Source organism: Parapedobacter sp. (assembly GCF_053550995.1).
The window spans coordinates 1-57671 of record NZ_JBMQOC010000065.1; the positions used below are offsets into that span (position 1 = coordinate 1).

The window sequence follows — 57671 nt, forward strand, 5'->3', positions numbered from 1 at the left end:
ATACCCTTTCATTTAAAACTTCAACCCCGCTACGGCAATCAATCCATAGGGAATACGATACTGAATGTGGTACCATGCCCCAATTCACTCTCCACGGTAATATTTCCGCCCATGAAGTTAACCAATTCCTTGCAAAATGCAAGCCCCAAACCTACGCTGCCCTTTTGGTTATATTGGTTTTGCACGCGGTAAAACTTCTTGAATATGTGTGCCTGCTCCTTTTTTGCAATGCCGATACCCTTATCGGAAAACCGCATAAATACCTGTTTCTTAACCTGTTTTATACTGATATCCAACACTTTGTTGGCAGGTTTCGAATATTTATAGGCATTATCAATCAAATTCTGAAAGATGCTGCCTAGCAACACGGGGTCTACGTATAACTTTCTTTTCGCATTCACTTCGCAACGGATATCCAAATCGTCATACTTAATGCGCGTGGCTGCCAATACTTTATCACAAAATTCGTGCAAATCGACGGGCTCCCGCTTCATCTTGATCGATTTGTTTTCAATTTGTGTGAAAGAAAGCAGCGTGTTCATCAGGCTATTCAGTTTGTCTGCCTCTTCATCCAATATCTTTCCGTAATGCCGCCGTTCACTGTCCGAAAGCTGTTTGGCGCTGTAAATGTTGTTGCCGGCAATCTTCACCACGCTCACCGGCGTCTTAAACTCGTGCGTCAGGTTGTTGATGAAATCGTATTGTAGCTTAAACATCCGCCTATTCACATAAAGATTACGGTAAATCAGGTAGGCCACGATAGCCAGCAGGATGTATATACCGACCACCCCCGCCATCACCGGCAAAAAACGGCGGTTTATTTCCGAGCGCAAAAACGGCCTGCTCGAACTGAAATAAATCTTATAGTCGGCCAGCGCGCCCGGAAGCGGGGTCTCCGTGGTTAATAAATTGGGATCGGTATCGATCGATTCGTAGACCAATGGCTGTATCTGAATCTGCTGGTACAGTTCGGGTACGGTATTCGTCAGCGAAAGCTTGTTCGGATTGATAAAATAGGTCACGACATCCTGCTCATACACCGCACCGGGAACATGTTGGCCATACATCAATTCCTTATAGGTTTTCAGGTCGTCGCGCCGTGGAATATTCATGTAAGATATCTTTCCGGGGGTTACCGAATAGAACACTTTGAAAATATCGTCATCCTGCAGTGCCTTGGTAGTGTCTACCCGTTCGATGAAGGCCGCGAATTTCACGGCCATATTGTTAAAATCGTCCGATAACGACAGCGGCAGTTGCCTGTGATGGTCTACAACGGTCGATAAACTATCCCGTTTGCTCTGTGCGCTGTATTGATAAACCCCTTTCGGGTATACCACAAGGTTGTTGGCCGAAAAGCCATAATCGATATCCTCATCATTGCTCAGCGATACATCATAAAAAACAATCCGCTCTACAAATGGATAGGTTTGCAGCACACTATCGGCATATATCGCCACACTGGCCGAATCCAAGTACCCTTGATAGAATGACACCTCGGGTATACGGTTATGAAAAAATTCGTTGAATGGGCCTATATTGTATTCGAGCACCTCCACTTTCCGCGAGGAAAACTCGTTTTCGACATAGGTTACGGTGAGGTCACGGGCAAGGAATGCGGCTACGACAAACGATGCAACAACAACCACAATAAAGGCGCTGACTAAGAGGTAGTTTGCGCGGTACGTATTGCGTTGGTGCGTCATTTCAAGTACTTTTCAAAAAAAGCGCCCAGCTCGCTGTAAAACTGTATGCGGTTTTCTTCATTCCGAAAATACCGCCCTTCTTCCTCGCGCAGCATATACGTAATGGGGATGTCACGCTTCCGTAGTTTCTGTACGAATTGGTTGGTCTCGTTCACCGCGCTCCGGCTATCTCGCCCGCCTTGGGCGATAAATACGGGGATGTTTATATTCTCCGAGTGGAACACGGGCGACATGGCTTTAATCAATCCCGGCTCCGTTTCAGGGTTACCGATAATCTCGTAGTACATCTGCAGGTACGGCGTAAGGTGCGGTGGGATTTCCTTGAGATAGGTAAACAAGTTGGTGAAACCAGCATAGGAGGCGGCACAGGCATAGGTATCCGAATTGAAGCATGCCCCATGCAATGCCGAGTATCCACCGAAACCCGTACCATAGATACCGACGCGTTTCGGATCCGCTACCCCTTCGTCAATCAGCCAATGTACCCCATCCGTGATATCATCCTGTACCTTGCCCCCCCACTCTTTAAACCCAGCCGACCAAAATGCCTTCCCATACCCTCTTGAGCCCCTATAATTGATCTGGAAAACCGCAAATCCGCGGTTCGCGAAAAACTGCACAACCGGATTGAACCCCCATTTACTGCGGGCGCTGGGACCACCATGGGGATACACAATCACCGGCACTTTTGAGCCCCTCACATTGGGTGGCAGGGTCAGGTAACCGTTAATTTGGCGGCCATCGCGCGACTGATAGGTCACGGGCTTCATTTCGGCCAGCAGACAATCGCGCAATGCCGGACTGTTGTCAGCCAGCTTAACCAGCGCGTTCCCTGCCATGTCATAGTAATATATCGCGCCGGGGTCTTTGTCGGTAAACGCTTGCACAATAAACCGATTACGGGCCGTATCCCGATCCAATATATCGATTTCATAACCCGCCAGCTTCTTACCGATAGCCTCATATACCTGTTCGGTCTTCGTATCGAGGAAATGCCGTTGCTGCTTCCAGGTGGCATAGGTAGCGTAGGCCATCTCGCCGCGTTCGGTGGAGTACCCCCCGTGGTCAATATCAACATCGGGATGGCTGTAAATCACATCGACTTCATCCCCCGTTTCCATATCGATTTCCACGAGCGCCAATTTGTCCCGATTCAAATTAGATAACGCAAATACATGGCTCCGCTTCCCTATCGAAAAGCCCAGGGGCATAATCGAATTCCTAAAGCTATTGCTCATCACCGGCCGGAAAGGCTCGCCTTCATTGTCGCGGTACAGCATGGTCTCGTTTACGCTGTCACTGGCCAGAGCCAGCCTTAATTTCCCATTCAAATCCGCATACCATCTGATGATGTTACCGGGGTTCTTGGCGATGAGTTCCTTCTTGCAAGCATCCGTACGAAGTCGATATACATCGAAGACGGACGAGTCGCGTTCGTTGAGTGAAATCAGGAAACTGTTGTCGATTACTTTGGTGGGCGATATCCAACGTAGCTTCACGGTAGACGGGCGCATCAGATGGCGCACAGCCAGCGTCGTTCGGTGCACGGCAAAAATCTGAAGGCTATCGTGCCGTTTATCTTTGGTAAAGACCAACTCATCGTCGTTCGCCCAAAAATAAGAATGGATACCCCACTCGGTTTCTGATGTGATGCGTTGGGGCTTCCCTTCCTCACCCGCACAAACGACATAAATGTTTTTCTCGCCCTCATACAACCCCAGATAGGCGATATATTCGCCATTGGGCGAAATCCGGAAATCGGTCTTCTCCGGTTCGGAAAAAAAATCCGCTACAGGAATCAACCGCCCTTTCCGGCCATCGCAGCTTTTCAATACACACGAAACCGCTATAACGACAGTTAAAAATAAAACAGTGCGCAGCATAAATAACAATATCCCTTCACGAGTCAATCAAAGGTGGAAAATTTTACGGTAAAAGGAGGTTATGCAACCTTAATTTTACATGTCTAAATATCCGCATTTAACTTCGGTTATCAAATTGCCGCAGTCGATTAATTTTCTAACCTGAATTCGATTATTATTTTCGACTCAGAAGTCTAATAATCGAACTCAGGTTTCTACATAATATGTATCTTCGCGGCATGTATCTATACAATGTCACGATCATTGTTGAAAATGATATCCGCGACGCGGTAAAAACACACCTCCGCGCCGAACTATTTAACGAACAGGAGCCCGATGGTGGGTTGTCGCTTTTGGAGCTTCTCGATTCGCCGCACGACGGCGCCACCTATTGTGTACAGTTGCGCAGCAAAGACAGGGCAGCCATCGCCACCTTCCAAGCCGCTGGTTTGGCCACCCTACAAGCCCGGCTCAATGAGCAGTACCCGGGCAAAATCGTATTTTTCGACAGCTTCATGAAATACCTTAACGATTAATCGAATGATATTTAAACCCACTCCGATACGCGGCCTTGTGGTTATCGAACCGCAAATCTGGCCCGACGACCGTGGTTTTTTTGTTGAAACCTACAATGAAAAAGCCTTTCATGCAAATGGCATTCGCGAAACCTTCGTCCAGGATAATCTTTCCTATTCATATCGCGGGGTACTGCGCGGGATGCACGCCCAAGCGGGTGCCCAAGCCCAAGGCAAGCTGGTCCGGGTGTTGCGTGGCAGCGTTCTGGATGTCGTGGTCGATATCCGTAAACAATCCGAAACCTATGGGAAGTCCTTTTCCATCACCCTCGATGCGGGCCAAGCCCACGCCCTATGGATCCCTCCCGGATTCCTACACGGGTTCCTCGCACTCGAAGACCATAGCGTATTTGCCTATAAGGTAACCGGGTTTTACGATAAAGATGGCGAGGTAGGTGTACGCTGGGATGATCCCGACCTGCATATCGACTGGCCCATGGCGGTCGATCAACTGATCGTTTCGGAAAAGGACAAGCAACTGCCGCTATTAAAGGAAATCACGAGTCCGTTCTAAACCAATTCGTCTTCGTATTTCGGATTGTATTTGACCTTTGGCGTAAGGTAGTGGAGCAGGATGAGGCGCGAATAACGATAGTTAAACGGGGCGGAAACGAGGATCGTCACCAACAATGTGGTGAGGTAGACCCACGGCGATTCGCTGCCCGTAAGTGCATAGGTCAACAACCCAACGGCAATCAGTTGTGCCATGGAGAGCCCGTAACTCACATACATGGCCGCATAAAAATAACCTGGCTCGATCTCGAAACGGAATCCGCAATGGGGGCATAAATCGTTCATCCGCTGTCGCTTCATGCCATAGGGGCTACCCACAAACATATGCCCCACCCTGCATTTGGGGCATTTCGACCCGATGATTGCCTTCATCTTCGAGGTGTGCCGCGCCATGGGGGTGTCAGTTCAACACGATGGGCTCATCGTCCATGGTCACGGTCTTTTTGCCGCGGTATTTCTTATACCAAAGCACACCCACGCCTACCGCTGCCAGGTAAGGGATGGCCAACAGGAACAAAATGCCCTTATTAAGGCCTTTGCCCTGGTTGTTGCCATTTTGGGTAGCGTTTTCAGCGGTGAGCGTACACATGGCACATTGGGCATCTGTACGATCGGGAACTACCGTTACCAGCGCAACCGCCAGTGCCACCGTTCCCAAAAAACGCTTCATGATATTCATGGTACAAACTTAGTTAAAGTTGCCTGTATATGCAAGTCCGTCAGGGTGCCATTCAAACTCAACGGTTCACCTCAAAAACCTCGAAGCGATCCCAGAAGCCATCCCTGGGCAGCCTGGCTTCCAATTCGATGGGCTCGTCCTTGACAGGGTGTACGAAAGAAAGTCGTTTGGCATGCAAGCATATCGTACGCCGTAGGCTCCCTCTCGGGTAACCGTACTTATGGTCGCCCACAATGGGGCACCCCATGGAAGCCAATTGGGCGCGTATCTGGTGCGTACGTCCGGTCAGCGGATATACCTCGATCAGGTAATAGCCGCCGAGTTCGCCCAGCAGCTGGTAATCCAATTCGGCATAGACCCGACCGGGTGCCGATTCGGCATGTACCTTCGTAATATTCTGGGTGCGGTCGCGCGACAGCCAATGCACCAGCTTCCCGCTCGGCTCTTCCGGCGGCCTGCGCACCACCGCCCAATAGGTTTTATGAATGGCGCGGTCCTTGAATAGCCGCTGCATGCGTTCTAAGCCCTTGCTTGTCTTGGCAAAGAGAATCAAACCGCTGACGGGCCTATCGAGCCGGTGTACCACCCCAACAAAGGCACCGTTGGGCTTGTTGTATTTCTTGGTGAGGTACTTATTTACCATGTCTTCCAATGGCTCATCACCACCCGGATCGGCCTGTACCAGGTATCCGGCCCGTTTGTTAACGGCAAGCAAATGGTTGTCTTCGTAGATGATGTCCTTATCGGTAATAGGCATATTCCAGTATCTTCACATTACGCCGCAAAGGTAGTGATTTAAGGGGTCACCATCAAGTCCACGAACTCGTGTACGGGCATTGCCGAAAGAACGTTGATATCCAACGATGAGTCTGCCACCTGCCTTTGCTGCTTGGCCGGGAAAATACGGGCAAGGTTGGTTTTGAACTTTTCGATCAACACCGGCATCCCCTCTTCCCGCCGCCGTTTATGGCCAATGGGGTATTCCACCACCACCTCGTCAAACACCGTACCGTCATCCAGTGTCACGGTGAGCGCATTGGCAATGGACCGTTTATCAGGGTTATGGTAATCCTGTGTAAAGCCGGCGTCCTCCCCGGCTTCCATCTTATCGCGCAGGGGGTCGATACGCGGATCGCTTGCGATGTTGTCCTCGTAGTCTGCCGCCGTCAACCTTCCGAAAATCAAGGGCACGGCAATCATGTATTGGATACAATGGTCGCGGTCGGCCGGATTGTGCAACGGTCCCTTCTTATCGATAATGCGTATGGCAGCCTCGTGTGTGCGGATACGGATATGCCGGATGTCAGCTGCCGACTTGCCGTGTTCATGCAGTTTATGATGTATGACCATGGCCGCTTCAACCGCCGTCTGTGCATGGAATTCTGCCGGGAATGATATTTTAAAGAGCACATTCTCCATTACGTACGAGCCGTAGGGTCGTTGGAATTTGAATGCATTGCCCTTGAACAGCACATCGTAAAAACCCCATGTCTTTGCGGAAAGGACCGACGGGTATCCCATCTCACCCGTTTTGGCCATCAGCGCCAGCCGAACCGCCCGTGAGGTCGCGTCGCCCGCTGCCCATGATTTGCGGCTTCCGGTATTGGGCGCATGCCGATAGGTACGCAATGGGTGGCCATCCACGAAAGCCAGCGATACCGCATTGATCAGTTCATCGCGGTCCAATCCCATCAATTTACCCACAACAGCCGTCGACGCCAACTTTACGAGGAGCACATGGTCGAGACCCACTTTATTGAACGAATTTTCGAGCGCCATAACACCTTGTATTTCGTGGGCTCGGATCATCGCATCCAACACCTGATGCATGGTAAGGGGTGGCTTTCCGCTGGCTACCGCCGTGCGCGACAACCAATCGGCCGTAGCCAGTATTCCCCCCAGATTATCGGAGGGATGCCCCCACTCCGCTGCCAGCCACGTGTCGTTGAAATCGAGCCAACGGATCATCGCGCCGATATTGAAAGCGGCCTGCACGGGATCCAGCTGGTACGCCGTACCCGGAACTTTGGCGCCATGGGGCACAATGGTTCCCGGCACCACCGGCCCAAGCAATTTGGTGCACGCCGGATAAGTCAACGCTTCAAACCCGCAGCCCAGGGTATCTAAGAGGCAATAGTGGGCGGTTTGGAAAGCGAGTTCGCTATCAATTCTATAATCCAATACGTAGTCTACAATGTCTACGATCGCTTTATCTGTTTCCCGATGTTCGTTTGAATAATGTGATGACATGAGTTAATTTTATCCCTTATTTATATGTATGCATCCTGTTCCGCCCTATCTCCTCTCGCGAAGAGGAACAAACGCCAGGGGCTCGGGCCCCGTGTAATTCGCGCTTGGCCGTATGATCTTGCCATCCTCCCGCTGTTCCATCACATGGGCCGCCCACCCCGTTACGCGGCCGATGACAAATAACGGCGTAAAGAAAGAGGTCGGTATATCCATCAGGTGGTAGGAAACCGCCGAAAACCAATCCAGGTTGGGAAACATCTTCTTTTCCTCCCAAAGCAGCGTTTCCAGTCGCTCCGCGATCGAAAACAGGCCCATTTCACCCGCTTCTTCCGAAAGCTGCCGAGCCACCCGTTTAATGACGACATTCCGCGGGTCGGCAATCGTATACACCGGATGGCCGAACCCGATAATCACTTCTTTGCGTGCCAGTCGCCCCTTGATATCGTCCACAGCCTCATCGGCGTTGGTATACCGGCTCTGGATCTCGTAAGCCACTTCGTTCGCGCCACCATGTTTGGCTCCGCGCAATGCCCCGATGCTTCCCGTGATGCATGAGTAGATATCGGAGCCCGTGCCAGCAATCACGCGGCCGGTAAACGTAGAGGCGTTGAATTCATGTTCCGCATACAGGTTGAGTGATATAGCCATCGCCTTCGTCCACGATGCGGAAGGCACCTTACCGTGCAACAGGTGTAGAAAATGCGCCCCGATCGATTCATCATCTGTTTCCACGTCGATGCGTTTTCCATGATGGGCATAATGATACCAGTACAACAGGGCCGAAGCATAGGAGGCCAAAAGTTTATCCGCGATGTCGCGAGCGCCCGCTGCGTAATGGCCGTCGCGCTCGGGACAAATGGTACCCAGCACCGACGTATATGTGCGGAGTACATCCATGGGATGCGCGGCGGCGGGTATCTGTTCCAACGTTTTTTTCACGGTTTGGGGCAATCCGCGGAGCCCGCTCAGTTTTCGCTGGTATGCTGTCAACTGCGTAACGGTGGGCAGCCGTCCATGGATAAGCAGGTGTGCCACCTCCTCAAAAGAAGCCCCTTCGGCCAAGTCGAGGATGTCGTAGCCGCGGTAATGGAGGTCGTTGCCGCTCCGGCCCACCGTACATAGGGCTGTGTTTCCGGCCGCTATGCCCGATAAAGCCACCGATTTCTTGGGCTTGAACCCCGTTTGCTGATTGTTATCACTCATCACGTTATCTAATTGGTGTGTTACTCGTTCACTTCCTCAAGGTCAGACCAACGATTAATGCCCATACAGTTCATCCAACTTCCGCTCGTAATCATAGTATCCGATGCTTTCGTACAATTCGGCACGGGTTTGCATGGTATCGAGCACCGCTTTTTGGGTGCCCTCCATGCGGATGTGGCTATACACGTTCGATGCCGCCTTATTGGCGGCACGGAATGCCGACAAGGGGTACAACACCAGCTCCACGCCGGCCGTTTCCAGTTCCGCGACGCTCCACAGTGGCGTCATGCCGAACTCGGTGATGTTGGCCAGCACTGGGAGTCCGGTTGCCTCCATAAAGGCCCGGTATTGGGACAACTCGCTCACTGCCTCGGCAAAGATGAAATCGGCACCGGCCTCTGCATACGCTACCGCCCTGTCCAGCGTCGCTTCCAGCCCTTCGTTCGCCAGCGCATCGGTGCGCGCACCAATCGCGAACCGCTCATCGGTACGGGCATCCACGGCGGCCTTCAGCCGGTCTGCCATCTCCCCTTTGCTCACCAGCTCTTTATTCGGACGATGGCCACAGCGTTTTGCCCCTACCTGGTCTTCCATGTGTATGGCCGCCGCACCGGCCTTTATTAAACTTTTCACGGTCCGTGCCACGTTGAATGCCGAAGGGCCGAACCCTGTATCCACGTCCACCAACAACGGCGTATGGCATACATTGGTAATACGTTCCACGTCCACCAGGATGTCGGGCAGTTGGGTAATACCCAGGTCGGGCACGCCCAGGGAGCCCGCAGCTACGCCCCCCCCCGAAAGGTAGATCGCTTTAAATCCTGCCTGCGCTGCAAGCAAAGCATGGTTGGCATTGGTGGCACCCACAATCTGCAGGGGCCGCTCGGCCTGCATGGCTAAATGCCAGCGCATACCGGCGGAAGACGTGTTTTCATTCATCGTGGCTTATTTTGCAATGGCTGTAAATATACAGCATACGATCGACGTGGGCAAGCCACCCCAATAAAATACTATGCTTGCATAATAAAAAAAGTTTATCGATTTTTGTAGAAAACCAGTCGTTATGAATATATTAGTTTGCATCAGCAATGTCCCGGATACCACGTCTAAGATTACGTTTACGGCCGACCATACGGCCCTCAATACGGCGGGCATCCAGTACATCATCAACCCATATGATGAGATTGCCCTCGCAAAGGCCATCGATTTGACCGATGGCGGAGACGGCAAGGTCACCGTTATCAACGTTGGCGAAGCCACTACCGAATCTACCATCCGAAAGGCATTGGCCATCGGTGCCCACGAAGCGGTGCGCGTGGATGCTGCACCCCGCGATGCGTGGTTCGTTGCGCACCAAATTGCCGCCTACGCCAAAAGCCACCCGTTTGACCTCATCCTTACCGGGCGCGAGTCGATCGATTACAATGGCAGCCAAGTGGCGGCCTATGTCGGCGAGTTATTGGGCATCCCATCCGTGTCAACCGCCAAGCGTGTGGATATCGATGGCGACAGGGCAACCGTGGACCGGGAAATCGAAGGGGGCAAAGAGGTGCTTTCCATCCCGTTGCCGCTGGTCGTGGGCACCGCCGAGGGCGTAGCCGAGCCCCGCATCCCCAATATGCGAGGCATCATGGGGGCTCGCACCAAACCATTGGAGGTCATCCCCCCGATATCGGTGGCCGAACTTTCCCGCATCGTCCGCTACGAAGCGCCCGAGCCGCGGGGCAGCGTTACACTGGTCGACGCCGATGATACGGCAAAACTCGTCGACCTACTGCACAACAAGGCACGGGTGATTTAGAGGAGTAACCATACGTCAAACAGTACAAAAAAGCACAACATGTCAGTTCTAGTATATACCGAACATACGGAAGGAAAGTTTAAAAAATCAGCGTACGAGGTGGTTTCCTATGCCAAAGCCATCGCCGATCTGATGGGCACCTCGGTGACAGCCTTGTCTATCGGCAACGTGGACGCGGCCGATTTGGCCGCCCTGGGCAATTACGGCGCCACCAAGGTACTTGATGTGTCCTCCGATAAAGTCGCGCAATTCATTAACCAAGCCTATGCAACTATCGTCGCGGCCGCGGCGGAACATACCGGCGCTACCATCGTGGTTCTCTCCAACACATTCAGTGGCAAGGGGCTGGCGCCACGCGTGGCCGCCAAGCTCGGTGCTGCATTGGCCGATGGCGCGGTGGAGCTACCCCAGATCGACGGCGACAAGCTGACCGTCAAAAAAACAGCATTCTCAGGCAAGGCGTTCGCCCTTACCGAACTCACCGCTGCCAACAAGGTGGTTGCGCTCAATCCCAATTCATTTGAGTTACGCGAGATGGGTGGCCATGCAGACGTTGAAACTTTCAGCCCCGACATCCCTGCGGACGATCTACGGGCCGTCATCCAAGACCTTGTCCGTGCAGCGGACAAGGTAACCCTACCCGATGCGGAAATAGTCGTGTCGGCGGGCCGTGGCCTCAAGGGCCCGGAAAACTGGCCGATGATCGAAGAATTGGCCGACGCTCTGGGAGCCGCTACCGCCTGCTCCAAACCGGTTTCCGATGCGGGTTGGCGGCCGCATTCAGAGCATGTGGGCCAAACCGGTATTGCCGTGAGCCCCAACCTATACATCGCCATTGGCATCTCGGGCGCCATCCAGCACCTGGCGGGTGTGAGTGCATCGAAAACCATTGTCGTCATCAACAAGGACCCCGAGGCACCCTTTTTCAAAGTGGCCGATTATGGCATTGTGGGCGATGCTTTTGAGGTTGTACCCAAATTGACGGCCGCCATAAAAGCTTATAAAGGCAACTAAACGATTGGTTTTTCGATAACAATTCGCATCTTTGTAATCCTGCATCCAATCAGGTATGAAGAAGATTAAATTAGATATCGTCGGTCTGTCTTACAGCCAAACCCAATCGGGTGCCTATGCCCTCGTCCTTGGCGAAGTGACCGGGCGTCGTCGGTTACCCATCATCATCGGTGGGTTCGAAGCGCAGGCAATTGCCATCGAGATCGAGAAGATGAAGCCGAGCAGACCACTTACGCACGACTTATTCAAGGCGTTTGCGGAGACGTACCATATCCGTATCGACGAGGTGATCATCTACAATTTGGTAGATGGTATCTTCTATGCGAAAATCCTCTTCAACGATGGCCATAAACAAACGGAAATCGATGCGCGAACATCAGACGCCATCGCATTGGCCGTACGTTTCAAGGCCCCGGTATATACCTATGAGTTTATCTTAGCCTCTGCGGGTATCGTCATCGAGGGCAATGATTTCGTTTTTCTGGAGAACATCGAACCATCGGGTACCGATACCCCCGAGACCATGGTCGCCAGCGATGTCAAATCGTCTTTCGCTTCCATGAGCGATGACCAGCTCCAGGACACGCTGGCGAAGGCGCTGGCCGATGAGCTTTATGAGAAAGCCGCCCGCATCAGGGATGAGATCACGCGCAGAAAATCTTCCTGAATGAACCCGCAGTCCTCCAGTCATTTTTCACGGATTACCAACCCCAGCTAAACCGCCATGGCGATAAAGACGCGACTGATTGTGATGAATTTCCTCCAATTTTTTGTGTGGGGTTCATGGCTCATATCGCTTGGCAGCTATATGGGCGGGCAGCTCGGCTTTTCGGGCTTGCAGATCGGATCGGTTTATTCCACCATGGGCATCGCCTCGGTTTTCATGCCCGGCCTGCTGGGTATCGTGGCCGATCGCTGGGTGAATGCGGAGCGAGTATATGCGGCCGCGCACCTCATCGGTGCCTGTGCGCTGATCGCGGCGGCGAACGTGACGGACTTCAGCACATTTTACAGTTTGATGCTGCTCAACTCGCTATTTTACATGCCGAGCCTGGGGTTGTCCAATTCGGTATGCTACAATGTGCTTTCGCGGCGGCAGCTCGACGTAGTGAAGAACTTCCCCCCTATCCGTGTCTGGGGTACGGTGGGCTTCATCGTGGCCATGTGGGCCGTCGACCTGCTAGGTTGGACCCAAAGCACCAACCAGCTATACGTATCGGCCGGGGCTGGCCTGTTTCTGGCTGGCTATGCCCTTACTGTTCCACCATCTCCGCCTTTCCTCGATGAAACCCGTAGAAAAACGCTGATGTCTTCATTGGGATTGGATGCATTTGTGTTGTTGAAAAAGAGAAATACGGCGCTATTCTTCGTCTTTTCACTCCTGCTCGGTGCCGCGCTACAGATCACCAATGCGTTTGGTGGGCCGTTCCTAAATGATTTCAAAACCATATACCCCGATTCCTTTGGCGTGCAGCACCCCAACCTGTTGCTTTCCATCTCGCAGCTTTCCGAGACATTCTTCATCCTATTGATCCCCTTTTTCCTCACCCGCTTCGGCATCCGCAAGGTGATCTTGTTTAGCATCGTCGCCTGGGTTTTCCGGTTTGGGTTGTTCGGACTGGGGAATCCGGCCGACAAGCTGTACCTGCTGGTGCTTTCCATGGTCATCTACGGCATGGCATTCGACTTCTTCAATATCTCGGGTTCGTTGTATGTGGAGAAAGTAGCCGAGCCGAAAATCCGCTCCAGTGCCCAGGGTTTATTCATTATCATGACCAATGGTTTCGGTGCCATTATCGGCGGCTATGGAAGCGGGTGGGTGGTCGACCATTTCACCAGCGCCGACGGCATCCGTGACTGGCCGAGTATCTGGTTTACCTTTGCTGGCTACGCCCTGGCTTTGGCCATCCTTTTCCTATTGGTGTTCCGCGGTCGGCAGATAGACACCAAGCCGGTCACTTCGCCGTCTTGATGTGGATGAGGCGCCCGTCTACAGGTAGCTGCTCTACAGACGTTACTTGCACCAACTCGTGGTAGCCCGGGTATAACGGGTTCAATAGGCAATTGAATTCTTTGGGATTGACGGCCGATCGCACCCGGATGCCCAGGTAATCGGCATCCCGCATCAAACGGTCGCCAAGCCGCTTATTTTCCAGCCGACCCAGTTTCATCCATTGCTTGGGATAGGCCGAATCGGGCAACGTATAAATCAATTCCGGCCTCTCCGTGATGCTGACTTCCATGATAAACAACTTCGGTGGGACAATAGCCGCATCGAAATGCACCAGGTTTTCCAAGTAAGCCAACGAGCTGTTCTCGCTGGTGTAGAGCATATAGGTGCCCGGATTGTTCCAGCGTCCTCCAAATTTGTAGGCCCCCATGCCGGATAGGTCGGTGGTCCGCTGCTTGGTCTTGGCAATGCGGTATAGCTGCATCAGGAATAAACCCCTTCTTCCATACGGCCCAATATGGAGTCGACCAGCGCCAAGCCTGTAGGCAAATGAAATAATTCCAGTGGCCGCATGCCGTTCATCGAGCGGTTGGGCGTGGTTAACCAATCGCGCACCTTGTCTTCATCTTCAAAAACAGCCACCGCATGCTCCACCACTTTGGCAATCTCAATGATATGCGAAGAGGTATGCCTGCCCAGCTTATCGTCGGGCCGCTTGCGCTCAATCGTCTTCACGGATAGATCGAGTACCTCTTCCACGAAATATTTCTTTGCGACACCTAGAAACGAAATCAACGCATCGAGCGATTCGCGCTTCAACCCTTCGTTACTCAGTTCGATAAGATCAAACTCCGTCTTTACGGTGGTACCAAGGACATCCTTGCCGCCTAATAACGTTGCCGTTTCCCAGTAAACCTTGGTTTCTTTCTTATTGCTTGTTGCCATATGCGACATTTTTCCAAATGTAAGGATAATTTGTCGTATCCTAAAACGAGATTATCACAGGGCAACCGCATTTAAAACTTATTGTCAGATTGCTTCGCTCCCTTTGGCCAGCACGTTTGCTCGCAAGGGCGATTAATCGTTCATTTTTTTTAATGTGGTTGCTGTGTATCCCGCATAGATTTCCGGGATTTCACTACGTTCCGAAAAAAAACTAAAAATATTTGCATGATATATCATAAGATACTATCTTTGTTGGCAATGAATTTATTTCTAAACCCATAAAACCGAGCTATGGAAGAAAATCGCATCTAGCATTATTTACATAACCCTAAACATTAAATCAACATGAAAACCAAAAAATTAAATCACAAGCACTTCCGTTATTTAACGAAACAAGAATTCAAAGATCCATTGTATGCGACAGCGGATTTTTGCCGTTCAGTCATCTCGCTAGCCGGGTATCGGGACGAGATTCAAAAAATAATTCGGGTATCGAGCACATCGCCACAAGGCACCAAACCCAGAAAATATAGCAACCTCCTATTCTTTTGGAAATACCTGGTCAAGCAGATTGAACTCCTTTACGTATTGGCCCATCGGGAGACCGAATGGACGCTCCATTCAGAAACAGCATATTACGAGCTGCGTACTGACCACAATCGCGGCTGGATATACGATGAAACATTATATAATGGGTCGTACCTAAACTTCGATCAGCTTAAACTGACCGAGGTGAAAAACATCGGCATCTTCATCAGAAAATTCTTCAAGTTCAAGTCGTTAAGAAAATGGCATAAGACGATGGATACCATTCTGGAGACATTGTTTGAAGAGGATTCACTGTCTCACTTAGCCCATTATGCCGACGACCAATCCAAGATATTCCGTTATCTCGAAAAGCTAGCGGAAGCTATTTTTCTTATCTATGTGACGAAAGCCAAAGAATATATCTTTAAACACCATGTAGAAGATTTTGTCTTACAGAAATACCTCGAAAAGGAGCAACTGCATGGCTCAGAACTGCATGGCTCAGAAGAACTACCGGTTAACAAGACAAACATGCAGGAAAATCCGGCACCCGATGAAACCGACGACGATCTGTAGCATCCGAAATCGGTCGATTCAACCCTGCAATCATTCCCTGGGTGGCGGGCGTACGACGCCGCCCCGGGGTGATTGCTTTCCGCCAAACACCTTTCCCGATAATTATGCCTACCTTTGCAGCCATCCGCTCAAAATATCCGTATGAGATCGGGTAGCGATGTTGTTATGTATTCAACATCTTTAATATTAATATTTTGCTATTTACATCATTGAATCTTTCCAAGCCCATTATGGAGGCGCTGGAATCCGCGGGTTATGAAACCCCCACCCCTATACAAGAACAAGCCATACCTACCATCTTACAGCACCACGATGTATTGGCGTGTGCACAAACAGGCACCGGCAAAACGGCCGCCTTTTCACTGCCCATCATCGAGCAGTTGCTCGCGAAGAAAAACGACGGCGTTTATCGTGGTCCCAAAGCATTGATCCTTGCCCCTACGCGGGAGCTTGCCATACAGATCGGCGAAAACATTGCCGTATATGTGAGTAAGACCCATTTGCGGCATACGGTGGTTTTCGGGGGCGTCTCAGCGGTCAACCAAATCAAGGAGTTGCGCCGGCGTCCGGAAATACTGGTGGCTACGCCCGGAAGGCTGCTTGACCTGATCAACCAGCGGGTACTATCGCTGCAAAGCGTCCGGTTCCTCGTATTGGACGAGGCCGACCGCATGCTCGATATGGGCTTCATCAAAGACATCCAGCGCGTCATCGCGATGATCCCAACCGATCGCCAAACGTTGTTATTTTCGGCAACCATGCCCAAAGAAATCGAAAAATTGGCCAGCGACATCCTCCGGAATCCGAGGCAGATTGCCGTTGCGCCTGTCTCCTCCACGGTAGACACCATTAAGCAGGCCATTTATCCGGTGGCCAAGCCCGATAAAATCGACCTCCTCGCCCACCTCGTGCGCGAGGAACAAGGTGGCAACGTGTTGGTGTTTTCCCGCACGAAACACGGGGCCGACAAGATCGTCCGCAAGCTTCGGAAGGTTGGCATCACCGGCGACGCCATCCACGGCAACAAGTCGCAGCAGGCCCGCCAAAAGGCACTGAAAGCATTCAAAGCGGGTACCATCACGGTATTGGTCGCCACCGACATCGCCGCCCGCGGCATCGATATCGACCGGTTACAGCTGGTGATCAATTACGACCTGCCAAACGAACCGGAAACCTATGTGCATCGCATCGGCCGTACCGGCCGGGCAGGTGAGTTGGGCACGGCCCTCTCCTTCTGCGATATCGATGAGCGCGAATACCTGTGGGAGATCTGCAAGCTGATCAAACAGGAACTACCGATGGTAACCGACCACCCCTACGTGCCCGAAAACCTCGCTGCCTATGCGGAGAAACCAAAGCAGGCGCAGACATCCGCAAATCCGAACAAAAAACGGAACAACAACAAGCGTAGGCGACCGCAACAACGCTATCGCGCGGCGGTATAAAGAAATAAGAGCGGCTGGCTCAGGTAAACGAAAGCCAGTCGCTTCCCGTTACATAGTCGTCGATAACCTTCACACGGTTATCCAAATATAAGTTAGACACGAGGTGTGCGATATCCCTGCGGAGGTGTTCGATACTACCGTTTACCAAATCGCTACGGAACCCTTCGTTAGCGAGGTCCAATACGTAGCCCGCTGCGATAACCCGGCTGATTATTTTCCCCAAGTCGACCAATTTCCGCTGCATAAGCCCTTCCCCGGGCGCAAAGTCCAGGGTATCTTTCACCTGTGCCGAAGCCTCTCGGGTAAGGTCATAGGTGCTTAAAAACGAAGCGAGGTTCGGCTCCTTACCCTTCCGCATCTTCTTCAATATCATTTCGGCAATCTGTGTATACAGCATCTCGTTGGAACCCTCGAAAATCTGGAAAGGCCGGCTATCGACAATACCGCGTCCGGCTATGTGGCTGATTTTGTAACCATTGGCACCCGATACCTGGAGGCAGAGCTGTGCAGATTCTTGCATCAAGTCGGTCACCAACGCCTTCATTGCGTTTGCCTCGATGCCTTCCATGGCCAAATTATGGGCTATGCCGCTGATGTGGCTGCTACGGTGGCACATGGCCGAAGAGATGGTATATGCCGCTTGGATACGGGATAACTGGAACTGTACGGAATCCAGTGCAAGGAGGTTGCTGCTGCCCACCATGCGCTGGCTGCAGTGGCTGATTGCCTCGTCAAGCATCCGCTTGATGAAACCCATCCCCATACCCGGAAACTGCATCCTACTGCGGTGCAGGATGTCGAGCATCATCTTGATGCCCGTGCTTTCGGCATTCAGGCGCTGCTGGGCCGGTACCCGGATATCGATGGTATTCAAGCCGTAGGGAATCATGTAAAGCCCTAGGTTGTTATATAGCCGCTCCACCTTGATCTTTTGGGCCGGGACAGCATTATCCGTGATAAAAAAATCAATATCCCGCGCCAATTCACCGTTCGGAAGCTGGCCGCGCGCCGTCACCAGCCAAAAATCAGCCTGCCCGGTAAGGCCCTGCCAATGCTTGGTCCCCGTAATGTGGTAATCTTCACCCACCGTATGGTACGACGTGCGCATATTAAGGGCATCGCTTCCATAGTCAGGCTCGGTAATCATCAAACCGCCCATGCACTGCTGTGTCAGGAACCGGTCGAATATCGGTGCTTTCACCTGCTCATTGGCGTATTTGGAAACCGGCTCCAGAAACAGCGCGATATTGATGCCGAATGTGAGCGAGAGCGGCAGCGACTCGTAGGAAGCCGCCGAAAGCAGGGCTAAGCACTCCTTAACGATACTTCCCCTACCCCCATATTCCCTTGGTATCGCCACCGATAGCGGCACCTCGTCCATGATACGGGTCCAAACGGCCGCCGGAAGGCCACGCTGTAGGCTAAGTTGGTTGATGTCCGCCTGTTCGTAAAAAGCCTCACGAAGTGCCCGCTCGAACCGTCGTATAAAAACGTCCAACTGACGCTCGTTTGCTATATGGGTGGGTGATGATGTCAATGTCTATCTGTGTGTTGAGTATTCCACAAATCTACGAAAATAGTTGAGCTACCGGGCAAGCGAACGGATAAAAATGATTTGCAACATCCACAAAAAAACCTATTTTTGCAGCACGTATTGGGAAATTAGCTCAGTTGGTTCAGAGCACTACCTCGACAAGGTAGGGGTCACAGGTTCGAGCCCTGTATTTCCCACGGCAGCCCGGCCCACCAAGCCGGGCTTTTCATTGAAATTCACCCATATCTGCCAGTTCGGCCTTCATCAGGAATACATTGTAGGGAAGCCACATCGACATCAGGAAATAGATGTCGTTGCCCATGACCGATAGCGGGTGGATGTAAGAGCCGTACAACTGGGCATAGTCGTTTCCGGAAGCCAACTCATAGGGGGCGCTCCATGGGCCGGTAATGTCGTCGGCCGTGCGTAAGGTCAACTGGTATCGTTCGGCATTGAAATAAGCGATGATCCACTTCCCCAAGGTTTCGTTGTAAATGAATGAGAGTTCGCCCACCTTATCGTCTATGATCACCGTGGCCCGGCTTTCGTCGCCCTGCACCCACCGGGCAGCCGTGCCATCCCAGTATTCGTAGTTCGGCAAATTCTCGATATCGGCCTCCGAAAACCGAGCCAGGCGTGCGGGGCTGTCCCGGCCGGTTTGCGTACCGACCATATACACATAGCCCCCTTTCTTGAAATACCCCACCTGACCGAACGGACTATTGGCCGAGAATGCCACATCGTCGCACTTCGCCCATGTCTGGCCATTGTCGGTCGATTTGTAAAGCCCCGAGTAATTGGTAACCCATCCCGTCCACGACCGTATGTTGAAATAATGTACGTAATCCGCCCCATTGGCACGGATAGCCGCCGTAGGAATCGATGTCCAATCGCCGTTGCCCGATACCTCTTTGGCGCTATAGATAATTTCGCGGGCGTTTCCGCCATCGCCTGTGGCCATCGCACTGAATGCCAAGCCATCCTCCAAATGGCTGTCGGTCGAGAATGCCAGCACATTGCTTCGCCAGCTGCTGCCGTTGGGGCCCGGGCTGGCCGGGTTGGGCACAAAGTCGTGCCCATAGGTATCGCCGAAGAAAAGGCCGTAGGTACCCGGCTCCATTTCCCACACCACGCCGAGATCCGTACCGCCCACATTCCACGTGGTAGCGGTGTTGTTCGGATGGGCAAATGTCTCTTCCGCCATCGGCCTCCCGGTTACCCGCGCCACGCGGGTGACACGGCGGATGAAAAAGCCCCAGCGGTTGTCGACCTGCAGCGACAGCTCGTTCGATACGTTACCGTCGTTATAGTGGGCGGTAAGCACCAGGCGAAAAGACGCTGGGTCGCTGGCTTGGATGGCGTAGGTAAACGCATAGCCATCGACAAGCTCCGACCGGCCTATCTGCCTGGAAAACTGGTCTCCACCGCTTTTCCGTACCTGCACGTACGCGATGGCTTCGAGATCGTCGAAATACAGCGTTGCCGATACGTTTTTCGTTACCTTATCGGGCACGAGGGTATCTGCCGAGGCGGTGATCTCATCTTTGGGCACAAACGTCGGCACCCCGCCGTCACGACCACATGCCGCCGAGAGGCTCGCGCTGCCAGCAATGACCATACCCAGCGCGCAGAAGCGCAGGTTGCTCCGTCTCATCGCCCAGCACTTATCTTATTGGATGGCAATGACCTCGCCCGCCGAATAGACCCGATCGGGCTTGCCCGTTTCGCGCGCTTCATCGGTGAGGTATCCGGCCAACTTCACGATAAACCGGTACGTATTGGCCGGATCGATTTCGATATCGCGGGAAGTCCCCTCCACGCCAACGATGATGATTTCGCGGTAGATGTCATTTTCCACCTTTTGGATACTCACCTCCAATGGCCTTCGGAATGCCGGAGAAATCCCATCCGGAATACCCCAGGTCAATGTAACGGTATTCCCTTCGGTGGTATACGCCAGGTTTTCCACTTTTGGCAACGTGTAGCCCAAATCTTTGGCATCCACGATGCCCCTATCGTAGCAGCCACCGGCCACGAAGGCGGTGAGCGCTGCACATATTGCAAGAATTAATGAACGTTTCATTAGAAATTAAGTTACGCTGTGTTTTTAATAGCCCGGATTCTGTGTATAATTGCCTTTTGCCCAGTTGATCTGTGGTTGCGGTATGGGGAAATATTCATCGCGCCCTGCCGTGAACCGCGCCACATCCATCCAGGAGAACCGGGTTTTCTCCACCTTGAAGTAGGCATTCATCGTTTCCTCTAGGATACCCCAACGTTGCAGGTCAAAAAAACGGCGCCCTTCGGCAGCCATCTCCAGCCGGTTTTCCCACTGCATGGCTTTCCATGCAAATTCCTTGGTCCAGTCACAATTCACACCCGGTTGGTAGGTTTCGATATGGTAGTCCAGCACGGGCGACCCATCGGCCTTCACCAGGCGATCCGTACTGTTGGCCGCCCGCGTACGTATTTTATTGATTAGGGGAAGCGACTCGTTCCACCGGTCGAGTTGGATCAGCACCTCCGCTTTCCATAGGAGAACCTCGTCATACCGTATCATCCGTTTATTCATGGAGTTGAATTGCCAGCCATCGTATAGCAGGCAATCGCAATCTGGAGGCACCAATTCCTTGATGGATTTCAAATAACCGTAATCGGCGGGATTACGGATGCCGGCCTTTTCGAACAGCATGTTGGGATTGTATTTCCACGGGTGCCCCGGTGCCGCCGCCGTATGGCTGAACCGTGGGTCGAAGGTATTTCCACCGAAAAACACCGCATCGCCGTCGGCATAGCTACCCGTGTTGTAGGTATCAAACATGGGTAATCCGTCGGGACCGGTTTTAAAGGCATTGGCCATGTTGTAGCTAATCTGGTGGAATCCGCAGCATTGGTATCCACCCCAGTTGAAGGGATGGTTCAGGCCTTCGCTCCGGTTTATCTTACCTCCTGTCGAGCTCCCATCGTCAATGGAGTATTGTATCTCCCAAATCGATTCTTTGGTGTTGTTATCGAAGGCGATGTCGAAGTTCTCCGCAAAGTCGGGCTGTAGTCCCACCTTCGCGCCTTCCTGATCGGTCAGCTTATCGAGGTACGTCAACGCTTCGGCCAAGCGCTCCTTGTTCACGTTCACCACCGCATGCCGGTCGTCCTGTTCATATGCCATAAACATCAAGGTGCGTGCTACCATTGCGGTGGCGGCATTTTTGTCTATCCGTCCTTTTTCGGGCTGCACCGGCGGCAGCAGGTTTTCCGCCAACTTGAAGTCGGCCAGTATCCGTTCCCACAGGTACTGGTCATTGGGCTGCGTCAGGTCGCGGTTGGGTACTGCCTCAAACTCGGCAGAAGTGCCTATGACATTTTCGTCGATGTAAGGGATGTATTTGAAGAATTGCTTCAACCGGAAGTGGGTAAAGGCCCGGATAAAGGTTACTTCTCCAAGACGGGAATTTTTGTTCGGAAATTCCTCCTCCGTTACGGTATTCAACCGCTGGATAGCGGTATTGCACCGCTGGATGACTTGGTAAGACACATACCACGGGTAATCCAGGGGCCAACCGTTCGGTTGCAAGGTGACGAAAATCTCCATGTTGTGCCAGCCATCGCCATCCCATGTGCCGCCGCCACCTTTATAGGAATCGTCCGAGCGCAGCGAGCCCGTCCACCACGGCGCAAAGGGCGAGTCCCAAGAAGGTATATCGGTCATCCGCGCGTACGCTGCCGTTACAAAACCTTCCATATCACTCGGCTTCGTCAGCAGCGATTCGTCCAATACTTGTTTCGGTGCCACATTCAGCGAGTCGGCACAACCCGCGGCAACGACTGCGCATGCCGCGGAAAATATGATGAATTTAAACGCTTTCATAATCATAAACTTAAAACGTAACGTTAAGACCAAAAGTTAAAAAGAAGGGTGTGAGGTAACCATAGCCGGGCATCTCCGGGTCAATGCTGGTAAACCGGTCGGCACCCCAGCTCTTCTTCAACGTAAACACGTTGCGTGCCGATGCGTATAGCCGCAGGTGCTGCATCATCAGCTTGCTCGAAGCCGCTGCGGGAAGCGTATACCCCAACTCGATGTTCCGCAGCTTCAGGTAAGAGCCGTTTTCCACGTAGTAGCTCGAAAAGCGATTTTCCGCATTTTGGGTCGAGTTGGAAATGGCAGGGATATCGGAATCCGGGTTATCGAACGACCAGCCGTCCAAAATACGCGCTTCGTGGTTCTTATGTGATGGCACGGTAATGTTCCAGAGGTCAGATTCGCGCTTCCAGGCATTATCCACCTGATTCCCGAAGACCCCTTGGAAAAACACGTTCAAATCGAAATTGCGGTAGCCGAGGTCGAAGGTCACACCTCCAAAGAAGTCGGGGTCGGTTATTCCGATATATGTCCGGTCAAAATCCTGTATAACGCCGTTACCGTCCAAATCCTTATACCGGATACGTCCCACCGCTTTCCCCGGTTGTTCGGCATGGGCATCAACCTCTGCCTGCGTCTTGAAAATACCGTCGGCCACCAAACCATACAAGATATGGGGTGTCCGGCCCAATACAAGATCATATACGCCATCACCGGGATACTTATTAATCACGTTTTCGGGCAAGCTTACGATCTCGGTTTTATAGGTGCCCAAATTGGCCGAGATGGCATACCGGAATTCGCGCTGTGGATCGTTGCGGTAACCGATCTCGAACTCAACCCCTTGGTTGTTCATCTCGGCGCCATTGATCCAAGGCTCACCGCCCTCACCCATGGCAGCGATATAAGGCGTTTGCACCAAGATATCCCTTGTTTTTTTGAAATAATATCCCAATGATCCTGTCAGCCGGTTATCAAAGAGACCGAAATCAACCGCAACATCCGTTTGGGTGGTCGTTTCCCATTTCAGTGCAGGGTTTCCCAACCACGTACGGCGATAGCCCGAATACAGGTCCCCCGTTTCATTACCTTCGATGGGATACGAGGTACCGAAGTAATCGGTGGTAAACGGTGTGGATGTATAACCCCGGGGCAATCCCTGCACACTGCCATTTGCACCCCACCCTGCACGGAGCTTCAGGTCGGATATGACCTCATGGCCCTGCATGAATGGTTCGTTGCTGATCCGCCATCCGGCCGAAAACGCGGGGAATATCGCGTATCTATTTTCCGCACCGAAAAGCGAGGAGCCGTCACGGCGCACGGTGGCAGAAAACAAGTACTTCTGGTCGTACACATAATTTGCTTTGGCAAACAACGAGAAATATACGTACTCATCCGCCGAACTGCCCAGCGAATATTTCGAGCCGGTAGTAACACCGAGGTGGGCAAAATCGCGGTCTTCCAGGTATACTCCTTCCCTCCGGGCCCAAAAGCCCTCCTGGACAAACCGTGTGTATTCAACACCCGCCACGGCGTCGAGGCTATGTTTATCATGGCTCATGTTGTATGACAATGTGTTGGTCCACACGTAACTCAAGGGGTGGGATTGGTCGCTCCGGACATAATTCTCGCCATCACTGTTCCGTCCACCGGTTTCCGACCATTCTTTCTCCAAGTTGCGGCTATAGTAATTTCCGTAGTCCACGCCGAATTGCGTCCGCGCGGAAATCCCGTTCCAGATGTCCAAGTCGGCAAACACATTCCCGATGACTTTCACATAGTTGGCAATATTATCTTGATTGTCTGTCAAGACACGCACCGGGTTCGTAAAATCATCAAATCCAGGGGTACCTGCCCATCCACCATTGATGTCGTAAACAGGGGCGGCTGGCGGGTTAATCAATGCCCAACGCAATTCATTGGCATCGCGGAATTGCAAATAAGAGACCGCGAGGTTCTCTCCGATCCTCAACCGGTTGTTGATGAGGCTATACTCATTATTTGCACGTATGGAATATTGCCTGAAGAAGGTGTGTATTTGTGTTCCCTCGTTGTCGTAGTAGCCCAGGGAGAACAAACTTCTCGACCGCTCCGTACCGCTCGACACGGCCACCTGATGGTTGGTCATCACCGCTGGGCGAAGTATCTCGCCAAGCCAATCCGTATCGGAACCGCGAACAGTCTGTTCGGCATTCAGCCATTCCGCAGGCTTCACCGATTCCAGCACCGGCCTTCCGTCGGCATCGCGGTGCCACGTAAAATCGTAGGTGGCCGGCAACGCCATCGGCACCCCATATACCTGCTCGTCGTAGGCATACGCACGGAATGTAGCGACGCCGTACTGCTCAGCATTCATCAGCGTAGGCCGGTTAATCACATTGCTCATGGCCACGCTGCCGTTGTACGTTACCTTGGTCTCGCCGATCTTGCCCTTCTTCGTTTGGATCAGGATGACACCACCTGACGCCCTTGCGCCATAGATACTGGCCGATGCCGCGTCTTTCAGTACCTGTATCGATTCGATATCAGCGGAGTTGATATCGCGGAGGTTCAGGTTTTCCGTCGGCATCCCATCCAATACAATCAAAGGCTTCACCCCACCCGATAACGAAGAAAGCCCCCGCACCTGGACGGTAACACCCTCCGCGGGATTACCCCCATTGGAAGTGATGTGTACCCCGGCCAGTTTCCCTTGGAGGGACTTCATGGCATTTGCCGACGGGTTTTTGGCAATATCATCTGCCGTGGCCATCGCAATCGAACCGGTTACATCGGCTTTCCGCTGGGTCATGTACCCGATATACACTTCCTGCAGCATGGTCTCATCTTCCCCCATGGCCACGTTGACGACCGACACCCCTTTCACGGGGCGCTCTTCGGTTTCCTTGCCCGTATAGGAAAAAACAAGCACGGCATCTTCATCGGCCACGCCAATCTCGTAGGCACCCGCAGCATCGGTTACGGTACCAACCGTTGTCCCTTTGACATAAATACTTGCCCCTACCAACGGTTCGTTGGTACCTTCTTCCGTTACGGTTCCCCTTACCAGCTTGGGCTGCCATAGGGAGAGTGGCGGCATAGCAGCATAAGAGTGAACAGCCCAGCCCAGCAGTACGCAGGCCAGCATCATTTTGTTCATCGCTTTTTTCATCTGTTTATTTTTTGTTTTCTATTTGTCAGATGGAGCCTTTGATAATTAAAATAATCATTGCCCTATGTGCTTAATGATTATTTTAATCATGTCGGGTTCATAAAACTTATCATAATTGGTAATCCTATTTATCGGGCTTGGCCAGACACTTTCCGGTCATGCTCCCGGCCATAAAACGGCACCTTGCGGCAGGAGTAACGAATAGAAACTATCGGTCAGCACGCTACTTCGTTATACGAAGGTCGGTGGTATTCGCCCCGCATCACACCTCTTCGTTAACCAATACTGACTGTATTTTATCATTAAGGCCGACCTAAATAAGTGTTCAGCTTACATTTGAGGGCAAATACACCTCTTTTTTAGCCCATACTGACTGTATTTTATCATCATTGTTTTAAACAGGTTCTTCGTTTGCAATCCGATGGCCACTTGGGCGGGCCGCATTTTTTATCTTTGTCGGATTCATGGCAATGCCGGTAGACTTTTCACATATCGCACTTCCCATCATGGAAATCGTGCCGCACCTGCGGGAGCAGCTCGTTGCGCATACCAGCGTCATCGTAGGCTCGCCCCCGGGGGCGGGGAAAAGCACCATCGTCCCGCTCGCCCTTCTGGATGAGCCGTGGTTGCAGCACCGTAAGATCATCATGCTTGAACCGCGCCGCTTGGCAGCCAGCAGCATCGCCCGGCGAATGGCGGCACTCCTTGGCGAACAAGCCGGCGAAACCGTGGGTTACCGGGTCCGTTTCGAAAACCAAACGTCATCGCGCACGCGCATCGAGGTGGTCACCGAAGGCATCCTCACCCGCATGCTGCATCAGGATAATGCGCTAGAAGATGTAGGGGCGGTTATCTTCGATGAGTTCCACGAACGGCGGTTGCACACCGACCTGTCCATGGCATTGTGCCGAGAGAGCCAGCAGGTGCTTCGGCCCGACCTGCGCATGCTCATCATGTCGGCCACATTAGATACCGGCGCCCTTGCCGACCTGCTCAACGCGCCAGTGGTCGAGAGCCGGGGGCGCATGTACCCGGTCTCCATCATCCATACGGAAGACCTACGTCTCGACGACCTAGCCGGCCAATGTACGCGTACCATCATCCGTGCGTGGCGCGAACAGCCAGGCGACATCCTGGCCTTCCTTCCGGGCGAAGCAGAGATACGGGCTTGCGAGCAATTGCTGCTTGCCCATCCGATGGGTGCGGCCGTCCACCCGTTATATGGGCAACTGCCCTTAGCGGCACAGCATGCAGCTATCCAACCCCATCGCGATGGCCAACGTAAAATCGTACTGGCCACCTCCATCGCCGAGACCAGCCTGACCATCGAAGGTATCGGTGTGGTGGTCGATTGCGGCTATACGCGTACAATGGTATACGACCCGCCGTCGGGGCTCTCCCGTCTCCGTACCGAGCGTATCGCCCGGGATGCGGCCGACCAACGAGCGGGGCGCGCCGGACGCCTTGGGCCCGGCGCTTGCTACCGCATGTGGTCGCGTGCCACTGAACAGCGCATGGACGCCTACCGCACCCCCGAAATCCTGCAGGCCGATCTCACCCCGCTCGTGCTCGATACAGCCAAATGGGGGTTGCAGGATGCGGCACAGCTCGACTGGCTCACGCCGCCACCAGCCAGCAGCGTAGCGCAGGCCGGCGATCTGTTGCATGCGCTAGGCGCACTGAAAAACGGAAAAATCACGGCCCACGGCCATGCCATACACGCCCTGCCCTGCCACCCGCGGATGGCCCACATGCTGTTGGCAAGCAAAACCGTCGACCAACCCGGCCTGGCCACCGATATCGCCGCGCTGCTGGAAGAGCGCGACCCACTCGGGCGCGACGCCGGTGTCGACATCAACCTCCGTATCGAAGCACTACGCCGCCACCGGGCCCACGGCAAACAGGGCAAACGCTTCGATAACCTGGAAAAGATTGCCCGTTCCTATCGAAAGTTATTGGGCACTGCGGCCGATAATGGCCCCGTTGATGCCCACACCACCGGCATGCTTATCGCACACGCCTATCCCGAACGCATTGCCAAGGCACGGAACGACGGCCACGGTACTTTCCAGCTCGCCAACGGCAAGCGGGCCGTGGTCCTGCAGGGCGACGACCTCGCCCACGAGGCCTGGCTCGCCATCGCCTCGCTCGATGCCCGCGATGGGTTGGGCAAGGTATTCCTCGCGTCGGCGATCGATCCGGCAGACCTGGTCCAGCGGGCTGACGAGACTGAACGCATCATCTGGGACACCAAAAAAGGAGGCATCGTAGCCACGAAAGACAAGCGCGTCGGCCACCTCACGATCCAGTCGACACCGCTCCCCCAACCCAGCGACGGCACCGTTATGCCCGTATTATACGAGGCCATCCGTACCGAAGGATCCCAGCTGCTCGCCTTCCCCGATGCCGTGGTCCAATGGCAAAATCGCGTCAGTAGCCTGCGGCACTGGCACCCCGACCATGGCTGGCCCGACGTAGCCACCGCCACACTCCTGCAGCAGCCAGAAAACTGGCTCGCCCCCTACCTGTCGGGCATCCGGAAAGTAGAAGCCCTGCAGAAACTCGACATACATAGCATACTTACCCACAGTTTATCTTTTGAGCAGCAAGCGACCCTGCAACGGCTCGCGCCAACGGCACTTGAAGTGCCCAGCGGGTCGACTGTCAAACTCCGGTATTCAGCTATCGGCGAGCCGCCGATACTGGCCGTGCGCCTCCAGGAAGTGTTCGGCATGCTCGATACGCCTTGTATAAACGATGGCCAAACAGCGGTCGTGATGCACCTCCTTTCACCGGGGTTCAAACCCGTGCAGGTAACGGCCGACCTCCGCAGTTTCTGGCAAGCCGCCTATTTCGAGGTGCGCAAGGAGCTCAAACGGCGCTATCCCAAGCACGCCTGGCCCGACGATCCGCTCCAAGCCACAGCGGTGAGAGGCGCCCCCCGGCGGAGTAAATAAAGCGGAGGCAAGGTTCATTTTTGTCGTATTTTTACAATCGTACGCTACCCCTAAATCGCTATATTTGCCTAAACCAATATAAACACCAGACATGAAAAATCCTAAAAAGGGTCGTTTCTTGATTATCATCGTCGTTGCGTTGGCTTTTATCGGTTGGCAACTATTCGCCACTTTCGGTGGCACCGGGGGCGTTTCCGATAAGGAGAAAGCAGCGTTGAAAGCAGATGGTATCGAATGCAGCGCCACGCTCACCGCCATCGAGCGAACCGGCACGGTTGTCAACAACATCCACCAGTATGCCTTTTCATTTACGGTCAAGCCCGATTCCGGGCAATCATTCAACCACCGGGAGAAAAAGCTGATCGACCCCATTTACATGTCGAGCATCAAAATCGGAATGGCTATCCCCGCCTACGCATCGCAAGACAGGAAAACGGTGTGGGTGGCGTGGGACGAGGTAGGGGTAAACGACGCATTTTAATCCATTATGAACAAATTATTTATCATCGCCCTTGCCGTCATCCCGCTATGGTCAACGGCACAACAGCCCGAACCGATGGTCAAGACCTTCTTCGTGGCGCTGCAAAAAGCAATTGGCCAACAAGACACCCGTGCCCTTAAACCATTGGTGTACCCGTTTAAAGACGACGTGGAAGACATGCAGGCAGGCCTGATTGAAAACATGCTCAACGGAAACCCGCAACAGCGGGGCGACGGCGCATTTTCCGTTTATGCGCTCGATACGTTGATTGCCCACCACCTTACCGAGGTGAAACCGATAACGGACGAATTGTATGCGCAGTTATCCAACGACCGGTTCTTCGGCAAGGTGATCGGAGGATACAGGCAACAACAGGTATGGGTCATGGATTTCCACGACGTACACATCATCCTGCTCGAAAAACGCCGCAAGCTCCAATTACTGTTCTGGGAAAACCTGAATAACCTCCTCAATCCGGCATTTCGATAATGCCATTCGTCGGATTTTTCCTATTTTTGGGCTGTTCTTAACCGCTGTCGCATAGGGCAGCACCAAATTTTCAAATACATGGACAATCCGTTGTTGAAGCCATTCGGCACCCCTTTCGATAGTATACCTTTTGAAGATATCGAGGCCGCGCATTTCAAACCCGCGATCCTGCAGTTGATTACCAATGCCAAGAAAGAGATCGACGCCATCGTCGACAATCCGGAACCAGCCAACTTCGCCAATACCATTGCGGCACTGGAGTATGCCGGCAAGACATTGAACATCGCCTCGGCCACCTTCTTCAACCTCGATGCCGCCGAAACCAACGACGACATCCAGCAACTGGCGCAGGAGCTCTCACCGATACTAGCGGAGTACAGCAATGACATCATGCTGAACGAAGGGCTTTTCAGCCGGGTGAAACAAGTACACGACGAGACCGACCCGGCCAGCCTCACGCCCGAAGCCGCGCGGTTGCTCGACAAAACCTACCAAGGTTTCGCCCGCAACGGTGCGCTCCTCACCGCCGAAGACAAGGAAAAACTCCGTGATATCGACAAGCAGTTGGCCACCCTGACGATGAAATTTTCGCAACATGTGCTGCAAGAGACCAATGCTTACCACCTGCAGGTGCAAGATGAGCAAAAACTGGAGGGCCTTCCCCTCTCCATCCGGGCAGCGGCCCAAGCCGAAGCGGAAAAACGCGCGCTGGCGGGCTGGGTGTTCACCCTGCATTTCCCCAGCTATGTACCCTTCATGAAATATGCCGCGAACCGGGCACTGCGCGAGGAACTCTACATGGCCTCTGCAACGCGGGCCCTGAAAGCCAATGCCAACAACAACGAAAGCATCGTGCGCGACATCGTCGATCTGCGCCGCCGCCGCGCTAACCTGCTCGGCTTCGGCACGCACGCCGACTTCGTCTTGCAGGAACGGATGGCCTCATCGCCCGCTATCGTACTGGATTTCCTTAACGACCTGCTGGTCAAGGCTAAGCCCCACGCCATCCAGGAAGTGGGGCAACTGAAGGCGCTTGCGGCAAAGGATGGCATCAGCGAAATGATGCCCTACGACCATGCCTACTATGCTGAAAAGTTGCGCGAAGCGAAGTTCAACCTCTCGGAAGAGGCCCTCAAGCCCTATTTCCCGCTGGCGCAGGTGCTGGGTGCCGCCTTCGACGCAGCCGGCAAACTGTATGGGCTTTCCTTCTCGGTACGCACCGACGTCCCCACCTACCATCCGGAGGTAACCGTCTACGACGTGCTCGAAAACGGCCACCACAAAGCGTTGCTCTATACCGACTGGCACCCGCGCGAAGGCAAACGCGCCGGTGCTTGGATGACCGCCTATCGGGGTCAATGGACGGAAAACGGCCATCAGATACGGCCCCATATCTCGATCGTCTGCAACTTCTCCAGGCCGGTGGGCGAAACGCCCTCCCTCCTCACCTTCAACGAAGTGACCACCCTCTTCCACGAATTCGGCCACGCCCTGCACGGCATCCTCGCCGACACGGTTTACGAAAGCCTGTCGGGCACCAACGTGTATTGGGACTTCGTGGAATTACCGTCGCAGTTCATGGAAAATTACTGTTACGAAAAAGAGTTCCTGCGGTCGTTCGCCCGCCATCACCAAACAGGCGAGGTACTGCCCGACGCGGAAATCGACAAAATCGTGGCCGCCGCCAACTTCATGGAAGGCTATCAAACCATGCGACAGCTTAGCTTCGGCATCCTAGACATGGCCTACCATACCGGTAGGTTGGATGCCGACACCTCCATCGAACACTTCGAAAAAAATACCATACGCGATACGCAACTTTACCCCGATGTGCCCGGCACAGCGCAAAGCCCTGCTTTCTCGCATATTTTTGCGGGGGGGTACTCCGCCGGATATTACTCTTACAAATGGGCCGAGGTGCTGGATGCCGATGCTTTTGCCTATTTCAAGGAAACCGGGATCTTCAATACCGATACAGCCGCCAGGTTCAAGACGCTGCTCAGCAGCGGCGGCACAGCAGACCCCATGGAACTGTATGTCCAATTCAGGGGCCGGAAGCCCGAGCCCGAGGCACTGCTGAAGCGAGCTGGATTAATAGCTTCTTAGCTGTTACGTAATCACTAGCCATGAAAGCTGGGTTGGTCATCGTCGGACTGTTCGCCGGGGTCGCATTGTTAGCCCTACGGCCAGTATCCCCCCCGCGGACCGCACCAGCGGCAACGCCGCCGGGAAAATCCGATCCCCTGCACGCTGGCGCCCAGTTGGCTGTCCGGTATTGCGGGCTTTGCCACCACTTCCCCGAGCCTGCGCTCCTCGACAAACGCACGTGGACGGACAAGGTGCTACCGAACATGGCACTGCGGCTCGGCCTGCGTAAGGACGGACAAGACCCCTACGAAAGCATTGCGGCGGACGAACGGCCGATCCTACAGGCGCTGAACAGTTATCCCGACCAACCGATGCTGACCGAGGACCAATGGAAGGAAATTGTAGCATACTATCAAAAAGAGGCCCCTGCAATACCCCTGCCCCAAAAGGCACATCGACCTATCCTGCCCAACGCACCGCTCTTTGACGTGAAGCAACTGTCTTTTGATGAAAAGCCGATACCCCGGATCAGCATGCTCCGATACGACCCGGCCACGCGCCAACTGTACGTGGGTGACGCGCAACCCATGTTATATATCCTGAGCAACCAGTTCGCGTTCCAGTCGGCCTGGACACTGGAAAGTGCGCCCGTGGCAATGGATTTCCCCAAAAATGCGCCACCCAGGCTGCTCACCATCGGTAGCTTCGCCCCTTCCGACAGACGGCTGGGGCGCCTGCTCTCGCTGGATACGGCCGGAACCACGCCGCCATCGTCGTTGGTCAACATCCCGGCCCTGCCGCGCCCGGTACAGTTCGCCGGCGCAGACCTCAACATGGATGGGAAAGAAGATTTAGTGGTATGCGGCTTCGGTCATCACGCTGGCAAATTATCGTGGTATGAAGGTGCTGCGGCCAACAAGGAACAGGTATTGACAGCGATGCCGGGCGCCTTGAAGGTAGAAGTGGGCGATTTCAATGCCGACGGCCGACCCGACCTGATGGTGCTGATGGGGCAAGCTTGGGAGCGTCTTTCCGTTTTTTACAACGTGGGCAATGGCAAATTCCGCGAAGAACCGGCCCTCCAGTTCCATCCCGCTTTCGGGGCCAGCTGGTTCGAGCTCGTCGATTTCAATAGCGACGGCTATCCGGATATCCTGCTGGCCAACGGAGACAATTGGGACTATTCCCGGATCAATAAAAACTACCATGGCGTTCGCATCTACCTGAACGATGGCAACTACCATTTTACCGAACGCTGGTTTTTCCCCCTCTACGGCGCGTCAAAGGCAATGGCGCGCGACTTTGATGGTGACGGCGACCTCGACATCGCCGCGATTTCATTCTATGCTGACGAAGGCCAGCTCCAAAACGGATTCACCTATTTCGAGTGGACCGACGCGTTCGATTTCATTCCCCATGCACTGCCCGATGCGATCCATGGCAAGTGGCTTACCATGGAAATCGCCGATTTCGACGAAGATGGCGACCCCGACATCGTATTAGGTTCGTACCTGCATAACCTGGCCGAATTGAGCCTCTTTACGGTCCAGGGCGCCTCAACACTCCCGCAGCTACTCGTATTGACCAACCAAACCATCCGGCGCCCATCGGCCAACTGAAGGCATTCTTCCTGATGTCTGCTCCCCCACCCCGAAAGCCAACGAAGCCTTAATGCATGGCGCGATACGGCCACCGCCGGAACTCCCGTTCGGCACAGTGCGGACAGGCGCAATGCCGTTCCGGTCCATCTTCGCGGGCAACCACGCTCCCGCATGCGAAGCAGAGCGCCAAGCCGCCGCCCGGCAATTGCCGGATCTCACCGATAGGTTCACCCGTTTCATCCCGTGGGGTGGAACAGTATGGGCATACCCGCCGTTGCTTGTACGCTGTCGCTAACCGGCCGTTTGTCATCATTAACTCATTCACTCCTAGGGTCTATCTTCAATGGCATCTTGCCGCAGCGGGTCACTTCCAACGCGGGGCAACCGAAATCCACCACTACCCGGCCCTCGATGAGGTACAGCCCCGCACCACGCAGGGGGTATTGCTGCTGGCTTTGCGGGAAGTGCACGGTATCGAAGAAATCGCCCTTGGCGTCAAACCACGTTCCGAACTTCATGAAGTCGCCCCGCTTGGTCTTTACCGTCTTCTCCGCCACGAAGTCGCCTACCATGCGGATGGTACGCCCTTCGTGGGCTTGCAATTCGGTGGCCAATACGTCGCCGCGGTAGTCGCTGCGGGCCAGGTCGAACGGTGTGCCCGACACGGGGAAGCCGATGAGTTCCATCTCGTCATATAGGTCTTCCACAGGGGAGGTTTCCAGCCGGGGCAGCACCGGTTTCACCCGCCTGTGTTCGAATAGCATGGGTGCCGCGGGCCGCCCCATCCGATTGTTGCCCGACAACAGCAGGTGGGCCTCCCAAAGCAGTGCTTTCTTACCGGTACCGATGAACCGCAGTGCCCCCGCGCGGATCAGCACCACCAGCTGCTCCAAGCCTGCACCGGTACGCAACACGAAATTCTCCAAGCTGGTGTACTGGCCGTTCCGCTGCCGCTCGGCGGGGATATGCCGGGCCAGTTTATCTTCCAGGTTGAGCAGGCAGTCGAAGCCGAGGTAGATATCGTTGCCCCGTATCGTGGCCTGATGGGCACTGTGATTCACGCAAGGCAGGTTCATGGCGGTCCCCGCCCGTTTGGCCTCGTTCACATACACCTTTCGGTTGTAGAACCCCCCGTAGTTGTTGAGCACGGCAACCATGAATTCCCTGGGGAAGTATGTTTTCAGGTACAGGCTCTGATAGCTCTCCACCGCGTAGCTGGCCGAGTGGGCCTTATTGAAGCTATAGCCGGCAAAGCTTTCCATCTGCCGCCAGATTTCGCGGCTCACCCCTTCGTCATGGCCTTTATCCCGGCAGTTGCTAAAGAATTTCCCCTCGATCTCGGCAAGGTGGTCCATGCTCCGGTACTTGCCGCTCATCATGCGGCGGAGCACGGCGGCATCGGCCATGTCGAGCCCGCCATAGGCATGGGCAATCTTCATCACATCCTCTTGGTACACCATCACACCGTAGGTTTCTTCCAGTTGCTCACGGAATACCGGGTGCGGGTAAGCAACCCGGGAAGGGTCGTGATGCCGCTGAATGAATTCGGCCATCATGCCACTGCTGGCCACGCCGGGCCGGATGATGGAGGAGGCAGCCACCAGCGTGGGATAATTGTCGCATCCCAGTTTGACGAGCAGCTGCCGCATGCCGGGGCTCTCGATGTAGAAGCAGCCGACGGTATTGCCGGTTTTCAGTTGTTCGGCGATCTCCGGATCGGTGAAGAACCGCTTGGGGTTGTCGATGTCTATGGTTTCGCCGCGGTTCCGCTTCACGATCTCGCGGCAATCTTTGATGTGGCCGATGCCGCGCTGCGAAAGGATGTCGAACTTCTCGAAGCCGATATCTTCGGCCACATACATATCAAACTGCATGGTAGGCCGGCCTTTGGGTGGGTAATCCATTGCCGCATAATTGGTGAGCGGCAGCTCCGAGATGAGCACCCCGCTGGCGTGGATCGTGCGCTGATTGGGGAAATCTGCCATGCGGTTGTATACTGACAGAATGGTGTCGGTCACCTCGTTCTTATTGAGCATATGCTCCGGTTCGTGGACCAGGCGATCGATATCACTCTTGGGCAGCCCATACACCTTGCCCAGCTCGCGCAGGATGCTTCGAGAACGGAAGGTGCTCATTGCCCCCATCAATGCCGTATGGTCCGATGGGTGCAGCTTGAAGATGTAGTCGTATAGCTCATCGCGCTCGTTCCAGCTGAAGTCCAAGTCGAAATCGGGGGGCGACCGCCGCTTGGGATTCAGGAACCGCTCGAAGGGCAGGTGCAGCGCAATGGGGTCCACGTCGGTGATGCCCAGGCAATAAGCCACGGCGCTGTTGGCTCCGCTACCGCGGCCTACGTAATGGAAATCCCTACGCCGCGCGTAACGGCAGATGTCGTCCGTGATGAGGAAATAGCTGGCGAAGTTGAGTTTTTCGATGATCTCCAGTTCGCCGGTCACCCGTTCCAGTGCCTGTTGGTCGTGTTTGCCGTAGCGCCGGGCAAAACCATCGACGGTATATTCATGGAGCAGTTGCTTGTCGTTGTAGCGGGTGCCCGTAAAGGTCTGCTTGTTTTTCATCGACCGGAAGTCGAAGTCGAAACGACATTGGCCAAGCAGCCGCCCCGTGTTGCGGATCAACTGCGGGAAATCACGGTAGTGCGCCAAGAGCTCCGCTTTGGTCAGGAGCACCTCCCCTTCCCGGGCGACCATCTGCGGTTCGAGCTGCGAATAGAGCAGGTTGTGGTCGATGGCGCGCAGCTGGCGATGCAGCTTGTAGTCCCGCGGGGCGAAGGTGACGGGTGCGAGGATGACGTAGCGTTCCCGGTTATGGGAAGGTTCCATGCGGACCCTGTTCAGTTCCGTCGGCCGGATGCCGATGTATTCATGATCGAGCAGGTCTCCGGGCTTGATGGCCCCGTAAGGATAAACCACGAAGGCATCGTCGAAAGCGGGTGCACGCTCCGGCAATGGGCGGCCGTCCCGGTTATATGCCGTACGGAAACCGTTGAGCTCGCGGAAGCCATCGTTGTTGCGCGCAATGCCGATGTATAGGCAGCCATCCCCATTTCGGTATTCCATGCCCGCTAGGATGTTGAGCCCATATGCCGTGCCGAGGCGCAGGAAATCCAGCGAACCCGATGAATTGTTGATATCCGTGAGCACGGCCGTGTCATGGCCACCCTGCACCATGCCCTCGATCAGGTTTTCCAGCGACAGCGTGCCGTAGCGCAGGGAGAAGTAGCTATGTACGTTGAGCAGCATGATGTCGGTCGTATGTTGGCGTCCTACGTTCCACCTCATCGGGCAGGCAGATACCCTTTTGGATATACTGTACCCCATACCGCATACGGATGCGGTCCATCGCCTGCATGAGGTTCACCTCTTCCAGCGTATCGTTGAATAGGTCTACCTGGTAAGCGCCGTGGATCAGGTGCGAGCATTTGACCCCCACGAGGCGAATAAGCATACGGCGGCTATAGAGTTTTTTGAACAGCTCCATCACCTTGGCCGTCAGCGTCCGATCGGAATTGGTGTACGCGATGCGCAGTTGCTGCGTGTGCGTATCGAAATTGCTGTAGCGGATCTTGAGGGCAATGCAGCCCGTGAGCTTGCGATCGCGCCGCAGTTCGAACGCTAGCGTGTCGACCATACCCACCAGGATGCGCCGCAAGATATCCAAATCGATGGTATCCTGCTGGAAAGTAGTTTCCTTACTCATCGACTTCTGCGCGCGGAAGGGCACCACGGGCGCATCATCGAAGCCGTTGGCCTTGCGCCAGATGGAAACACCATTCTCGCCCAGCACGCGACGCATCGTCTGTGCCTCCAGCTCCTGCACCGTGCGGATGCGGTGGATGCCCATGTTGCGGAGCAGCGTATATGACTTTTCGCCCACCATGGGGATTTTACGGATGGACAACGGAGCGAGGAATGGCTTTTCGGTACCCCCCACCACCTGCCGTTCACCGCAGGGTTTAGCCTCGCCCGTAGCGATCTTGCTCACCGTCTTGTTGACCGATAGGCCGAAACTGATGGGCAGGCCCGTCTCGCTGATGATGCGCTGCCGCAGTTCCTGCGACCATTTCCAGCAGCCAAAGAAGCGGTCCATACCGGTAATGTCCAGGTAGTGCTCGTCGATGCTGGCTTTCTCCACCACCGGCGTTGCTTCCTCAATGATCTCGGTTACCGTGCTCGAAAACCGGCTGTACAGATCGTGGTCGCCCCGCACCACCACCGCCTCCGGGCACAGCCGCAACGCCAACCGCATGGGCATGGCACTGTGCACGCCAAACCGACGTGCCTCGTAGCTGCACGATGCCACCACCCCCCGGTCGCTACTGCCACCAATGAGCACGGGCTTGCCCACCAGCTTGGTATTGACCAGCCGCTCCACCGATACAAAAAACGTATCCAGATCGCAATGCACTACATGCCGCTCCATCGCCATTCAAAACAACTAATTAATTTAGCAAAAGCAAACTTCCGAAATACTATCCTAATTAGCAAATGGAACAGCCGATTTCCCGGTTAAATTACTGATACCGTGTGTAAAATATTTAACGTTTCCGTGATTTCACCATTTAATGCGTAAGTTTACAGATGGTATATCCAAAAGCACAGATGGCATTATTGTAAATTTAATATGAGGGCATGAGCATATTTATCCTGATTGCCGTTCTAACGCTCCTACCGCTTTTCAATGGAGCAGAAGTATCGGCCCAGAAACCTAACATCCTATTTTTATTTGTCGACGATTTACGGCCCGATTTAGGCGTTTACGGCAATGACGCCGTCCATACACCGAACCTTGACCGCCTGGCGAGGCGTGGGTACCTATTTACGAATCAGTATGCCAATGTCCCCACCTGTGGCGCATCGAGATATGCACTATTGACGGGGCAACTTCCCAAAACGGCAGGCCATCTGAGCAATGACGTGGCCCATCAATTGCTGCCCCATCGCCCAAGGAAAGACCTTCCCGAAACGTTCGTGGAACACCTCCGCAGAAACGGCTACCAAACAATCGGTGTGGGCAAGATAAGTCACGCCGCCGATGGATACGTCTATCCCTATACGGGAGAAAAAAGCGATGTGCTCGAATTGCCGCATAGCTGGGACGAGATGATCTTCAACGCCGGTCGCTGGAAGACCGGCTGGAACGCCTTTTTCGCACGGGCAGATGGGAATAGCAGGATTACGCTCAAGGGTCAGATGAAGCCCTACGAAAGTGCACCGGTAGAAGACACGGCGTATCCAGACGGTTTGACAGCGGCATTGGCCATCGAAAAGATCAAAACCCTTGCCACGCAGCGCCAGCCCTTCTTTTTAGGCGTGGGCTTCTTCAAGCCTCATCTTCCATTCAACGCACCGAAAAAATACTGGGACCTGTATGATGAGGATCGCATTCCATTGTCCGAATCGCCAGGCTTACCCAAAAATTTGGACCGCGCCAGTTTAACCCAGAGCGGGGAGTTTAATCGGTACGCGCTTGGCGAGGAACACCCCCGATTGGATGCACCCGTTTCCGCGGCATATGCAAGGAAGTTGAAACACGCCTATTATGCATCGATCAGTTATATAGACGCCATGATCGGCAACGTGCTCAACGTATTGCGCGAAGAGGGATTGGACCGAAATACGATCGTTATCGTGTGGGGAGACCATGGCTGGCACCTGGGAGACCATCGCATCTGGGGCAAACACACCTTATTCGATCAATCGCTGAAGAGTGCTTATATCATGAAATTGCCCCAGGGGCACCCCGGGAAGCAGGGCCGCGTCGTAGATGAAGTTGTCAGCGCTGTCGACCTATATCCCACGTTGATGGAGCTCTGCGGGTTGAAAATGCCACCCATCGCGTATGATGGCACATCCTATGCCACGTTATTGGCGAACGGCAGCGACCCACAATGGAAGAACCACGCCTTTGGATATTTCAACGAAGGGATCACGCTGCGGACCCCGCGATATCGAATCACGAAATATTTCAGGGATTCGCCTAATGCCGTGGAACTTTACGACCATGCGAACGACCCCCACGAGCACATGAATATCGCCGCACAGCGGCCAGATCTGGCCAACAGGTTACTGGAAAAACTAGCTGAAGGTAACACCGGACTTTACGACAAACCGGAGTAGGCAGCCCGGCCTGCATTCACGGCGTTGCCCTGAAAGCGCAAAACAGAAAACGCTGTTGCGTACCAAACGGCGTGGTGTGGTCTTGGGTGAGACACCCCATCTTCGTGAAACCGGTCGAAAGCCGCTCTTCCAGCGTCGATTCGCTATAACGTTGGACATCCAAACCACTGCACCGTTCGGGACCATCGGTTGAAAATGTGGCAATGACGACGCCGCTTGTGGCACAGGAGCGGATGGTGCCCAGGTACGCGTCGACCTGTTCACCGTGTGTCAGGAAATGGAATGTGGCGCGGTCATGCCAAATGTCGTAGGTCCGGACGGGCTTGAATTCGACAATGTCGGAGACCATCCACGTCACCCGGTCGGCACGATCGCCCAAACGCTTCCTTGCCCGTTCAATGGCCTGCGCTGAAATATCCAACACCGTAATGTCCGTATAGCCTTTATCCAGCAGGCCGTCCACCAAGCGGCCATCTCCACCACCCACATCGATCACCCCTGCGGATACCGGCAGGCCGAAGCTTTCGATCAAATCGAGGGATGTTTGCGGCACCGCCTGTGTCCAGCTCATTTCATCCGGTCGCTTCGTGGCATATACGTGTTCCCAATGTTCTTTTATCGATTCCATGCAGACGGCCTATCAATGAGCTAAGGTAAGAAACCCTGTGGAAAGTCGTGCTTGTTAAAGCCATTTCAATGGAGAACAATAGCATATTACGGAAACCAAGACGCCAGGAACTGTCCGGTAGTCCCTTCATAAGTCGCTTCGGCTAAAAACTCTTCACCCCTCTGGTTTCCCCAAGAATAATTAATAATAAGCTTTCCCCGGTATTCACAAAAATCAAAATCCGAATTGTTCGTATTGTCGGCCTCGGCTATCCTTTTGCGGCAAACTACGGATAACGCATCATTAAAAATCTTTTTGTCATCGGCCGATGGACGTAATACGGGATTCAATGGGCTAACTTCCCAATGGACAAAATCCCGCGAGCGGACCACCCGCATCTCAAAGCCATCATTCATTTCCAGAAAGAAGTTATAATAGTAGCCTTCGTGATATCGCAAGCAATGGGGAGCAGTATACCGCTCCATCGAATAATTATGGTCCGAGGGCAGCATGTCCCAATCCTTTAGGTCCTTCGATGTCGCGAATCGCGCCGTAAATCCAACCCCGGCCAGAGGCCCGCCGATTTCAAACATAAGCACATACCGTTTTCCGTCGTGAATCAGCGAGGTATTGAAGATTTCGTAGCCGGGCAATTCAAAAGCAATCCAACCCTCCCACCTCGTCAGGTCGTCCGAGACAAACACATGAATCTTATCGGCGCCCCAATCATCAACGGCGGTGACAATCATCTTATTTTGATGAACATATGCGCTACCGAGGTGAAACCCCGTAGCGAAGGGCGCCGTATGCGTTCCGTCGGTATGCGATACAAATCTAAAATAGGAATGGCCCGTATTGTTATCCCAATACCGCTCCCTCACGTATTCAAATCGATACACCTTCGCATCAAACACGACGGGGGTAGTTTCCACCAAATCGCAATCAATCGTTCCAAGCTTTACGATGTCCACCCGCTCGATCCGTCTGTTCACGTTCTCCTGACCCACTGCCGGAGCTGCCATCCACGCTGACCATACCATACAGGTAAAAAAAGTTATCGTCCGCATCCTATGAATTAATTATTTTCGTTTAGCCACGGATCCAACGCGGCGCCCCATCACTTGTTTTTCGCAAACCAATCAATCATCCACCAACAGAACCACTCTTGTCGGGGCAGGTGGAAGGGCCCCTTGAATAAGTTCCCTTTCGCCATCTGCGCGGGGGTTCCGTCCCGGTGTAAATAGCCAAACCATTCGCCATGCGTTTTGTCGTGGAAATGGGTGTATGCATAATCGTGCACCTGTTTGTGCATCCGGGCATATTTTCCGTCGCCGGTAAGCAGGTAGGCCAGCAGGGCCGCAATGATCAGTTCGTTATGCGGCCACCAGAACTTCATATCGTGGTAGTATTCCTGGACCGGCTTATGGTATACGTCCCTGAAATAATAGACCCCGCCATATCCCTGATCCCATCCGCGATCCCACGTATAATCGAGTATTCGGGTTCCAAGGTTGATCAGCCGTTGGTTATTGCCCTGGTGCCGTGCTTCGTTCAGTATGAACCAAGCTGCCTCGATGGCATGGCCCGGCAATAAGGTACGGCCATCGATGTGGTCGATGATATGGCCATCGGGTCCCACCTGCTCCATGACGCAGCGAATGTCATCCTTTACGAAATCCCGTTCTATTTCGTCAATCCATTTCATTATGTACGTGTCGCACCGCGGATCGCCGATCGTATCGCGAAGCTGCTGGGCCGTATTGACGAGTATCATGGGTACGCCAATCCCTTTCGCGGGCCTTTCCCCCGTAAATTTCGGCGCCAACAAACCGGGCTGTTCGGCATATTCGATACATTTACCGAAAAGGTCGCGCGCCTTATCGCCTATCCCGGCATTGCCACTCGCCCTGGCATATGCAGCGTACCCAATCACCGCGAATGTTTCCGAGAAAAAGTACCGCCGCTTTCTGATGGGCCTGCCGTCCCGGGTAAGGTGGAAAAACATCCGCCCATCCCCATCAAAACCATGTTTCTCCAGGAAATCAACTCCCATTCTGGCTCCTTCCAGCCATTCGTCCCTCTTTTCCAAGGTGTTGTATAAGGTAGACAGCAACCAGATGAATCTGCCTTGGATCCACACTGCTTTGTCGTCGTCGATCAACGACCCATCGCGATCGCGCATGAGCAGATACCCGCCGTATTCGTGGTCGAGCGACCGGGGAAACCAGTAAGGCAGGGTGTCCTCCAATAACTGCTTCCTATAAAATTCGCTATATTTCCGAAGCTCCATATTCATTTGTTCTTCTTGGCAACCATTTTCCTCTCCTGCCCGTTATTCCATCATCTTTTCAATGAGCGGTTCGGCCTGCTTCGATATGCCGGGGGCATCGGTGAGCTCCCAAAAACTTTTGCCGGTTTCCAGCTGTACCTGGGTGGTCACTATCCAGCTTTGAATCCACCCTGTAAGCGTGCACCAGGTTCCCCACCCAATATCCGAATTGGAGGCCCAATAATCCCACCTATCGTAATCGAATCCGCGGAACCATGCACCATCGAGATCGGGGTGCACTTCGCTTGTCACCTGGACGCGCGTCATGAAATCGGAAAGTTTGGCTACGGCCGCTTCATACTTTTCATCATGTGTCGCCGCCGCGGCTTCCGCCAAGCCAAACAACGCGAAATTGCATGTGTATAGCAGGCACGACGCGGGCTCCCCATTCTTAAAAATCAACGATCCCTCGTCCGACCCGTAGTCGGAATTCGAGTTCAGCGCCTTGAACCGACGCCCCTTGTCTCCGCCGATCTCTTCCCTGATTGCGCCACTTTCATCCTGATACTTAACGATGTCATCCACCAAGCGGTCGAGCCACCGCCGGTGTTCCGGCGTATCTTCCACACGTACCAGCCAAGCCAATGGCAGTATCATCCGGGCCCGTTGCATCTGCATACTGCTTCCCCACAGCCAGTCATTCGGGTAAGCCTCCATGGTAATCCGAATAGCCTCCTTCGTCTTTTCCAACAGGGGTTTGTAGTCGGTCTTGTCGTAAAGCCAGAGGTAACAAGCCCACATCCACGATTCGAAATGCGGAGAGATGTGCACCAAATCCCTGTTTCCATACGCCTGCCATCCTGATTCCAGTATCTCGGCCTCCGCCAGGCGCTCCCCCTGGAACCCCTTTTTACCCGCTAGCCTGAAGTTTGCCAGGATTCCCTCGATAATTTTCCCGTCCCACGTCGTTTCGTCTAGATAAGCGGAAGCACCGATGGCCCCCAACAGTGTCCTCGCATTGTCGTCTGCGTAGAAGACATAGGGATGCGTGGTGGCCCAGCCTATCATGCCGTACGAAGCACTATTTGGATTGTTTTTTTCGTCCGCCCGCAAATTCGACGTCCGAAATAAAAAGTCGAGCAGATTCTCCGATTTCGACTTAAGTTCCCCATCGCCCAATAGCTGGCCTGCCGCGGCCAGCGCCATGCTGGCTTCGCCCTGTACGTCTGCGCGCATCCAATACCGGTATTGTTGGGTGCCATCGTGGTTTATCGTCGATGTATGGCCTTCCAGGATACCCATGCTTCCATCACCCCGCGCATATTCGCGGGTTATGGGCGGGCCAACCGGCATCGTACCGTCGCCCTGGTAGTTGAGCCACCTATCCGTCCACGAGCTATCGAGAAAGAAATTCCCCTTCTCATACCAAGCCGCCCCCTTCCTGATACTGGTTAGGCGCGCATCAGCCGGTAGCGGCGCATCCTTGGAGAATGCTGGCCTTACATCCTGCGGCCAATCATTGATTTGGATATCCTGTCCGCCAAACAGTTCCGACAGGATGTGTTCCCACATCACCTCGACAGACGATACAGGTCCGTACCTGCCTTTTTGAAAGTTGGTCAACCCCGTGGTGCTGATCAATACGCCGTCTTTTTCGAATAAAGCAGCATGCACTTCGGTATCGGTAAGGCCAAACTCGGCCTTGTCAAATCCGACCACTTTCGCCAGCACAAGGAGGGGGTCATCGACCGTTACGGGCAACACATGGCTGTGGTGCAGCCCCAACAACGACATCGGTGGTAGGGCAAGGCCAAAGCGGTCCGACGTAATTACGCCGCGTTCCAAGCGCGTTTCCACGATGTCCTCACCGATTTCCAAACCTTCATAGGTACTTGGGTACTCCACATACACGCGTAACCCCTTATCGTTGATTTTTTTTAATAGATCGCCTGTGATCTGCATCAATGGATCCCGTTCGGGGTATCCTTTTGCAATCAAAAAAACCGGATTGCCTTTGCCGGCAGCGTCTACCGCCTCAGACGGACGATTGAAATAGCGAACGTTAAACCCTTCGTTTACCAAAAGTTTATACAGATCGTTTCCTTTATCGCCATAAAAAAACACCTCTTGAGATCGGAGTCCGCTGCATGCGGCCAACAACAGCCAGCATACAACCCATTTTAGTTTTGTCATCATATTCATTTTCTGGTTACTTACTTTCAAACGTCGGTTATGCGATTCGTTTCCTTTACGTACAACCGGTTCAACATATCCACGGCGACCCCAAAGATGCGCCTCTCGGCATCGGCTTCGAGGTACGACCATTTCCCGGGCCCGACTTCATAGCCCCCTTCCGCAAAAGCGCTACCTGTGGGGATATAGCCCACCGAACATTCGGCGTATCCGATCACGATGGTATGCGCAAACGGCGAGTGTTCCTCTATCCGCAACGCGGTCTCAACGAATGGTTCGCCGGGCAGGAACACCAGCGCCATGTTCCCGAGTTTCACCACATGGACGGTTGCCTGCACCTCCGCATCCGCCAAATCGAGTTCCCGTCTTCTGCTTAACTGCAGGGACTCACCAACGTGGAACAATTCGCCAGCGGCTTCCTGCCAGGTGTTGTTGCGTTCCGTTGCCTTCCGCATGATCGCCTGCGCATGTTTCACGGCATAGGCCGCCCCGCACGATACGGTCGGCGGATTTATGTTCCCCGCCGCGCCGTTCAGGAACATGGGGAATCCATTGGCCGGGTCCGATTCCCAAATGGCACACAATTCGCCGGGGAAATCGGGGGACACATGCGGCGAAAGCATTTCGTGCACCGGATGGCAAACGGCGTGGATAATGGAGGCTACCGCTTCCCCCTTTTTCGATAGGAACCGCACGACCCGAATGCGCCGGTCGATGGGTCCTTTCTCAAACAAATCGGGCGTCACCGGTTGCATGCTATCAGACATCGCCACGCCATCCGGCGAAACGATGCGGCGTTGCAATGAAAAGCCGTCCAATGTCGACGTGGCCAATTCCAATGCCGCCACCTCACCCAGCGACCGGATTGCCGCGGATATCGTACCGCTTATTATCCCCTCCAGGTCGCTCAACCACCGCTGATACGGTTCGGAGGCATACAAATCAGACAAGGCGAGTGATTCGGGGGCCGAATGGGTATGGGTACACGTGATGATCACGCGATCGGGCGGCACCGCTCCGCATGATGCGGCTTTGAACCGCTCCCACCCGTATACCGCGTCGCCATTCAGTCCCAGTAAATCCAACGACACCAGCACGACCCTATCGGGCCCCGATTCGAGCACCATCGCGCGGGCTTTGAGCGGCGCTCGCACCGCGTGAAACGGCGCGTACGTTCCGTTGACCGATGAAGTTAGAAAGCCCACTTCTAAGGGCGGGGTAATGTCTGACACACCTATGCCGACGCTAAATACGGTTTGACTCATCTATTAATTTTTCTTAAATCGTTGTCTCTATCCGTGAGCGCGTCGAGGTATTTCGATGCGCCCTTGCGGAAAATGAAGAATAAAACTACTGCCCCCAGGAGTTCAGCGGCACCGCGGCTATAATTCGCAAACCAGCAGTCGGTGATGCCGATAACCAATAGGCATATCGCCAAAAACCCCGTGAAGGCCAGGATAATGCCCGTTACGAGGGGCCTTCGGCTTTTCCACCTATTTCCAGCCCGATCCCGTTGCGCGTATTTGCCCCAGAAACCCAGTGGTTTGGCTTTGTCGTGGAAGCTTTGCAACAAATGGTCGGGGTCGGGCTTCGTAAGCAATGCCACCAGTACCCACAGCAATGTCGTGGCCGCCATTACCAACAATGTTTGCCACCACCAGGGCAATAGCAGGCGCTCGCCCATTGGCCTATCGAAATGGATAAGTACCTTGGGCACCAAAACCACCAGGCAGAAAAATAACGCCCCTCCGAACGAAGCAGCTATACGTGCTTTCCCGTTAAACCGCCACCACCACCACTGCGCCCAATTGGCCGGCAATTCCGCGGCGCTCAGTTGCAGCATAAAAATGGCGACGTCTACAATGAAATGCACCTGGAACACCACGGCCAGAGAAATACCGAGGATCAGTCCCATCGCCAATTTCCCCATCCGCAGATAGTGCTTCTCGGGTTTGTTTCCGACAAACCCCCGCCGGTAAATATCACTGACCAATACCTGCCCCCCGAAATTCAAATTGTCTGCCACCGTAGACATCGTGGCAGCCAACATGGCGGCCACCAAAATCCCGACGGCACCCGCTGGGAGCATCTCCTTCATCAGCATGCCGTACACCTCCTCCCTGTCGAAACCCGGTTCGCGCAATTCCGGCCAGATCACCGCTGCCGATATGCTGGGCAATGTAACCAGCAAAAGCAGGATGAACATGGTGATAGCCGTTACGACATACATGGTCAGTGCTTCCTTGGGGCTACGGGTAGATAGGATCCGCTGGCCCTCCATCGCGCCACCCATCGGTGCTGCGTCACCTCCGTAACCGATGCTCTGCCCCACCATCCAGGCCAATGCGGCCATCATGGGAAACACCTCGTGGTCTGGTGGTGGAATGAGCCGGGTGATCTCGGGGTTGGTCGTACCGAAAGTGTCTTTGATGGCAGCCACCATCTGGGTGGCACCACCAAAATGATGGAGCGTAAAGAAGGCCAGGGTCATGGCGCCAATGATGAAAATAGTCATCTGGATGAGGTTCGAAATCACCACGCCCTTGTAGCCCGAAAAGAAAACGAACACGAAAGACACCGGGACAATCAGCGCCAATGTTTCCATTTTGCTGAATCCGAATGCAGGTTCCATGATCTTGCATGCCGCCAACAAGGTGATCCCTGTCCATGCCGGCATAGCGATCAGCGAGGTTCGGATCGCAATCCACAGGCGCATGGCATTGGCTGTGCGCGGTTTAAACCGCAGGTCGTAAAATTCCAGCGAGGTAAACAGGTTAAGCCTCCGCCAGAAGAATGCAAACAATACCCCCGCAAGGAAGAGCGCCAGCCCAAACCTACTGAGGTACCACCATGAAATGAATGCTCCGGTAACCACCGCCAACCCACCGTATCCCGTAGCCGCATCGGGGCTCACCAGCGCAGCGCTATAGGACACGCCATTGAGCCATCCGGGCACTTTACGTCCGCCCAAAAAGAAGTTTTCCATACTTCCAGCAGCGAACTTCCGATGCCACAGCGAGAGCGCGATCATCAACGTGAAATAGGCGATGATTATCCAAATATCGAGCTGACTCCAAGCCATCTACTTATCCGTTAGTCCCAACCTGGGTTTTGAATCAAATTAACGTTTTTTTCCGTCTCGATGAAGGGTATTGGCCAAAGGTTATGTTTTTGTTCGAATATCCGTGATTCAACCACCGTCCGCCGGTAAAAATCATCACTGCTCATCGTATATCCGGGCGTATTGATATCGATGCCATGGATAGGGCCGTCATTGACGTCTTCCGCAATTTTCCATCGGATGCAATCGAAATACCGATGTGTTTCAAAAGCCAATTCTATCCGGCGTTCGCGCCTGATGCGGTCGCGCATCTGTTCCTGGGTCAACCCTTCCGGCAGTGCAGGTATCCCGGCACGCTCCCGGATGAGGTTCACATAGGTGTACACGTCGCCCACCGGCCCAGAAACCTCGTTCAATGCTTCCGCGTAGTTGAGGTACTGTTCGCCGAGCCTGAAAAAGATCCATGTACGCGCCGGCCCGCTCCGTGTGGCCATATCATAATCCGGATGTGTCAGCTTTTTCATCAGGTAGCCCGTCCGTGTAAACGCCCCCTGGCCGGGCTGGCGGCCATTGGGCCCGCCGAACCAGAATTTCAGTCCGTCGGTTACCATCTTATACTTGGCGCCCGTAAAGTTGATGCTGGCGTAAAACCGAGGTTCGCGGCCCACATACATGCTACGGGTCCCAGCCACGTACATGGCGGTTTCTTCCGTGTCGTTTTCCGTTTCGTTATATCCCGAAGCGGGATTGATAATCGGCGTCATATCCGCATGGTATCCGGTTATCGGTATTTCGCCGTTGGCCATGTGGTAGGCATCCACCTGCTCCTGGGTAACTCCCTGGTGGGGGAAAAACGCCCCCGGAATCCCCCAAGGTTCGCTGTAGGTGTCCAGATGGATGTAGGAAGGATCGTTGCGTGTGAAGAACACCTCGTCATTGAAATTCACATAAAAAGTTTCCTGGTAGTTAGCGATCGGGTCGTTGGAGGCCGACCGGTGGAGCCGATGCCCGGCTTGCGCCGCGGCATCGATACAGGCCTTGGCCGCGGCCGCGGCCGCTTCCCAACGGGCGGCGGAGAAGTCGGGGAACAACCGAACTCCGTCCAGGTCCTTGAAATCGGCGTAATCCGGATTGCCGTTCCAGAATGGACTAGCCATATAAAGCAATACCCTTCCCCTGAGTGCCAGCGCAGCAACTTTCGACGGCCTCCCCAAGTCGTTCTGCTGCAAGATCCGTGGCGGCAGCATGTCTGCCGCGCGGTTGCAGTCGTCCACGATGAACTGCACCCCCTCGTCAATGGGCAGCCGCTTGAATACCTTGAAATCCTCATTCAGCCCCAGGGTCCGGTTGAAGACCGGGATGGGGCCATAGATCCGCATCAGCAGGAAGTGGTAAAACGCCCTTAAAAAGTATACCTCCCCGATCCACTGGTCGATCACTTGCTGCGGGTAAAATTCATTAGGACGCAGCATATGGATGTATTCCAAGAAGATATTACAGTTCCGGATCGCCTGGTAAAAGGGGCTCCAGCCACTGGATGTGTACGTATTGGAACTCCAGTTGCCTGCATTCATCAAATTCGAAAAGAACGGCTCATGGGTAATCTCCATCTCATCTGCCGCCCCGTTGAACGGATTCGCCACGCCTGTGTTGTCCACCATCATGGCTTCGTTGGGCAGGTGGGCATAGATATTCGCCAGAAACTCCCTGGTGAAGGCAGGGTTCGTAAAAACCTGTTCAGGTGTAAGGTCCTCGTCTGGCGTTTTGTCCAGAAAGTCCTTTACGCAAGATTGCATGATGAAAAGGACAGTCAGCAAGGGTATGGTTATATATTTGAACTTTTTCATAATACCGGAAATAAAGGGTTAAAAAATAACGTTGATACCGAAATTGATATTCCGCGAAATGGGGTGGCCACCCGTGCCATAATTCGATTCGGGGTCGATCGCCTTGATGTGGTCCCAGGTATGCAGGTTGGTGCCCTGGATGAAAAGACGCAGGTTGGAAATCCCATACTTCGAGGTCAAATGGGAATCAAACGAATACCCCACCTCGGCATTCTTTATCCGGAGGTAGTTGCCGTTTTTCCGCCACAGGCTCGAAGACGCATAATTGTTCTCACTGGCCGCACGGATCGCCGGGTAGATCGCATCGACATTGTCTTCTCCCGGCACCCATCGGTTGTCATAGTATTCCCGTAGTACGTTATACTTCCCCACACCAGCGAAGAACGGGCGCATCGGCCATCCCGCCCCGTAAAAGAAGTCCCGGTTTGCGGCTCCCGTAAAAAACAGCGATGCATCAAACCCTTTCCAAGCCAACGTGGTCCCGAAGCCATACATCACCAACGGTTCGGGCCCGTACTGGCCGAAGTAGGTGATGTCCTCGAGATCGATGCGGTCATTCCCATTCAGGTCGGCATATTTGATATCCCCGGGGCCATAGGTGCCGAATATCGATTGGGTAGGGCTGTTCGCGATATCGGCATCATCCTCGAAGAAGCCCTTCGCCAGGTAACCGGCAGCCGCGCCAATGGCGTGCCCGCGTGGATTATGGTGTTCATAGATATAGGGAACGTCGTTTTCGATGATCTTATTCTTCGTATAGGTGAAATTGGCCAACAGGGAATAAAAGAAACCCGAAGCGGTGGTGTTCCGCACCTGGAGGCTGCCTTCGAAACCCCAATTGGAGGTGATGCCGATGTTGCCGAAAGGGATTACCCCTGTTGGGTAGCCGGAGTACCACGGCACTGACGACCGCCTGAGCAACTGGTCCTTCCGCAGCTCGTAGAAATAGTCGCCCTGGAAACTCACCACCGAGTTGAACAGCTCGATGTCTGCACCGAGGTTGGTTTTATAGGCTTTTTCCCAGGTCACGTCCTCGTTACCGATGCTGCCTTCACTTTTGCCGCCGATGCCATTATTCTGGTTGAGCCCGTATACGTAGCCGGCAGCCGATTTGTTGTAGGAAGAGAGGAACAGGAAGCGGCCACCCCCGATCTGGTCGTTACCCACCAGGCCGTACGAACCCCTCAGCTTAAGCATGTTGATGGTATTCGTATGCCAAAAGCGCTCGTTCGAAACCACCCAGCCAGCCCCAATGGATGGGAAAAGCCCATATTGCTTTCCTTTGGGAAAGTTTTCGGACCCATTATAGCCTGCGTTCAATTCCAGGAGGTACTTTGCGTCATAGTTGTAGGTAAGCCGTCCGACGAGCCCTTGCCTTCTTTGGGGGAGGTTGGCGATCGAGCTACCCGCGTTGACGTTTACAAACTCCCGTTTGTTGCCCAAGAGCAGGGCCGATACCGTATGCTGGCCAAATGTGCGGTCGTATGTGAGGCTCAGGTCGCCGTATATTGTCTTATAGTTTTCATTGGCGAGGCTGAATCCGAGGGTCGACTCCGAACTGACCAGCGTATAGACGTCCTCACCCGTTTCGCTATCCCGTGTATAGTAATACGTTTCGGGCGACTTCGTCCTGAAATTCTGTGTAATATCCACCACGTCGTACGCCACCAGTCCCTTCACCGCCAAACCAGGAAGCAGCGACGAAAGGTCCCACCGGAAATTCAAGTTGCTCACGATGGTGTTGTAATACTGCTTGGTGTACCCCATCTGGGTAAGCAGCGTATACGGGTTGACGGCGCCATCCACCCCGATAGCGCCCGGGGCCGAACCGTCCGGATTAGTGAGCGGATACATGAGCGGGGTTACCAGTTCCATGATGGCGAAAGCCGATTGAGTGCCCACTCCGGGGTAATTCGTACCCGAAACGATGCCCGATAACCCCAGGTTCATATCAAAATTGGAAGCCAGCTTCAAGTCGATATTCGACCGGAACTGGTACCTGTTCAGCAGGGCGTTCGTATTGTAGTCGTTCAACGAACTTTCGTTGTAGATACCCTCTTGGAGGGTATAGCCCAGGTTTACATAGTATTTTATGTATTCGGTACCGCCCGAGACACCCAGGTTATTGATGTTTTGCTTGGTGGTCTCTTTCAGCACTACCTCATACCAATCGACATTGGGATAGATGTAGGGATCGGAACCGTCTTTGAACTTATTGATCTCTTCGGGGGTATACCGCGGTGCCTCGCCGATATTGGCCAACGCCTCGTTGTGGAGCGAAGCGTACTCATACGCATTGATCACCTCGGGTACGCGCAGGGGCGTTACCGTGGCAAACTCCGACCGGAACGTCACTTTCGGTTTTCCGGCGCTCCCCCGCTTCGTGGTGATTACGATGACGCCGTTCGCGCCCCTATTCCCATATACAGCCGTTGCGGTCGCATCTTTGAGCACGGTAAAATCGGCAATTTCCTCGATGTTAATGGTGTTCCAATAGTTCTGAAGTTCCCGCTCCACACCATCTACGATGACCAGTGGATTCCTGCCCCCACTGATGGATGCAATCCCCCGAATGTACACGCTTGCCGCGTCATAGCCCGGTTCGCCCGATGACTGCCTGGTAATGACCCCCGCGATCTTCCCGCCAATCGTATTACTTAACGAAGGGGTAGAGAATTTACGGATTTCGCCAACCGATACGGACGAGACCGCCCCGACCATGGTTGTCTTTTTCTGCGTACCGAATCCTACCACAACGACCTCATTCAGCTTCTGCCCTTCTTCATCGATGGCTAGCTGGATGCTGAAATCACGCTCCTCGCCAATGCGGATTTTTTTGGTCGTATAGCCTACATAACTGATCACCAACGAATCCTGCTCGCTATCCGCCTCGATGAGGAACCTGCCATCCAATCCCGTCTTCACCTCCCTTGCCGCCGGCAGTACCTGTACGGACGCATCCACCAAGGGCTCGCCCGATTCATCGGCCACGATGCCCCGCACGATAAATGGATCTTGCACCTCCGTTGCGGATACGCCCCCATGGCCGGCCCCGGCAAATGCCAACGTGGCCCCGTAACCCAACCAAAGTGTCAGCAGCAATCGCCTACCTACGATCCACCATGCTTTACTAAATTTAAGGAAAACAATCATAATGGTTAAATATTAGTTAGTTAAAAAAACATTAATTATTCCCAAACTTCACTTCGCCTCCTTATCGAATATACACGATTGCCCCAGCCGCATCCCCGCACCTGCCGTTGCCCCGCCTAAATGAATACGTATTCATTTATTCCAAAAAAAATAGGCCCCCTGCAAAAGAATACGTATTCATATAGACGCAAAAAAATCATTTGCCATTCCTGTTTCTTACGGTGTTCCTAATCACAAGCCGGCCCTTCATGACCAGCTTCTTGGGCTTCCGGGCTTTGCCGTTTATCTCTTCAAGCAGAATAGCTACCGTATTGTCGACCATCCCCTCCAATGGCTGCTCCCACGTGGTTAGGCTATATGAGGTCCATTCACTCATCCGGATATTATCGAACCCGATTACCGAGACATCGCGCGGCACGTCGAACCCCACCTTTCTGATGGCATCCATCACGCCGAGCGCGATGATGTCGTTCCCCCCGAAGATGCAATCGATATCCTGGTGGCTCGTCATCAGTTCCTGGGCCAATTCAAAGCCGCTGTCGTAGGTATAGTCGCCCGCTTCCAAATGGAGCTTACTTACGCCATTCTCATCCAGCACCTCGCGGAAACCGCGTAATCGGTCTTGCGAAATGGACGTATCGGGCGGACCGGATATGTAGGCGAAATTGCGGTGCCCGGTTTTGATCAGGTAAGTCGCAATCTGCTTCGCAGACAGGTAATTATCGCATAAAACAGCGCTATTAGCCGAATTATCCGCATACCGGTTGAATATCACCACGGCGATGCCATTTTCGCGGAACCTTTCTTCCGCGTCTTGTGTAAGCAGCGCGTCTGAGATAATCACACCCGCTACATTATACTCCAACAGTTTATGGATTTCGCCTTCCTCAATATGCTCGTTCTCCGAATTGATAAAAATCAAATGGTAACCCAACGCCGAAAAGCGGTTATGGAATATTTCAAGAACAGCCGAATAAAACGGGTTACGGATGGTTCGCATCACGATACCGATCAACATGCTCCGACGCGTGATCAGGCTCCTTGCATGCGCATTGGGCCGATAGTTCAACTTCCGCGCGGCCTCCATGATCTGGTTGCGCTTCTTTTCCGAGACCTTCGTCGTACCTGCAAACACGCGTGAAACCGTCGCTTGCGAAACGCCCGCCAGTTCGGCTACATCATGCGATGTGAAATGCTTCTTTTCCAAATCAGCCTTCTTCATTTTTGAATTCGTATACAAACATAAGAAGTACATCGAAGAAAACAAATTATTTTTTTATGAATACCATCCTTTTTTTCCTCCCCCGCCCCTTCCCTACTGCCATGGCCGGCTTACCGCCTTCCGGCACGAAACCAATACCAATGCAATGGCAACTCCGACACCCGCCGTGCTACGCTGAGTGAGTTCGCACAGGAATTATTATTCTTTTTTAAAAAAAATTTGGAGGTAACAAAAATACGCCTACATTTGTAGTGTACTATTAAACTAATACACTAAGCAATGATTCACCTTCAAAACATTTCCTACGCTTACCGTAAAAGCAGGCCGGTGCTTACCGATGTACACCTCGACGTTAAGCCCGGGCATATTTATGGCCTGCTGGGCGAAAATGGAGCTGGCAAATCCACGTTATTGAAAAGTTTAGCCGGTCTTGTTTTTCCTCAGCAGGGAGAAATCAGCGTCATGGGCTATCAGCCGGCCCACCGGACGCCTGAGTTCCTGTCCCAGCTGTTCTTCATTCCCGAGGAGTTTACGCTACCTCCGGTGCGCCTATCCCGGTATCTGGACACCTATACCCCCTTTTATCGCGATTTTGACCGTGGATTGTTTAACCAGTTACTCACCGATTTCGACATCGGCCATGACGTACACCTCGAGGAACTTTCTTTCGGCCAGAAAAAGAAAGTCTTCATTGCTTTCGGTCTGGCTACCAAAACGCGTTTGCTTTTGATGGACGAACCGACCAACGGACTGGACATCCCCTCCAAATCGCAGTTCCGGAAAATCTTGGCCACCGCCCTCACCGAAGACCGCTGCTTTATTATATCCACCCATCAGGTGCGCGACCTGGATAACCTCATCGATGAATTGATTATCCTCGGCAACCAGCGCATTGTGCTTGCCGCATCGGTTGAGCAGATCTGCCAACGCCTTGCGTTCAAATCGGTCAAGGAAATGACCGATAATATGCTCTATGCCGAACAGACACTAACCGGTGTCCATGCCATCCTGCCCAATACCGATGCGGAGGAAACACGCATTGATATTGAACTGTTTTTTAAAGCGGTGGCATTAAAAGGACCGCAGATCACCCAAATATTCACTCCAGCTATTCCCCATCATGAACAACACGTTTAGTACCCGCCGTTTTGGCCTTTTATTTCGAAAACAATGGATAGAAAACCGGAAGATTTTTTTAGCCAGCTCGGTCATCCTGTTTGGCTGCATCTCGCTGTTCTACCTATTCAATATTGTTGGCGACCAGTTCTTTCAACGGGATAGCCATCACGTAACCGGTTTAAATGCCTATACGTACTTTCGCTTTTCCTCGCTTCGGTTTAGGGAAAGCATCCTGGGATTATCCGGCCTCGGTTATATCGCGCTGCTTTCGGGACACTATTACGCCAGGCTTAGCAAACCGGCCACCGCTATACAAGAACTGACGCTACCGGTTTCGGCCACCGAAAAACTGCTGGTCGGCCTCGTATCCGGTAGTCTGCTTACCATCCTCACATTTGCCATGGTATTTTTGGTTACCGATACCGCTTTTGTCACGGTATTACGGACAATTTACAGCGATGTCACCTTCGAAAATAAAACCGTGGAGCTAAGCCAAGCCAATTACGGTTATGAACACGCGGGCTTTAAATACTACTATCAGGTATTGGACAGCAAATCAAGGGCGATATTACCCGTCATCGGCTTCCTGCTCAGCAGTATATTTACGGTGGGCTCCATTTATTTCCGGAGATTTCCGTTTATCAAAACGGGTGTTGTCCTTGTCGGCATAGTAACCTCGCTGATAGCTACCAGCGAGTTGTTGGATAAGATGCTGCGGAAAGGCCAGGTAAAGGTAAACGGCTTTGCGCCAAATGGCTTTGAGGAAGTTACCGCCGTACTGTTCCTTATTACGCTTATCGGCGCCTTTTGGGCGGCCGCTTATTTCAGGCTAAAAGAAAAGGAGGTATAAATAAATGGACTTTAAAGATAACAAGGCCATCTACCTGCAAATATCCGACTATGTGTTTGAGCATATCCTGTTGGGCCGCTGGCAAGCCGCGGAAAAAATCCCTTCGGTGCGCGAACTCGCTGCCGCGCTGGAGGTAAACCCCAATACGGTAGCCCGGACCTATGAATTGCTGCAAAACCAGCAGATCATCCAGAATAAGCGGGGTGTCGGTTTTTTTGTAACAAACGATGCCATAGCTAAAACCAGGGCGATCCGCCGGCAGGAATTCATGGATAAGGAACTGCCGGTGTTCTTCAGAACGATCTATCTGCTGGATATTGATATAGAACAATTAAAACATTTATACGAAAACTTCGTTAACACCACCTTTCAACATGAAAACAAGTAATATTTTTCTCCTCATTGCCCTGATTCCTATTCTGGGATCTTTCCTCGGATCAACCCTAATGGGCCAATACGTAAGCAAACAGCAATATGACCAAAATTTAGTGGAAAGCATAAAATCGTTGGAAACACACACGTATAACCACAAAACTGAGATCTTTGACCAGCCCTTTGACCGCATTGTGATCAGAAACACGCAGCCAAACCTCCGGGTGTACGAAAACTTCGGCACATATACCCGCACTAATACATACAATGAAATCAGGTGGATCCAATCGGAAAAGTGCGGATTAAAAGCACCAGATCACAATGATTTCATTGAGCACAGCTTCATAGAAAACAATACACTGGTAATCTATACCGCCTATCCAAATAAATTTACTGGCGGTACGACCACCCTATATTCTCCTTCCTTAACCCACATTGCCATCGAAAATATCGGGACAGTGCGCCTCGCCAACACCGTCGCGGACTCGCTCAGCATCACCGCCACGCGCAGCCATTTCGAGATTGGCGGAACATCGGCCTTCGAAAAACTGGATATCCAGGCCAACGAGCAAAGTGCGGTATCGGTTGAGGCCCGGCATGTGGGTGAAGCCCGGTATACCCTATCAGCAAGCAACATACGGAGTCGGATCGATTCTTGTGTTGCCCTGTATATCCAGGGCGACAGCCTCAGCTACGCGGAGATTGCTCCGTATCTCGAAAAGGACTATCCCTCACAGAATACGCTCCAATATCTCCGCTTTAACAGCGAGCTCATGGGCCTCCATATTGAAGGTACGCGCATCGTCCAAATTGACGGAAACAAAGCGAACCTCAGCTTAAACATGAGCGCCCAACAAGTCCAAGAAACGTTAGCGGTAGTGAACGCCAACTGAAGCGGCCGTATGGACGGCGCAGTCGAGGAAAACAATCCAGCCGACTATCGGTTAGCTCATTGTGAAGCCACCGCACGGACACGTCATTTATACCATCGGGCATTCCAATCGTCGCCTGGATGAATTTATGGCGATGTTGCAATCTTTTGCCATCGAATACCTTGTGGACATCCGAAGGCTCCCCGGTTCGCGGAAGTTCCCGCAATTTGACCAGGATCATCTTGCCCACTCCCTGGCCGGAATTGGGATACAGTATGTGCATATAAGCGAACTGGGCGGCAGAAGAAAGGCAAAAAAAGATACGCAAAACAACCGGTGGCGCAACGACTCCTTCAGGGGCTATGCAGACTATATGGAAACCGAAGATTTCGAACGGGCCATCATCCGGCTGGAAGCGATTGCTTTAACCCATCCAACGGCATACATGTGCTCGGAAGCCGTTTGGTGGCGGTGCCATCGCGCCATGGTATCCGATTACCTAAAGGCCAAGGGCTGGACGGTCTTGCACATCATGGCGCGGGGCAAAACGGAGGAACACCCCTATACATCGCCTGCGAGGATTGTTGGCGATCACGTTTTTTACTCAGACGAAGAGTTGTAACACCGATAAACTCCTTAGCATGGCCAAAAAATTTAAAGTCGGCGATCAGGTCCGTTGGAATTCCGAAGCCGGCCACGTTTCGGGCACCATCATCAAGGTGCACACCGCCGATTTCGATTACAAAGGGTACACCCAT

Annotated in this window: 47 protein-coding genes and 1 tRNA gene (1 of these 48 running past the window's edge); 21 read left to right on the forward strand and 27 right to left on the reverse strand. The window is 53.4% G+C overall.

The window, feature by feature from the left end:
• Positions 1-38: 38 nt before the first annotated feature.
• Both ACO1NT_RS09550 and ACO1NT_RS09555 read right to left on the reverse strand, forming a co-directional pair.
• Positions 39-1706 (reverse strand): sensor histidine kinase, encoded by a 1668-nt coding sequence (locus ACO1NT_RS09550; protein WP_449048396.1) that lies wholly within the window; start codon positions 1704-1706, stop codon positions 39-41.
• A complete protein-coding gene (locus tag ACO1NT_RS09555) occupies positions 1703-3538 on the reverse strand; it encodes a prolyl oligopeptidase family serine peptidase (protein ID WP_449048397.1) in 1836 nt (611 codons plus the stop codon). Before ACO1NT_RS09555 ends, ACO1NT_RS09550 begins: the two co-directional genes overlap by 4 nt.
• A gap of 269 nt (positions 3539-3807) precedes the next feature.
• On the opposite strand from ACO1NT_RS09555, the gene ACO1NT_RS09560 reads away from it, so the two are divergent.
• Both ACO1NT_RS09560 and rfbC read left to right on the forward strand, forming a co-directional pair.
• A complete protein-coding gene (locus tag ACO1NT_RS09560; RefSeq protein ID WP_449048398.1) occupies positions 3808-4104 on the forward strand; it encodes a DUF4286 family protein in 297 nt (98 codons plus the stop codon).
• A 4-nt stretch (positions 4105-4108) separates the two neighbouring features.
• Positions 4109-4657, forward strand: a complete 549-nt coding sequence (gene rfbC, locus ACO1NT_RS09565) for a dTDP-4-dehydrorhamnose 3,5-epimerase (RefSeq protein WP_449048399.1) — start codon at positions 4109-4111, stop codon at positions 4655-4657.
• Here the strand turns inward: rfbC and ACO1NT_RS09570 are convergent.
• The 6 genes from ACO1NT_RS09570 to prpB are packed head-to-tail and all read right to left on the reverse strand — an operon-like array spanning position 4654 to position 9727.
• Positions 4654-5049, reverse strand: a complete 396-nt coding sequence (locus ACO1NT_RS09570) for a DUF983 domain-containing protein (protein ID WP_449048400.1) — start codon at positions 5047-5049, stop codon at positions 4654-4656. The two genes, rfbC and ACO1NT_RS09570, sit on opposite strands and share 4 nt — an antisense overlap.
• 7 nt (positions 5050-5056) lie before the next feature.
• Positions 5057-5335 carry a hypothetical protein gene (locus tag ACO1NT_RS09575; protein WP_449048401.1) on the reverse strand — a complete coding sequence of 93 codons (279 nt, stop codon included), beginning with the start codon at positions 5333-5335 and terminating at the stop codon, positions 5057-5059.
• 58 nt (positions 5336-5393) lie between these two features.
• Positions 5394-6092: an RluA family pseudouridine synthase gene (locus ACO1NT_RS09580; RefSeq protein WP_449048402.1), complete on the reverse strand. Its 699-nt coding sequence runs from the start codon at positions 6090-6092 to the stop codon at positions 5394-5396.
• A gap of 38 nt (positions 6093-6130) precedes the next feature.
• Complete coding sequence (locus ACO1NT_RS09585; protein ID WP_449048403.1) at positions 6131-7585, reverse strand: bifunctional 2-methylcitrate dehydratase/aconitate hydratase; 1455 nt, start codon at positions 7583-7585, stop codon at positions 6131-6133.
• Positions 7586-7630: 45 nt separating this feature from the next.
• Positions 7631-8788 carry a bifunctional 2-methylcitrate synthase/citrate synthase gene (gene prpC / locus ACO1NT_RS09590; RefSeq protein ID WP_449048404.1) on the reverse strand — a complete coding sequence of 386 codons (1158 nt, stop codon included), beginning with the start codon at positions 8786-8788 and terminating at the stop codon, positions 7631-7633.
• Positions 8789-8842: 54 nt separating this feature from the next.
• Positions 8843-9727 carry a methylisocitrate lyase gene (prpB, locus tag ACO1NT_RS09595; RefSeq protein WP_449048405.1) on the reverse strand — a complete coding sequence of 295 codons (885 nt, stop codon included), beginning with the start codon at positions 9725-9727 and terminating at the stop codon, positions 8843-8845.
• 124 nt (positions 9728-9851) lie between these two features.
• Here prpB and ACO1NT_RS09600 point away from each other — a divergent pair, with 124 nt between their 5' ends.
• Genes ACO1NT_RS09600 through ACO1NT_RS09615 form a run of 4 tightly spaced genes read left to right on the forward strand, consistent with a single transcriptional unit; the run spans position 9852 to position 13575 of the window.
• Entirely contained in the window at positions 9852-10589 is a 738-nt protein-coding gene (locus ACO1NT_RS09600; protein WP_449048406.1) for an electron transfer flavoprotein subunit beta/FixA family protein, read from the forward strand.
• A 39-nt stretch (positions 10590-10628) separates the two neighbouring features.
• Positions 10629-11603: an electron transfer flavoprotein subunit alpha/FixB family protein gene (locus ACO1NT_RS09605; RefSeq protein WP_449048407.1), complete on the forward strand. Its 975-nt coding sequence runs from the start codon at positions 10629-10631 to the stop codon at positions 11601-11603.
• 55 nt (positions 11604-11658) lie between these two features.
• Positions 11659-12270, forward strand: coding sequence for a bifunctional nuclease domain-containing protein (locus ACO1NT_RS09610; protein WP_449048408.1), 612 nt, complete (start codon positions 11659-11661; stop codon positions 12268-12270).
• A gap of 57 nt (positions 12271-12327) precedes the next feature.
• Complete coding sequence (locus tag ACO1NT_RS09615) at positions 12328-13575, forward strand: nucleoside permease (RefSeq protein ID WP_449048409.1); 1248 nt, start codon at positions 12328-12330, stop codon at positions 13573-13575.
• Here the strand turns inward: ACO1NT_RS09615 and ACO1NT_RS09620 are convergent.
• Both ACO1NT_RS09620 and parS read right to left on the reverse strand, forming a co-directional pair.
• Positions 13559-14038 (reverse strand): RES family NAD+ phosphorylase, encoded by a 480-nt coding sequence (locus ACO1NT_RS09620; protein ID WP_449048410.1) that lies wholly within the window; start codon positions 14036-14038, stop codon positions 13559-13561. The two genes, ACO1NT_RS09615 and ACO1NT_RS09620, sit on opposite strands and share 17 nt — an antisense overlap.
• Positions 14038-14499: a type II RES/Xre toxin-antitoxin system antitoxin gene (gene parS / locus ACO1NT_RS09625; RefSeq protein ID WP_449048411.1), complete on the reverse strand. Its 462-nt coding sequence runs from the start codon at positions 14497-14499 to the stop codon at positions 14038-14040. The genes ACO1NT_RS09620 and parS overlap by 1 nt, the downstream gene beginning before the upstream one ends.
• Before the next feature lie 345 nt (positions 14500-14844).
• Here parS and ACO1NT_RS09630 point away from each other — a divergent pair, with 345 nt between their 5' ends.
• Both ACO1NT_RS09630 and ACO1NT_RS09635 read left to right on the forward strand, forming a co-directional pair.
• The gene (locus ACO1NT_RS09630; protein ID WP_449048412.1) at positions 14845-15603 is read left to right on the forward strand and encodes a hypothetical protein; all 759 of its coding nucleotides are present in this window, start codon (positions 14845-14847) and stop codon (positions 15601-15603) included.
• A gap of 230 nt (positions 15604-15833) precedes the next feature.
• Positions 15834-17048 (forward strand): DEAD/DEAH box helicase, encoded by a 1215-nt coding sequence (locus ACO1NT_RS09635; protein WP_449048413.1) that lies wholly within the window; start codon positions 15834-15836, stop codon positions 17046-17048.
• Positions 17049-17067: 19 nt separating this feature from the next.
• Here the strand turns inward: ACO1NT_RS09635 and ACO1NT_RS09640 are convergent, their stop codons facing one another.
• A complete protein-coding gene (locus ACO1NT_RS09640; protein ID WP_449048414.1) occupies positions 17068-18585 on the reverse strand; it encodes an acyl-CoA dehydrogenase family protein in 1518 nt (505 codons plus the stop codon).
• A 119-nt stretch (positions 18586-18704) separates the two neighbouring features.
• On the opposite strand from ACO1NT_RS09640, the gene ACO1NT_RS09645 reads away from it, so the two are divergent.
• A tRNA-Val gene (locus ACO1NT_RS09645) sits at positions 18705-18779 on the forward strand.
• A gap of 29 nt (positions 18780-18808) precedes the next feature.
• Here ACO1NT_RS09645 and ACO1NT_RS09650 read toward each other — a convergent pair.
• From ACO1NT_RS09650 to ACO1NT_RS09665, 4 genes are read right to left on the reverse strand one after another with little or no spacing between them, the layout of a single operon-like run.
• Positions 18809-20236 (reverse strand): DUF4185 domain-containing protein, encoded by a 1428-nt coding sequence (locus ACO1NT_RS09650; protein ID WP_449048415.1) that lies wholly within the window; start codon positions 20234-20236, stop codon positions 18809-18811.
• A gap of 15 nt (positions 20237-20251) precedes the next feature.
• A complete protein-coding gene (locus ACO1NT_RS09655) occupies positions 20252-20665 on the reverse strand; it encodes a DUF4945 domain-containing protein (RefSeq protein WP_449048416.1) in 414 nt (137 codons plus the stop codon).
• A 24-nt stretch (positions 20666-20689) separates the two neighbouring features.
• Positions 20690-22447 (reverse strand): RagB/SusD family nutrient uptake outer membrane protein, encoded by a 1758-nt coding sequence (locus ACO1NT_RS09660; protein WP_449048417.1) that lies wholly within the window; start codon positions 22445-22447, stop codon positions 20690-20692.
• A gap of 10 nt (positions 22448-22457) precedes the next feature.
• The gene (locus ACO1NT_RS09665) at positions 22458-25595 is read right to left on the reverse strand and encodes a SusC/RagA family TonB-linked outer membrane protein (RefSeq protein WP_449048418.1); all 3138 of its coding nucleotides are present in this window, start codon (positions 25593-25595) and stop codon (positions 22458-22460) included.
• Positions 25596-26059: 464 nt separating this feature from the next.
• Here ACO1NT_RS09665 and hrpB point away from each other — a divergent pair, with 464 nt between their 5' ends.
• The 5 genes from hrpB (at position 26060) to ACO1NT_RS09690 (ending at position 33229) form a co-directional block, all read left to right on the forward strand.
• On the forward strand, positions 26060-28552 hold the full coding sequence (hrpB, locus tag ACO1NT_RS09670; protein WP_449048419.1) for an ATP-dependent helicase HrpB: 2493 nt from the start codon (positions 26060-26062) through the stop codon (positions 28550-28552).
• 91 nt (positions 28553-28643) lie between these two features.
• Positions 28644-29033, forward strand: a complete 390-nt coding sequence (locus ACO1NT_RS09675; protein ID WP_449048420.1) for a hypothetical protein — start codon at positions 28644-28646, stop codon at positions 29031-29033.
• A 6-nt stretch (positions 29034-29039) separates the two neighbouring features.
• Complete coding sequence (locus ACO1NT_RS09680; protein ID WP_449048421.1) at positions 29040-29522, forward strand: hypothetical protein; 483 nt, start codon at positions 29040-29042, stop codon at positions 29520-29522.
• 78 nt (positions 29523-29600) lie between these two features.
• Positions 29601-31628 carry a M3 family metallopeptidase gene (locus tag ACO1NT_RS09685; protein ID WP_449048422.1) on the forward strand — a complete coding sequence of 676 codons (2028 nt, stop codon included), beginning with the start codon at positions 29601-29603 and terminating at the stop codon, positions 31626-31628.
• A gap of 20 nt (positions 31629-31648) precedes the next feature.
• Positions 31649-33229, forward strand: coding sequence for an FG-GAP repeat domain-containing protein (locus tag ACO1NT_RS09690; RefSeq protein ID WP_449048423.1), 1581 nt, complete (start codon positions 31649-31651; stop codon positions 33227-33229).
• 49 nt (positions 33230-33278) lie between these two features.
• Here ACO1NT_RS09690 and ACO1NT_RS09695 read toward each other — a convergent pair whose 3' ends face one another.
• Genes ACO1NT_RS09695 through dinB form a run of 3 tightly spaced genes read right to left on the reverse strand, consistent with a single transcriptional unit; the run spans position 33279 to position 37651 of the window.
• A complete protein-coding gene (locus ACO1NT_RS09695; RefSeq protein ID WP_449048424.1) occupies positions 33279-33524 on the reverse strand; it encodes a hypothetical protein in 246 nt (81 codons plus the stop codon).
• Between the two features lie 4 nt (positions 33525-33528).
• Positions 33529-36510: a DNA polymerase III subunit alpha gene (locus tag ACO1NT_RS09700; RefSeq protein WP_449048425.1), complete on the reverse strand. Its 2982-nt coding sequence runs from the start codon at positions 36508-36510 to the stop codon at positions 33529-33531.
• Positions 36452-37651, reverse strand: coding sequence for a DNA polymerase IV (gene dinB / locus ACO1NT_RS09705; protein WP_449048426.1), 1200 nt, complete (start codon positions 37649-37651; stop codon positions 36452-36454). Before dinB ends, ACO1NT_RS09700 begins: the two co-directional genes overlap by 59 nt.
• A 209-nt stretch (positions 37652-37860) precedes the next feature.
• On the opposite strand from dinB, the gene ACO1NT_RS09710 reads away from it, so the two are divergent.
• Complete coding sequence (locus ACO1NT_RS09710) at positions 37861-39348, forward strand: sulfatase (protein WP_449048427.1); 1488 nt, start codon at positions 37861-37863, stop codon at positions 39346-39348.
• 16 nt (positions 39349-39364) lie between these two features.
• Here the strand turns inward: ACO1NT_RS09710 and ACO1NT_RS09715 are convergent, their stop codons facing one another.
• The 9 genes from ACO1NT_RS09715 to ACO1NT_RS09755 form a co-directional block, all read right to left on the reverse strand.
• Complete coding sequence (locus ACO1NT_RS09715) at positions 39365-39976, reverse strand: class I SAM-dependent methyltransferase (RefSeq protein WP_449048428.1); 612 nt, start codon at positions 39974-39976, stop codon at positions 39365-39367.
• Between the two features lie 86 nt (positions 39977-40062).
• Complete coding sequence (locus ACO1NT_RS09720; protein ID WP_449048429.1) at positions 40063-41022, reverse strand: hypothetical protein; 960 nt, start codon at positions 41020-41022, stop codon at positions 40063-40065.
• 50 nt (positions 41023-41072) lie between these two features.
• A complete protein-coding gene (locus tag ACO1NT_RS09725) occupies positions 41073-42245 on the reverse strand; it encodes an AGE family epimerase/isomerase (protein WP_449048430.1) in 1173 nt (390 codons plus the stop codon).
• A 42-nt stretch (positions 42246-42287) separates the two neighbouring features.
• A complete protein-coding gene (locus ACO1NT_RS09730; RefSeq protein ID WP_449048431.1) occupies positions 42288-44420 on the reverse strand; it encodes a hypothetical protein in 2133 nt (710 codons plus the stop codon).
• A 23-nt stretch (positions 44421-44443) separates the two neighbouring features.
• Positions 44444-45682 carry a hypothetical protein gene (locus tag ACO1NT_RS09735; RefSeq protein ID WP_449048432.1) on the reverse strand — a complete coding sequence of 413 codons (1239 nt, stop codon included), beginning with the start codon at positions 45680-45682 and terminating at the stop codon, positions 44444-44446.
• On the reverse strand, positions 45679-47499 hold the full coding sequence (locus ACO1NT_RS09740; protein WP_449048433.1) for a sodium:solute symporter family transporter: 1821 nt from the start codon (positions 47497-47499) through the stop codon (positions 45679-45681). Before ACO1NT_RS09740 ends, ACO1NT_RS09735 begins: the two co-directional genes overlap by 4 nt.
• An 11-nt stretch (positions 47500-47510) precedes the next feature.
• Positions 47511-49325: a RagB/SusD family nutrient uptake outer membrane protein gene (locus ACO1NT_RS09745; RefSeq protein ID WP_449048434.1), complete on the reverse strand. Its 1815-nt coding sequence runs from the start codon at positions 49323-49325 to the stop codon at positions 47511-47513.
• An 18-nt stretch (positions 49326-49343) separates the two neighbouring features.
• Positions 49344-52478, reverse strand: coding sequence for a SusC/RagA family TonB-linked outer membrane protein (locus ACO1NT_RS09750; protein ID WP_449048435.1), 3135 nt, complete (start codon positions 52476-52478; stop codon positions 49344-49346).
• Between the two features lie 196 nt (positions 52479-52674).
• The gene (locus tag ACO1NT_RS09755; RefSeq protein WP_449048436.1) at positions 52675-53700 is read right to left on the reverse strand and encodes a LacI family DNA-binding transcriptional regulator; all 1026 of its coding nucleotides are present in this window, start codon (positions 53698-53700) and stop codon (positions 52675-52677) included.
• 279 nt (positions 53701-53979) lie between these two features.
• Here ACO1NT_RS09755 and ACO1NT_RS09760 point away from each other — a divergent pair, with 279 nt between their 5' ends.
• From ACO1NT_RS09760 to ACO1NT_RS09785, 6 genes are all read left to right on the forward strand, one after another.
• A complete protein-coding gene (locus ACO1NT_RS09760) occupies positions 53980-54837 on the forward strand; it encodes an ABC transporter ATP-binding protein (RefSeq protein WP_449048437.1) in 858 nt (285 codons plus the stop codon).
• Positions 54821-55669, forward strand: coding sequence for a hypothetical protein (locus ACO1NT_RS09765; protein WP_449048438.1), 849 nt, complete (start codon positions 54821-54823; stop codon positions 55667-55669). Before ACO1NT_RS09760 ends, ACO1NT_RS09765 begins: the two co-directional genes overlap by 17 nt.
• Before the next feature lie 4 nt (positions 55670-55673).
• Positions 55674-56057 carry a GntR family transcriptional regulator gene (locus ACO1NT_RS09770; protein ID WP_449048439.1) on the forward strand — a complete coding sequence of 128 codons (384 nt, stop codon included), beginning with the start codon at positions 55674-55676 and terminating at the stop codon, positions 56055-56057.
• Positions 56044-56934 carry a hypothetical protein gene (locus ACO1NT_RS09775; protein WP_449048440.1) on the forward strand — a complete coding sequence of 297 codons (891 nt, stop codon included), beginning with the start codon at positions 56044-56046 and terminating at the stop codon, positions 56932-56934. Before ACO1NT_RS09770 ends, ACO1NT_RS09775 begins: the two co-directional genes overlap by 14 nt.
• Before the next feature lie 61 nt (positions 56935-56995).
• A complete protein-coding gene (locus tag ACO1NT_RS09780; protein WP_449048441.1) occupies positions 56996-57535 on the forward strand; it encodes a DUF488 domain-containing protein in 540 nt (179 codons plus the stop codon).
• Positions 57536-57554: 19 nt separating this feature from the next.
• Positions 57555-57671, forward strand: the 5' portion of a protein-coding gene (locus ACO1NT_RS09785) for a DUF2945 domain-containing protein (RefSeq protein ID WP_449048442.1). Its footprint extends 93 nt past the window's final position; the window shows 117 of its 210 coding nt (coding positions 1-117); its start codon is at positions 57555-57557; its stop codon lies beyond the right edge, outside the window.

What these genes read in the sequence shown, in the direction of transcription:
- ACO1NT_RS09550 (WP_449048396.1), bottom strand. Translation starts at nt 1,706, where the DNA reads ATGACGCACCAACGCAATACGTACCGCGCAAACTACCTCTTAGTCAGC.
- ACO1NT_RS09560 (WP_449048398.1), top strand. Translation starts at nt 3,808, where the DNA reads ATGTATCTATACAATGTCACGATCATTGTTGAAAATGATATCCGCGAC.
- rfbC (WP_449048399.1), top strand. Translation starts at nt 4,109, where the DNA reads ATGATATTTAAACCCACTCCGATACGCGGCCTTGTGGTTATCGAACCG.
- ACO1NT_RS09570 (WP_449048400.1), bottom strand. Translation starts at nt 5,049, where the DNA reads ATGGCGCGGCACACCTCGAAGATGAAGGCAATCATCGGGTCGAAATGC.
- ACO1NT_RS09575 (WP_449048401.1), bottom strand. Translation starts at nt 5,335, where the DNA reads ATGAATATCATGAAGCGTTTTTTGGGAACGGTGGCACTGGCGGTTGCG.
- ACO1NT_RS09580 (WP_449048402.1), bottom strand. Translation starts at nt 6,092, where the DNA reads ATGCCTATTACCGATAAGGACATCATCTACGAAGACAACCATTTGCTT.
- ACO1NT_RS09585 (WP_449048403.1), bottom strand. Translation starts at nt 7,585, where the DNA reads ATGTCATCACATTATTCAAACGAACATCGGGAAACAGATAAAGCGATC.
- prpC (WP_449048404.1), bottom strand. Translation starts at nt 8,788, where the DNA reads ATGAGTGATAACAATCAGCAAACGGGGTTCAAGCCCAAGAAATCGGTG.
- prpB (WP_449048405.1), bottom strand. Translation starts at nt 9,727, where the DNA reads ATGAATGAAAACACGTCTTCCGCCGGTATGCGCTGGCATTTAGCCATG.
- ACO1NT_RS09600 (WP_449048406.1), top strand. Translation starts at nt 9,852, where the DNA reads ATGAATATATTAGTTTGCATCAGCAATGTCCCGGATACCACGTCTAAG.
- ACO1NT_RS09605 (WP_449048407.1), top strand. Translation starts at nt 10,629, where the DNA reads ATGTCAGTTCTAGTATATACCGAACATACGGAAGGAAAGTTTAAAAAA.
- ACO1NT_RS09610 (WP_449048408.1), top strand. Translation starts at nt 11,659, where the DNA reads ATGAAGAAGATTAAATTAGATATCGTCGGTCTGTCTTACAGCCAAACC.
- ACO1NT_RS09615 (WP_449048409.1), top strand. Translation starts at nt 12,328, where the DNA reads ATGGCGATAAAGACGCGACTGATTGTGATGAATTTCCTCCAATTTTTT.
- ACO1NT_RS09620 (WP_449048410.1), bottom strand. Translation starts at nt 14,038, where the DNA reads ATGCAGCTATACCGCATTGCCAAGACCAAGCAGCGGACCACCGACCTA.
- parS (WP_449048411.1), bottom strand. Translation starts at nt 14,499, where the DNA reads ATGGCAACAAGCAATAAGAAAGAAACCAAGGTTTACTGGGAAACGGCA.
- ACO1NT_RS09630 (WP_449048412.1), top strand. Translation starts at nt 14,845, where the DNA reads ATGAAAACCAAAAAATTAAATCACAAGCACTTCCGTTATTTAACGAAA.
- ACO1NT_RS09635 (WP_449048413.1), top strand. Translation starts at nt 15,834, where the DNA reads ATGGAGGCGCTGGAATCCGCGGGTTATGAAACCCCCACCCCTATACAA.
- ACO1NT_RS09650 (WP_449048415.1), bottom strand. Translation starts at nt 20,236, where the DNA reads ATGAGACGGAGCAACCTGCGCTTCTGCGCGCTGGGTATGGTCATTGCT.
- ACO1NT_RS09655 (WP_449048416.1), bottom strand. Translation starts at nt 20,665, where the DNA reads ATGAAACGTTCATTAATTCTTGCAATATGTGCAGCGCTCACCGCCTTC.
- ACO1NT_RS09660 (WP_449048417.1), bottom strand. Translation starts at nt 22,447, where the DNA reads ATGAAAGCGTTTAAATTCATCATATTTTCCGCGGCATGCGCAGTCGTT.
- ACO1NT_RS09665 (WP_449048418.1), bottom strand. Translation starts at nt 25,595, where the DNA reads ATGAAAAAAGCGATGAACAAAATGATGCTGGCCTGCGTACTGCTGGGC.
- hrpB (WP_449048419.1), top strand. Translation starts at nt 26,060, where the DNA reads ATGGCAATGCCGGTAGACTTTTCACATATCGCACTTCCCATCATGGAA.
- ACO1NT_RS09675 (WP_449048420.1), top strand. Translation starts at nt 28,644, where the DNA reads ATGAAAAATCCTAAAAAGGGTCGTTTCTTGATTATCATCGTCGTTGCG.
- ACO1NT_RS09680 (WP_449048421.1), top strand. Translation starts at nt 29,040, where the DNA reads ATGAACAAATTATTTATCATCGCCCTTGCCGTCATCCCGCTATGGTCA.
- ACO1NT_RS09685 (WP_449048422.1), top strand. Translation starts at nt 29,601, where the DNA reads ATGGACAATCCGTTGTTGAAGCCATTCGGCACCCCTTTCGATAGTATA.
- ACO1NT_RS09690 (WP_449048423.1), top strand. Translation starts at nt 31,649, where the DNA reads ATGAAAGCTGGGTTGGTCATCGTCGGACTGTTCGCCGGGGTCGCATTG.
- ACO1NT_RS09695 (WP_449048424.1), bottom strand. Translation starts at nt 33,524, where the DNA reads ATGATGACAAACGGCCGGTTAGCGACAGCGTACAAGCAACGGCGGGTA.
- ACO1NT_RS09700 (WP_449048425.1), bottom strand. Translation starts at nt 36,510, where the DNA reads ATGAGGTGGAACGTAGGACGCCAACATACGACCGACATCATGCTGCTC.
- dinB (WP_449048426.1), bottom strand. Translation starts at nt 37,651, where the DNA reads ATGGAGCGGCATGTAGTGCATTGCGATCTGGATACGTTTTTTGTATCG.
- ACO1NT_RS09710 (WP_449048427.1), top strand. Translation starts at nt 37,861, where the DNA reads ATGAGCATATTTATCCTGATTGCCGTTCTAACGCTCCTACCGCTTTTC.
- ACO1NT_RS09715 (WP_449048428.1), bottom strand. Translation starts at nt 39,976, where the DNA reads ATGGAATCGATAAAAGAACATTGGGAACACGTATATGCCACGAAGCGA.
- ACO1NT_RS09720 (WP_449048429.1), bottom strand. Translation starts at nt 41,022, where the DNA reads ATGCGGACGATAACTTTTTTTACCTGTATGGTATGGTCAGCGTGGATG.
- ACO1NT_RS09725 (WP_449048430.1), bottom strand. Translation starts at nt 42,245, where the DNA reads ATGGAGCTTCGGAAATATAGCGAATTTTATAGGAAGCAGTTATTGGAG.
- ACO1NT_RS09730 (WP_449048431.1), bottom strand. Translation starts at nt 44,420, where the DNA reads ATGATGACAAAACTAAAATGGGTTGTATGCTGGCTGTTGTTGGCCGCA.
- ACO1NT_RS09735 (WP_449048432.1), bottom strand. Translation starts at nt 45,682, where the DNA reads ATGAGTCAAACCGTATTTAGCGTCGGCATAGGTGTGTCAGACATTACC.
- ACO1NT_RS09740 (WP_449048433.1), bottom strand. Translation starts at nt 47,499, where the DNA reads ATGGCTTGGAGTCAGCTCGATATTTGGATAATCATCGCCTATTTCACG.
- ACO1NT_RS09745 (WP_449048434.1), bottom strand. Translation starts at nt 49,325, where the DNA reads ATGAAAAAGTTCAAATATATAACCATACCCTTGCTGACTGTCCTTTTC.
- ACO1NT_RS09750 (WP_449048435.1), bottom strand. Translation starts at nt 52,478, where the DNA reads ATGATTGTTTTCCTTAAATTTAGTAAAGCATGGTGGATCGTAGGTAGG.
- ACO1NT_RS09755 (WP_449048436.1), bottom strand. Translation starts at nt 53,700, where the DNA reads ATGAAGAAGGCTGATTTGGAAAAGAAGCATTTCACATCGCATGATGTA.
- ACO1NT_RS09760 (WP_449048437.1), top strand. Translation starts at nt 53,980, where the DNA reads ATGATTCACCTTCAAAACATTTCCTACGCTTACCGTAAAAGCAGGCCG.
- ACO1NT_RS09765 (WP_449048438.1), top strand. Translation starts at nt 54,821, where the DNA reads ATGAACAACACGTTTAGTACCCGCCGTTTTGGCCTTTTATTTCGAAAA.
- ACO1NT_RS09770 (WP_449048439.1), top strand. Translation starts at nt 55,674, where the DNA reads ATGGACTTTAAAGATAACAAGGCCATCTACCTGCAAATATCCGACTAT.
- ACO1NT_RS09775 (WP_449048440.1), top strand. Translation starts at nt 56,044, where the DNA reads ATGAAAACAAGTAATATTTTTCTCCTCATTGCCCTGATTCCTATTCTG.